Here is a 55,773-nt window from a genome sequence, read left to right on the forward strand (position 1 = left end):
TCGGCTCGCTGATGACCCTGACGCTTGGCTTTTACATGCTGAGCGATCCGATCACCAATCTCGTCAACGACGCGCCGCGCTATGCCGCCGCCGTAGACGATGAATTGCGGTCGGTGCGCGATCGGCTCGACCGCTTCCAGGCGGCGCAGGAGGAAGTGCGCAGCGCGGCCTCGGAGGAGGCGCCCGGTCAATCCGGCGACGACGCTCCGCGGGAGGTAGTCGTCAAGAACCCCGGCCTTCTCGACAACGTCACCCAGACGGCGCCGCAGATCCTCGCGTCGATCGCCTTCTCTCTGATTTTCTTGTACTTTCTTCTCGCTTCGGGGGATCTGTTCTACCAGAAGCTGGTGCGGTCGATGCCCACCATGTCGGACAAGAAGCGGGCGCTGCACATCGCCCACGACATCGAGCGCGAATTGTCGCGCTACCTCTTCACCATCACGCTGATCAACATCTGTCTCGGCATAGCCGTCGGCGCGTGCCTGTGGTGGGTCGGTATGCCGACGCCGGTCGTCTTCGGCGCATTGGCGACGCTCCTCAACTTCATCCCCTATATTGGCTCGATCATGGGCATGGCGCTGGTCGGCGTGATCGCGCTCGCCGAGTTCGGACATCTGTCGGCCGCGGCCGTGCCGGTGCTGCTATATCTCGCCTGCACGGCGGTGGAAGGCCAGTTCCTGACGCCGATGATCGTCGGCCGCAGGCTGGAGATGAACGCCGCGGCCATCTTCCTTTCCGTCGCCTTCTGGGGCTGGATCTGGGGCGTCGTCGGCATGTTCCTCGCCGTGCCGCTGATGGTCTGCATCAAGGTGTTCGCCGGCTATGTGGAGCCGCTGACGGCATTGGGCGACTTCCTCTCGGCCGAGCAGCCCCGGCATACCGAGGACGACGAGGATTGATCACCCCTGCGTTGAGGGCGGAACGAATCCTCAGCGACAACCGGCGGCTCCGACCCCGCTAGGGGGCGAGCCCCGCCGCCCGAGGTGGCGGCCGGCGCCGGTCTTAATGAGCGTAGATCATCTTGCGCGTCATGCCGCCGTCGATCACCAGCGTCTGCCCGGTGATGAAGCCCGCCTTCTCGTTGTCGAGGAGGAAGCTTGCGGCGTGCGCTATGTCATCGGGCTCTCCGACCCGCCCGACCAGATGCTGCTCATGGTCGACCGGTCGCAGTTCTTCCCCCGACACGTTGATCCAGCCGGGCGCAACCGCGTTCACACGCACTTCCGGCGAAAGGCTGACCGCCAAGGAATGGGCGAGGGCGAAGAGCCCGCCCTTCGTCGCCGAATAGGATTCGGTGTCGGCCTCCGACATGAAGGCCCGGGTCGAGGAGACGAGCAGCATGGCGCCGTTCGTCTCGCGCAGCTTCGGCCCCCCGTGCTTGGCAAAGAGGAAGCTCTGGGAGAGATTGACGTCGAGGACCTTGTGCCAGTCCTCATATGACAGCTCTTCCACCGGCAGGCGCTTCATGATCCCCGCATTGCAGACGATGCCGTCGATGGCGCCATGGCTTTCCGCCGTCCGCCGGACACAGGCCGCAACGTCGCTTTCCCGTGCCACGTCGCCGACGAATGCCGCGAGTCTGCCGTTCTTCGCCTCGTCCTTGCAGAGTGCATCGAGGCCGGCCTCATCGGTGTCCATGGCTAGCACCCTGCCGCCTTCGGCGAGCAGCCGGAGCGTGATGGCGCGGCCGATGCCGGACGCGGCTCCCGTGACGATGAAGGTTTTGTCGGTGAGGCTCATGAGTATCGTACCCTTCCAGCGGACCGGGCCGACGCTTGGTCGAAGCGCCGGCCCGGAAGGATCGTCGATCATCGCGGGAATGATGCCGAAGGAGCGGTGTTCCCTCGGCATGCGACCCGTTCAGCCTGGCGCCGTCAGTTGCCCGACGTTTCGATCGGCTTCACCAGCGCGGTGATCCGGCGCACGGTCACCCGCCGGTTCTCGCGGTTCTGCGCCTGGGTGTCTACCTTCAGGTCGGATTCGCCGTAGCCCTGGGTGACGAGATTCTCGGGGGGAACCTCAAAGTATTCCGTCAGCGCGGAGGCGACGGCCTCGGCCCGCCGGTCCGACAGAGCGAGATTGGCGATCTCCGTGCCGACCGCGTCGGTATGGCCTTCGATCAGGAAGGTTTCGGAGGGGTTCTTGTCCACGACCTCCTTGATCGCATCGGCCAGCGCTTCGAGATTGCCAACCTGCTCCTGCGCGATCTGGGCCGATCCGAAGTCGAAATTGACGGTGTTGAGATCGATCCGGCGCACCTTGTCTCTGATGCGCTCGGAGCGCGTCACCTCGTCGACCGAATAGATCCGCTCCACCGTCTCGACCGGCGGTGCCACCAGCGTCCGGTAATAGAGATCCTCGTCCGGCTGGTCGACGTCGACGACGTATTCGTCCCGCGGGATGCCGATCTCGAGCGGCGGCAGGTCGCGGCCGGCATCGAGTTCGTAGGTCGGCCGGGCGTCGTCCTCGGAATAGGGATCGTAGAACAGCACGACCTCGCGCCCGTCGGGCAGGACGCGCGAGCGGCGGAGGATGTCGCCGTAGCGATTGGTGATGGTGATCACCTGGACGCCGTTTTCCCGGACGATGACCTGACGGGTCCGCCCGCGCGGCAGCCGCTCGGAATAGACGTCCTCGGCGTTCCGCGACAGCCGCGGCTGGTCGTCGCCCTTGATGAAGTAGCCGGCAGCCGCGCCCGCGACGGCGCCCGCAGCGGCGGCGCCGATGATCGACAGGATCTCGCGGCCGTCGTCGTCGCGCTTGATGACCTCGACATTCGGGGGCAGGTCGCCGTCGCGGCCTCGCTCGCCGTCACGATCGCCCCGACCATTGCGGCCGTCACGCTCGCCTCGCCGGTTGCGCTCGCCACGCTCGCCACGCGCCTGCGGCTCGATCCGTTCGCCCTGTTCCTCGGTGATCGGCGTGACGGTCACGGGTTCGCGAAGCTGCTGAACGCGGGCATCGCTGGCGTCGATCCGCCCGTCCTCGACGGGCGCGTTCTGAACGTCGGCAGGAACGGGTTGCGGCCGTTCCGTCGGCCGGTCCTGCGGGGCAGCGGCTTCCTGCCCTTCGACCTCGCTTCGCGGCGGCTGTTCACCGTTGGCGGCCGGGGATTCGCCGGCGGTGTCCGACCCTTCGTTCCCCTCCGGACGGGGGGCTTCGGCTGCGGGCGCAGCGTCTGGGGTGGCGCCGGCCGAACCGCCGCCGGCCTGATCGGGCTGCGGCGCAGCCTCGCCGGCCGGCCCGCGGTCACGCCGGGGCCTCTCGGCCTGGCCGTCCCGGTCCCTTGTCCCGCGTCGTTCCGGGCGCCCTTCGCTGTCGGATGCAGCGGGCTCCCCCGTTTCGCCCCGAACCGGGGAGGTCGACGGCACGGGGGCTTCCGGCGCGTCCTGGGCCGGCTTCTCGCCGGGGACGGGCTCGTTCGCCGGCCGCTCGGTCGGCGCGGGTGCGGCGTCCTCGGCAGCCGGTGGCGCGCTTTCAGGCGCCGGCGCGGCATCTGCTGGCGGTTGCTCGGGGCTATCGGCGGCCGGCTCGTCCGGTGTCGGAGCGGGTGCTTCCGCCTCAGGCTGCGCCGGTGCGGGTTCAGGCGCTGGGGCGGCGGGCGCTTCGGGCTCGGCCGGCGCGGCTTGCGGCTCGGCCGGAGCCTCGGTCGGCGCCGGCTGTTCGGCGGCGGGCGGTTCTGCGGGCGGTGCCTCCGGGGCAGGCTCCGGTTCTGGGGCCGGCTCCGGCGCCGCCGGCTCGGGGGCCGGCTCCTCGCGGGGAGGGAGCTCTTCGGCCGGCGCTTCGCCTGCCGGAGCTTCATCCGCCTGGGCGAGCCGGAACGATCCCTGCATCGACGTATCGAGCGGAGCGTTCCCGACCACGGCGCTGCGCACGATCGGCGCGGCGAAGGCAGGCGCTGCGACAGGGCCCGAAAGGGCCGTCGATGCGGCGAGAGTGGCAATGCCGACGAACCTGCCGCGGCGTTTGATATTCGACATGAAGACTATGACCTTCGCGTTTCGTCCCTTGCATCGGCCTGACGCCCTCGGGCGCCGGCGGGTCGGCTCTTCGTCCGTCCTCGGCACCGTCATCAGATCGATCAGGGTCAAGGCAAACGGTCGGACGCGGCGCCTCGTTCCGTGCCATCGGGGCCGTCGATGCCGGCGACGCCCGGACGATCTGTCGCAAGGACCGGTGCGCGCCAGTCGTACAGCCAGGCGAGATCGGCCCGTAGCGCGTCACGGGGTCGCAGGGCCAAGGCCATGTCGCGGCCGAGCGAGAAGGGCGGCGCCAGATGGTAGACGAAGCGGTGGAACCCGACGCGTTTGCGGACTTTGTCGATGCGCGGCCGCCGTTCGGCCTCGTAGCGCTCGGCCGCAGCCCGCGGCGCGTTCGTCCGCGCGACCGCGTCGGCGAGGACGGCCACGTCCTCGATCGCCATTCCGGCGCCCTGCGCGGCGTAGGGCGCCATGGCATGGGCGGCGTCGCCGACGAGGACGATGCGGCCGTTGCCGAGGGCGAAGGCGCGCGAGGCGGGGGCCCCAAAAAGCGGCCAGGGCGTCGGGGCCGACGCGCGGCCGATCAGGCGCAGAAGCTGTTCGTCCCAATGCGAAAATCCTGCCGGAACCCGGCTCGCGGCGTCAGGTCCCTCTTCGGATCTTGCAATCAACACGAGATTGACGGCCCGCCCGGCGCGGATCGGATAGGCGATCGCGTGGCGCTTCGGCCCCAGCCAGGCGCGGATGCCGGCGACGGAGCCTGCCTCGCCTTCGGTCTCGATCGTGGTCCGCCAGGCGGTCGTGCCCGTCGGCGCGGCGGGTGCGAGCCCCAGCTGCCTTACGACCGTCGATCTGACGCCGTCGGCGGCGATGAGAATATCGGCAACGACGGTTCCCCCGCCATTTGCGAGACCGAAATCGACCGCATCCTCGCCTGGCCGGACGCCGACGATCTCGGCGCCGAGCCGCAGCGAGATCTTCGGCTCGCACGCGACGGCCTGAAGCAGCACCGCCTGGAGGTCGGCGCGATGGAGAGAGAGATACGGCGTTCCGTCGCCGGCATGGACCGGCACCTCGGCGATCGTCCGGCCACTGGCGCCGTGCTTGAGACTGACATGATTCGCCGCGACGCCGACCTCTTGCAGCGCTGGCAGGAGCCCCAGCCGATCCATCACCGAAAGCGCGTTCGGCGAAAGCTGCAGCCCGGCGCCGACTTCGGACAGTTCGCTCGCCCGCTCGTAGATCGTCGAGGCGAGGCCGACCCGCGCGAGACAAAGGGCGGCCGTGAGGCCGGCGATGCCGCCGCCGGCGATCACGATGGCGGGTATCGATTGGTCGTGGCTCATGATGGTATGGCGGCTCGGGCCGGCTGAGATATCGGCAATACGGCGGAACGCCGCTCCGCCCTGTACTCGCCGGCCGGCGCGTCCTCGTCCCGCTTGCTCAGGCAGCCGCAGCGAAGAGGCAGCCTTCCGGCCGCGTCTCGTCCGCCCTGAGGGCCGCGTCATAGCGGTAGAGCGTCGAGCAGTAGCCGCAGACGATCTCCGGCTCGTCGCCCATGTCGAGATAGACATGCGGGTGATCATGGGGCGGGTTGGCGCCGACGCACATGAATTCCTTGACGCCGACCGTGATGGTCGAGTGCCCGGCGTCGTTCGAAAAATGCGGGATCGGATGACCGGCCATGACTGCTTGCAACCTCGAAAATGCGTCTTTCTGCGATGGGCCGGACCATATTACCGGCTCGGCCAAAAGAACAGGGGTGTCAGCTGGCCTCGGCCGCGCTATCGAATGCCCATGATCCGACAGACCCGCAACAGCCTTCAGGAACAAAGATGACCACCGGCACATTCGAAAACGAAGGGCTGAAGCTCGCCTTTCTCGACGAGGGCGAAGAGGATCAGCCGGCCGTGCTTCTGGTGCACGGCTTTGCCTCCTCGATGCGGGTGAACTGGATCGAGCCGGGCTGGGTGCAGACGCTGACCGAGGCCGGCTTCCGCGCCATCGCCTTCGATCACCGCGGCCACGGAAAGAGCGACAAGCCACGCGATCCCGCCGCCTACACGCCGCAGAAGATGGCGTCGGACTGTTTCGCGCTGCTCGATCATCTCGGCGTCCGGTCGGCGACCTTCTTCGGCTATTCCATGGGCGCCCGGGTCTCCGCCTTCGCGGCGCTCGCCGAACCCCAGCGGGTGGAGCGGCTCGTCCTCGGCGGACTCGGCATCGGCCTCGTCTCGGGGGTCGGCGACTGGGACCCGATCGCCGAGGCACTGCGCGCGCCATCCCTCGACGACGTCGACCACCCCCGTGGCAGGATGTTCCGGGCCTTTGCCGACCGCACCAAGGGCGACCGGCTGGCGCTCGCCGCCTGCATCGAGACCTCGCGCGACGAACTGACCGAGGCGGAGGTCGGCCGGATCGGCCAGAAGGTGCTGATCGGGGTCGGCACGGAGGACGACATCGCCGGCGCGCCGGAGCCGCTCGCCGCGCTCCTGCCGAATGCCGAAGTGCTGGCGATCGAGGGGCGCGACCACATGCTTTCGGTCGGCGACCGGCGGTTCAAGCAGCGGGTGATCGCGTTTCTGAACACGCCTTCTTGAGTTCGTCTCGAAGCAGCGTCGAGAAGAACTCGTTGCGGCGGCGGCGCGGCGATGTGGCGCCGGCTCTTTCCCTTCCAGCGCCGATCGCTTAAATCTCCTCCAACTTGGCGCGCCGGGCGGCGTCCCCGCGCCCCATGCCATGGGAGAGCGCCATGAGCGTCGCAAGCACCAAGAGCCAGGACAAGATCCAGGCCGTCGACCCGATCTTCGCCGAAATCTGCGCCGAGGCGTCCGACGTCGCGTCCGACGAGCCGGTCCTCGCCAGCTTCATCCATGCCACGATCCTCAACCAGCCGAGCTTCGAGGCGGCGCTGGTGCACCGGATTTCCCAGCGGCTCGATCATCCAGACGTGCCGGCGGTGCTGATCTCCCAGGCCTTCGGCGACATGATTGCCTTGGATCCCGATTTCGCCGAGACGGTGCGCATCGACATTCAGGCCGTCTACGACCGCGACCCGGCCTGCGAGCGCTATCTGGAGCCGCTGCTCTACTTCAAGGGCTTCCACGCCATCCAGACCCACCGGCTGGCCCATTGGCTGTGGGAGACCGGGCGGCGCGACTTCGCGCTCTATCTCCAGTCCCGATCCTCGGCCGTCTTCCAGACCGACATCCATCCGGCCGCGCGGATGGGCCGCGGTATCTTCCTCGACCATGCCACGGGCCTCGTCGTCGGCTTCACCGCCGTGATCGGCGACAACGTCTCGATCCTCCAGGATGTGACGCTCGGCGGCACCGGCAAGGAATTCGGCGACCGCCACCCCAAGATCGGCTCCGGCGTCCTCATCGGCGCGGGGGCGAAGGTCCTCGGCAACATCAGGATCGGCAATTGCTCGAAGATCGCCGCCGGCTCGGTGGTTTTGAAGGAAGTGCCGGCGAATGCCGTGGTGGCCGGCGTTCCGGCCAAGGTGATCGGCGAGGCGATCTGCGATCAGCCGGCGCGCGAGATGGATCAGGGCTTCGGCCGCGAGGATTGACCGGCGGCGGGAAGCCCGCCGGAATGCCGACGAATGAGGCGGGCAGGGATGGGTGCCTGCTTCGCCGAGCGAATTCCTCTTCGAGACCAGATGATCGCGCTCGTCGGAGGCGGTTGGCGCATCGCGCCGGAGAGGCCGGAACATCCCGGCCGCGATCGCCGTTCGCCGCGCATGGTTTCATCGTGCGGTCGGCGTTGGACCTGACGATCGGATTGCGGTAATCGCCCCTGTCCATCGGCATGACAGTCGGATTCGCGCGTCGACGGGAGTCTGGTAGCCCGTTGGCATCGTTCGATCTTTCGCATCCGGCTTCGGGTCGGGAGACATCGGCTGGCGGGGGCGGGCCGCAAACACGCTCTGCCGACCCCCATCGAACTTGCCGCCATCCACACTAGCTACGCACTTCCCACAGCAGCGAGGAGAGAGCATTGAGCCCCGCCGAAATCAGAAAGCTCGAAGCCTATCTGAAAAAGACCTTCAATGGCGTCGACCTGTCCGTGCGCGGCATGCCTCGCAAGACGGATTCCGCCGAACTCTACATCAAGGACGAGTTCGTCGGCCTGATCGCCAAGGACACCGAGGAAGGCGAGCTATCCTACCACCTCACCATGACGATCCTCGACATCGATCTCGAATGAACCGAGTACCGAGCACGTAACCCGGGGGCTGGACGCCGCAAGCGGCGAACCAGCCCCCGGAACGTCCCGGACGGGACGGGTCGCCCGGGACGGTCTCACGACGCCTGATCGGCCGGTTCGGCCAGGGCGTCGTTTTCGATCGGGCGCCTTAGTGGCGCGCGGCCCCGGATCGGGGTGGCGAGGCAGCCGCGGTGGCTGCCTGCCGGATGTCGTCAGCGCACGCTGCCGACGAGGAGATTGCGGTCGTCGACGATGCCGACCCACTTGCCGGCGTCGTTCGCCGCCTGGCGCTTCAGATAGGTGTAGCTCGTCGCCTGCCAGGGCAGGATCTGGTTCTCCAGATTGTCGAGGACGAAGTCGCCCTGGTCGGTCCGCAGCGTCAGGACGGCATGGCCGTCGCCATTGGTCTGCTTGACCACGGTGACGAGCAGGGCCGAAGCCGGAATGCCTTCCCGCTGCAGCATGTACTGCTTGAGGAGAGCGAAGTCTTCGCAGTCGCCTTCGCTTGTCGGATAGGCCCAGTATTCCGCAACGCCGTAGATTTCCTCGTCGGTGCGCGGGAAGATGTTGTTGTTCACTGCCGCATTGACGTCGACGATGCGTGCCCAGATCTGCGGCGTCAGCTTCAGCGCCGCGGAGGTCGCGTTGGCCTCGCAGTTGGCGGCATAGCGCTTGCAGAATTCGTAGTGCCCGATCGGCTGCGACGTATATGCCGTCGTCGGCATCGGCGAGGAAGCGGCCGCTCCGGCGAATTGCGCCGAGGCGAAAAGGCCGATCATTCCGAGAGCGAGGCCCAGCGCCTTCTTGGTCTTGTTCATCGTCGTTCTCCTCGTCGTTGGGAGGAGATTGACATCCGGGCTTTACTTCCGCTCCAAATGTCGAAGCGCAATTCTATTCAAATTTGACGCAATTAGTGGATGGATATACTTGAAAAGAAGTGGATGGCTCGGCGCAAATTGCAGCGTCGGCATTCATCGATCGGCAAGCATACGGGGCGGGCGGCGAGACGAACGCCCTCCCTCGCCCGCCGCTCCGGCCAGGCGGTTCCCGACGAAACCCGGCATTTGAGGGGGATCGGCGGCATTTTCGCGCCCGGCGGCGTGCGCTCGGCGGGTTCCTTCCCGTGCCGGAGGCGCATCCCAGCCGGGGAAGTTCGGCGGCTTGCGACCGCCTTACGGCGATCCCGGACACCCGTCGGCGCGGGCGAATAGGTTAACGCTGCGCCTCTGGAGGCGCATTTGGGGGCGAAATTTCCGTTTTCGGCCGGTTTGCGTGGTTAATGAAGGGCTGCGCGGCGGTTCGGTCCGATCCGGCCTCGAGTTTTCGGCCGCCGACCGGGCGCCGGGCACCGCCCGGCGGGACCGGCGGACAGGAAATAAGCACTCTCAGTCATTTCGGGGGAAACCGTGCGGCGATAAAAGCACGGCGCCGAAACGTCGATTTCGGGCTTTTTCGAAAGGTGTCAGTGCCATGAAATCCCCAAGGGCGCTCAGTCTCGCCGTCTGCTTCTTTGCCTTCGTCAACGTGACCCCCGGACTCGCCGCGGGCGCCATCGCGGTGGACGATGAGGAAGGAATGAAGGCCGGTGAAGTCGGCTACGGTACGGCGACCGGCTATTCGACCCGCGAAGCGGCGGGCGCGGCGGCCCTCCAGAACTGCAAGGACGAAGGCAACACCAACTGCAAGGTCGTCGTTCGCTTCGACACCTGCGGCGCCTATGCCGGTTCCGCCGACTATTTCGGTATCGGCTGGGGCAAGAGCGAGAAGGCGGCCCAGTCCGCGGCGCTCGATCAGTGCGGCAACAAATCCTGCAAGATCGTCGTCTCCGACTGCGAGTGACCGATGCTCCCTAGCGGCGGGTGTTCGGCACCTGCCGCCGGTGGCCATGGGGAACGGGGATCGATCGACGTCCGCTTCGCGGCGGCGCCCGGCGCGCCCGCGCCGGCGATTCGATCAGCGCCGGCGGATCGCTCGTCCGGCGTTGCCCCTTCGGCCGAGATGGCTTAGAGACGGCGCAACTTCTCAAACTCTTTGACACGAAGAGGCAGCGCGCCATGGCTCGCCAGTTCATCTATCACATGTCGGGTCTCTCCAAGGCCTACGGGAACAAGAAGGTTCTCGACAACATCCATCTCTCCTTCTACCCGGACGCCAAGATCGGCATCCTCGGCCCGAACGGCGCCGGCAAGTCGACCCTTCTGAAGATCATGGCGGGCGTCGATACCGAATTCACCGGCGAGGCCTGGGCCGCCGAGGGCGCGACCATCGGCTATCTGCCCCAGGAGCCGCATCTCAACCACGACAAGACGGTCTTCGAGAACGTCATGGAGGGCGTCGCCGACAAGCAGGCGATCCTCGACCGCTACAACGAACTGATGATGAACTACTCCGACGAAACGGCGGAGGAGGGGGCGAAGCTCCAGGACATCATCGACGCGCAGAACCTCTGGGACCTCGAAAACCAGGTCGAGATGGCGATGGACGCGTTGCGCTGCCCGCCGGCCGACGCCGAGATCGAGCCCCTGTCCGGCGGCGAACGTCGCCGCGTCGCGCTCTGCAAGCTGCTCCTGTCGAAGCCCGACATCCTGCTCCTCGACGAGCCGACCAACCATCTCGACGCCGAGACGATCCTGTGGCTGGAAAAGCACCTTCGCGAATACGAGGGCTCGGTGCTGATGGTCACCCACGATCGCTACTTCCTCGACAACGTCACCGGCTGGATCCTCGAGCTCGATCGCGGCCATGGCGTGCCCTACGAGGGCAACTACTCCGTCTATCTGGAGAAGAAGCAGAAGCGCATGCAGCAGGAGGGCCGCGAGGACGACGCCCGCATGCGCGCCATCACCAGAGAGCGCGAGTGGATCAGCCAAGGCGCCAAGGCCCGCCAGACCAAGTCGAAGGCTCGCATCAAGGCCTATAACGAGCTGGTCGAGGCGGCGGAGAACAGAAAGCCGGCCGACGGCAAGATCGTCATTCCGACCGGCGAGCGGCTCGGCAACAAGGTGATCGAGGTCGAGAACCTGACCAAGAGCTTCGGCGACCGGGTGCTGATCGAGAACCTCTCCTTCAAGCTGCCGGCCGGCGGTATCGTCGGCATCATCGGCCCGAACGGCGCCGGCAAGTCGACGCTGTTCAAGATGATCACCGGCCAGGAGAAGCCCGACTCGGGCAAGATCGACATCGGCGAGACGGTGGATCTCGGCTATGTCGACCAGAGCCGTGACGACCTCGACCCGAACCACAACGTCTGGGAGGAGATCTCCGGCGGCGTCGACATCATGAAGCTCGGCAAGTACGAGATGAACTCGCGCGCCTATGTCGGCAACTTCAACTTCAAGGGCCCGAACCAGCAGCAGAAGGTCGGCACGCTGTCCGGCGGCCAGCGCAACCGCGTGCACCTCGCCAAGATGCTGAAGTCCGGCGCCAACGTCATCCTCCTCGACGAGCCGACCAACGACCTCGACACCGAGACGCTGACGGCGCTGGAAGACGCGCTGGAGGAATATGCCGGCTGCGCCGTGGTGATCAGCCATGACCGCATGTTCCTCGATCGGCTCGCCACCCACATCCTCGCCTTCGAGGGCGACAGCCATGTCGAGTGGTTCGAGGGCAACTTCGAGGACTACGAGCAGGACAAGATCCGCCGCCTCGGCCCGGAATCGGTCAACCCGAAGCGCCCGACCTACAAGCGCCTGACGCGCTGAGGCGGAACGATCGGCTGCTGCGGGCTCGGCTGGCCGGGCCCGTGGTTGTCCCGCCGGCGACGCGGGGCGATCGAATGAGCCTCCCGCAAACCGCCGCGATGTCGTAGGATGGCGCGGGGCGATTGCGGGAGTTCATGGTCGATGCGTTCATTTTTCGGGACAAGCCTCGCCGCTGCGGGCTTTGCCGCCGCGGGATTGGCGGCGAACCTGGCCGGTGCCACGCCCGCCGAGGCCAAGCCGGCGCGCTGCTTCACCACCGACGACGGCTATTACCCCTGCGACTTCCGTGCCACCGATCGTGCCGGCAGCTTCGACATTGCCGCGCCGGGCAAGCCGACCTTCTCGCTGATCGTCGAGCGACCGGGATTTGCCTCCGCCTTTGCCGACTTCGGCACCGGCCGCAACGTCTCGCTGCCGGGCATGTATGTTCGCGAGCGCGACCAGCCGGCCTGCTGGTCGAACCCTGAGACCGCGACGAAGATCTGCGCCTGGTAGGGTGCCCACGGCGCGATCTTGCGATTGCTCTGAGAGGTGACCGGAAGCCCCTGCCGCCCGATGGCAGGGCTGTTTGCGGCTCAAAGACGCCGAATGGCGGCGTTGCCTGCGCTTTTGCATGACGATCTCGTGACGGCATGCATGCGGCGCATGGCAGTTCTCGAAATCGCGTGCTTCTTGGGGGACGTTTTCCAGCTTATGTGCGGTGCATCAAAAAGCAAAAACGTTCCGCTGGAGTTCAGGTCAATGCATCGCTCGCGCCTCACGGCCATCGCCATGGATCATGTCGCGCTCGCCCGCGTCACGGGGCGCGGAGCCGTCGACGGCGAGGCCATGCGCCGACCGCAGCTCTCCGTGATGAAGACGCTCGGCATCGACACGCCGTTCATCCAGCGCGCCCGCTGAGGCGCCTTCGACCGGCTCGGGCGCTGCCCGCTGCAGCCGAGGCCGGCTCGGGACAGTCACGCAGAGACGAAAAGAGAAGGCGCCGCGGTTCACCGCCGGCGCCTTTCTTTCGTTCTCTGCGTCGCGCAGGGCGATTTTCGGCCGCGCCTACTCCATCACCGCCGCATGGCTGTCGCCACCGCCGGCCGCCGCCTGTTTCTTCGGCGGGCTCATCAGCGCGAGCAGCGGGATGGCGCAGAGCGTGATGATCATCATCAGCTTGAAGTCGTCCACATAGGCGACCATCGCCGCCTGCGCCGAGGCCGACTGGTTGAGGACGGCCATCATCGTCGTCTGGTCGAGGGGCAGGCTGCTCGCGACATTGGCGAAGTTCGCGTCGAACGGCGTGACGTGCGAGACCAGATCGGCCTTCGAGATCACCATGTTGCGGGCGAGCTCCACCGAGACGATCGAGATGCCGACCGACGAGCCGATGTTGCGCATCAGCGAGAACAGCGCCGCCGCGTCGGCGCGAAACCGCGGCTCCAGTGTCGCGAAGGCGAGGGTCGACAGGGGCACGAAGACGAGGCCGAGCCCCAGCCCCTGGACGACGCCCGAGACGATGATCGGCGTGTCGTCCATGGTGATCGAGAAGCCCGACATCTGCCACAGCGAGATCGCCGTCAGGCAGAGGCCGGTGAAGATCAGGATGCGCGTGTCGACCTTGCCGACGAGGCGGCCGACGACGAGCATCGAGATCATCGTGCCGACGCCGCGCGGGGCGAGCACGATGCCGGTCGTCACCACCGGGTAGTTGAGGATGTTCTGCAGCATCGGCGGCAGCAGCGCGAGGCCGGCGAGCAGGATCATGCCGACGACGAAGATCATCATCAGCGCGATGACGAGGTTGCGGTCGGTGAAGATCTTCGGGTCGATGAAGGCCTGTTCGCGCCCGGTGATGTGCAGGGTGAACACCCAGATGCCGGTGATGGCGAGGCCGAGTTCGATCCAGATCTCGGCCGAGGAGAACCAGTCCACCTGTTCGCCGCGGTCGAGGAACAACTGCAGCGCGCCGATGAACAAGGACAGCATGGCGAAGCCGAAGAAGTCGAAGCCGCGCTGGCGCTTCGGCGTGTTCGGCAGGAAGAAGATCATGCCGGCCAGCGCCAGCGCCCCGATCGGCAGGTTGACGAAGAAGACGTAGCGCCAGTTGAAGGTCTCGGTCAGCCAGCCGCCGAGCGTCGGGCCGATGATCGGGCCGACCATGATGCCGGCGCCCCAGATCGCCATGGCGCTGCCATGCTGCTCCTTGGTGTTGATGGTCAGAAGCACCGTCTGGGACAGCGGCACCAATGCAGCGCCGCACAGGCCCTGGAGCAGCCGGAAGAAGATCATCTCCTCGAGGCTGGTTGAAACGCCGCAGGCCATCGAGGTCGCGACGAAGCCGGCCGCCGAAACGATGAACACCTGGCGAAGGCCGAAGCGGTCCGACAGCCAGCCGGTCACCGGCGTCATGATCGCGGCGGCGACGATGTAGGACGTCAGCACCCAGTTGATCTGGTCCTGCGAGGCCTGCAGCGAGCCCTGCATGTTCGGCAGCGCGACGTTGGCGATCGTGGTGTCGAGCACCTGCATGATCGTCGCGAGCATGATTGAGACGGTGATCAGGCCCTTGAAGGGGACGTTCTTCGGGTCGACCGCCCCGCCCGAGCCGGCGGCGCTCATTGCGAGCGGGTCGCGCCGGCGGCCCCTCCCGTGGGCGCCGCGGTCGCGGCGGGCTCGTTCGAGCTCTTCGTTGCGGCAAGCGTGGTATCGCCGTTACGGGTGGCGGCGACGGCGTTCTCGCTGCGCACCCACCGTTCGAGGCCGAGCGCGGTGGTGACCGGCTGCATGAAATCCGGGAAGCCGCGCACCTCGCCGGTGTCGACCGTGACGTCGGCGCTCATGCCGGCGCGCAAAGGCGGCAGTTGGGCGTCCTTCTCGATGTGAATGCGCACGGGGATGCGCTGGACGACCTTCACCCAGTTGCCGGTGGCGTTCTGCGCCGGCAGGAGCGCGAATTCCGAGCCGGTGCCGGCGCCGATCGAACCGACGGTTCCCTCCAGCGAGACGTCGGGATAGGCGTCGAAGGTGAGGGTGACGGGCTGGCCCGGCCGCATGTGGGTGAGGTCGGTTTCCTTGTAGTTCGCATCGACCCAGCTCTCGTCCGCCTCGACGATCGCCATGACGGACATGGAGGGCGTGACGTACTGGCCGACCTGCAGCCTGTCGGTCTGGCTGACGACGCCGGGTTCCGAGGCCCGCACCACGGTATGGTCGAGATCGAGCTGGGCGGAATGCAGCGCGGCGAGGGCCTGCATCACGGTCGGATGCTGGTCGGTGGGAATCTTCGGATCCCCGGCGAGGGCCGCCTTGGCCGAAATCACCGCCTGCTCGGCGCTGGCCTGGTCGCCTTGCGCCTTCTGCAAGGCAAGGCGCGCATCGTCGAAGGTGCTCTGCGAGGAAACGCCGTGCTTCACCAGGGCCTGCTGGCGGTCGAAGGTCGCCTTGGCCGTGGCCACCGAATCGCCCATGGTCTGGGCGTCGACGACGGCCTGCTGATAGGCGGCTTTCAGCTTCTCGACCGTCAGCCGGGCACTTTCCAGATTGGCCTTCTCCTGCTCGACGGCGGCGCGATAGGCGCTGTCGTCGATGGTGAAGAGCACCTCGCCGGCGCCGACCGCCTGGTTCTCGGCGACGTCGACCTTGGCGATCTGGCCCGACACCTGCGGCATGACGGTGACGCGGTCCTGGTGGACATAGGCGTCGTCGGTTTCGACGAAGCGGCCGCCGGTGACCCAGTAGAACGCGCCGGCGACGGCGAGGACGAGCGGCACCGAGACGATCAGAAGGCGGCGGAGGCCGCCCCGCTTCTTCCGGGCGGGGGTCGGAGCGGCTGCGGGCGGGGCGCTCGGGGCGGCGGTCGTCGCTTCGTCCCTGGCGGTCTTGGCGCCGTCGTCCGATTTTGCGGTTTCCGCCGGACCTTCCGCGGCAAGCGGCTTCGCCTCGGCCAGGTCCTGCTTGCGGTGCTGGGCGTTCATGCGGTGGTCTCCTGGCTCGCATCGATGCGATCGCGGCGACGTGGAGCGGCGGTTTCGGACGCGCTCCCCGCCGTTTCGGCATCGGAAAGGTTCTTGACGACGACGCCGAGGCTATCGAGCAGCTGCCGGCGGGCCTCCTCGGACAGTCCCTGCTGCGCCTCCGCGAAGATCTCGTCGGCCAGCACCCGCATCGGATGGATCAGCTCTCGCGCCTTGGCCGTGGTGAACAACTGCTTGGCCCGGCGGTCGTACGGATCCTGCTTGCGCACGACGAGGCCGGCGCTCGCCATGCGGTCGATGTGCCGGCAAAGGGTCATCGGCTCGAGATCGACGAGGGTGGCGAGACCAACCTGGCTGATCCCCTCGTTGCGGGACAGCCGAGCGATGATGCGCATCTGCGCCGACGTCATGTCGATGTCGCGGCTCTTCTGCTCGAAGCGGCGGCGCATCAGCCGGGCGGCGTCACCGAGGAGGAAGCCGAGGCTGGGATCGGGGAGGTGGGGATCTTCGCTTTGCATGTCGGCTATATAATAAGCACAGTTATAATAGGCAAGTCGATAATGGTCCTCCCTGACTACAGCCATCGCACTGCCGACGAGAAGGAGGGGAAGACGGAATGTCGGGGGGCGAGCGAGCGCTTGCGCGGCGCGGGCGAGACGCGCCGATCCGTTGCGCCTTGAAGACGCTCGGCCATGCAATTCGGCGCGATCAGCGCCTTCGGCGCCCGCGTCAGTGCGTGACGCGGCGCGGCAAGGGGTCTGGAAAATGCCAGGGGTCGCCGGTTATCAGATTCCCGGCAGCGAGCGGCAAGGACGCGACGGCGGCGGCCTCGCCCGTCAAACCGCCAGGGCGCGGGCCTCGTAGGGCGTTTCGCCGAAGATGCGCTTGTAGCGCTCGACGGCTTCGGGCTCGCCGCTCGCCTTGGCGGGATTGTCCGAGAGCTTGACCGCCGGGCGGCCGTTGACGGACGCCACCTTGCAGACCAGCGAGATCGGATCGAGCCCGCCCATCGGCTCGGGCGCGACGCCGCGGAAGTCGTTGGTGAGGTTGGTGCCCCAGCCGAAGCTCGTGCGCACGCGCCCGTCGAAATGGCGGTAGGTTCGCTCGATCGTGTCGGAATCCATGCCGTCGGAAAAGACCAGGAGCTTCTCGCGCGGGTTCTCGCCCATCATCCGCCACCAGGCGATGATCTCCTCGCCGCCTTGGATCGGCGGTGCGGAATCGGGCCGGAAGCCGGTCCAGCGGGCGATCCACGACGGCGCCTTGGCGAGGAACGAGCCGGTGCCGAAGGTGTCCGGCAGGACGATCAGGAGATTGCCGCCATAGTAGCTCTGCCACTCCGCGAGCACCTTGTACGGCGCCTCGCGGAGCTCCTCGTCGGTCTCGGCGAGGGCGGCCACCACCATGGGCAGTTCGTGGGCGTTGGTGCCGATTGCCTCAAGGTCGGCCTCCATGGCGAGGAGGACGTTGGACGAACCGATGAAGCGATCGCCGAGCCCTTCCTTCAGGGCCTCGACGCACCAGCGCTGCCACAGGAAGGAATGGCGCCGCCGCGTGCCGAAATCGGTAATCTTCAAGTTCGGCAGTGCCTGCAGCCGCTCGACCTTCTCCCACATTTTGGCCTTGGCGCGGGCATAAAGGACGTCGAGCTCGAAGCGCTTGAACTCCTTCATCACGGCGCGCGAGCGCAGCTCGTTGATGATCGCCAGCGCCGGAATCTCCCACATCATCGTGTGGGACCAGGGGCCGTGGAAGTCGAGTTCGAACTGGCCGTCGACGCGCCGCAGCTCGTATTCCGGCAGCTTGAAGTCCGCCAGCCATTCCAGGAAATCCGGCCGGAAGATCTGCTTGGTGCCGTAGAAGGTGTTGCCGGCGAGCCAGATCATCTCGCGCTTGGAGAAGGTCAGCTCGCGGGCATGGTCGAGCTGGTCGCGCAGTTCCGCTTCGTCGATGATGTCGGCGAGCCGGACGTCTTTCGACCGGTTGATCAGCGAGAAGGTGACGTCGACATCCGGATGCAGGCCGCGCACCATCTGCAGCATCAGGAGTTTGTAGAAGTCGGTGTCGAGCAGGCTGCGCAGGATCGGATCGAGCTTGAACGTGTGGTTCCAGACCCGGGTGGCGATGTCCGTCGCGACCATTCCGTTCATCGATCCATCTCGCTCAACTCGTGCGACAACCGGCCGTCTCCTCCGACCATTCGGCCGGGCGCCCTCGTCTGCTTCATGCGGGGCGAGACGGCACCGCGTCAAGCGATGCCGTGCCGGCCGGAGCGGTGCCGAACTGTTCGCAGAGACGGCACAGGCCACCGATCCGAGCTCCCATCGCGACCGAGGAACGTCTTCGCCATCGGCCGGAAGGCGCAAGGACCGCCGGAAGGAGAGGTTATATCCGGGCGGGTGCCCGTCAGCCCTTGCGGGCCTCGATGCGGTTGACGACGCGCTTCAGCGACGTCATCGATTGGGTGACGTTTCGGCAGTCGTGCTGGGCTTCGGCGAGCGCCTCGGCATCGACCGGCTGGCCGCTTTCCAGATCGGCCAGGAACTCGCAGATCTCGCCGACGCGATCGCCGATCGAATCGATCGCACCCTCAAGATCCTTCGTCGCAACGCTCATCTTCACCTGCCCCCGTGACCCGCCGGCATCCCGCCGCGCGAGCGACACCCCTGCCGCTCGCCCATCAATATCGCAGGCCCGGTGTGGTGAAAAGAACCTGCGCGAGAGCAACGTCATCGAAGGCGTACGCGGCTACGTCACGAGCCCCGCCATCGGCCGCACGCCGATGCTGTCGGGGAAGATGTCGGACGCGAGCGTCTTCTCCGAGAGGCCGAGATGGTCCTTGAGGACGCCCTTGAGGACGGCGCGCAGATCCGTCGTCGGCTTGAGGTCGCGGCCTTCGTGAAGATCGGCCTCGCGCAGTCCCGGCCAGTCCGCGACGACACGACCGCCCTTCACCGCGCCGCCGACGAGGAAGGCGGTCGTGCCGGTGCCGTGATCGGTGCCGCCGCCGCCGTTCCCCCAGGCGGTCCGGCCGAACTCCGTGACCACGGCGACGACCGTGTCCTTCCAGGCCGGGCCGAGGCCCCGCGCGAGATCGTCGAGGGCAAGGTCGAGGGCGGTGAGGTTTTTCGCCAGGCGACCGTTGTCGGCACCTTCCTTCACATGGGTGTCCCAGCCTTCGTAGCTGATGGCGGCGAGGCGCGGCCCGTCTTCCTGGGCCAGCAGTCTAGCCGCACCCTCGGCGAGAATGCGGAAAGCCCGGGCAGGCCCCTTCTTGGCGTCGAACGGGCTGTCCGCCATCATCTTGTCGGTCTCGAGCCCCGCGTTCAGAAGCTTGGCGAGTTCCAGGTCGGTCTCGCCGTAAAGCGAGGCGAGCCGCAGGGCGGTGTCCTCTTCGGCCGCCCGGAAGTTCTGGGGCGACCAGGTCAGCGTGCCGGCCGGTCCTGTCAGGATGAGGGGGATCGTCGGGCCGATCGAAAGGCCGGGCTGTGCGGCGACCCGCTCGCCCACGGGAAGCGCGCTGGCGGCGCGGTTCAGCCAGCCGGTCTTGCCGATCGAGGGGCCGCCGAGGCCGCTTTCGAGCACGTTCTGCCCGGCGAAATGGGATCGGTCGCGGTAGGGCGTGGCGACGGCATGGACGACGAGCGCCTCGCCCTTCGAGAACCGCGCATGGAGCTTCGGCATGGCATCGTTGAGGGCGAAGAAGCCGCCGTCCAAAGCAAGCACGTCCTTGCCGCCCTCGCCGAGGGCGAGCGCGCCGCGGATGGCGCGATAGTTCGGGTCGGCGATCGGGGCGACGGTCGCCAGGCCGTCGAGGGCGCCGCGCAACAGGACGACGACGAAGCGCGGATCGCGCGTGCCGGCGAAGCCGGCCTTCGGCATCGCCGCCCAGGCGGCGAGGGAGCCGGCGCCGACGAGCAGGTTGCGCCGCGTCAGCGCGGTGTAATTGCAGCTTTCCATCGCCCTATCTCCGCTGGAATTCCGGGCTCATCAACATCAAGGCATAGGCCTGGCGAGGGCTCTCCGCCCGCCGGATCGCTTCCCGGGTCGGCTCGGTGAGGAGGTCGCCCAGCGCCGCCTCGGCCATCATTTCAGGGTCCTCGGGCCGCGTGCGGGCAGCCAGGAACTGGGCGTAGTCCAGCCGGTTGGTCATGGCGTCGGCCGCCAGCCAGTAGCGCGAATCGCCCGGAAAGCCGGCCGGCGAGGGCGGCGACCAGGGCGTTTGTCCGAGTGTGGCGAGGCCCCGGCGGATGTCATTGAACTCGTACTTCACCGGAAGGCTGCGGATCGACGACCAGACGAATTCCTGCGGCGTTCGCAATTTGGCGGGGGGCGCAATCCACGAACGCGCGTCGGTGACGAGCGCTTCGGTGACGAGGCCGAGATCGCCGCCGCTCCGCTCGAACACCTTCGCCAGCTTGTCGACCAGCGCTTTCGGCGGATCGTCCGCGACGAAGGCCTGGACCAGCTTGAAGGCGATGTGGCGGGCCGTGGCGGGGTGATGAGCGAGATCGGTCATGATCGCCCGCGCCTGGGCCTGGCCCTTCTGGTCATAGACCTTGCCCAACACCGTGACCGGTCCCGGCTCGTGAACGGCACTGTAGAAGACGAAGGTTCCGCAGTTGGGGCGCTCGGGATTGACCGACAAGCTCCAGCCGGTCAGGGCGTTGGCGAGAGCGCGAACGTCGGCCTGATCGTAACCGCCGTCGACGCCGAGCGTATGAAGCTCGAGCATCTCGCGGCCATAATTCTCGTTGAGGCCGAACTTGTCCTTCATCTTGCGGGCGGCGCGGCTGTCGATGCCGGCGGAAATATGGTTGTCGAGGTAGAAGAGCATCGCCGGATGGTGCGCGACGGCCGACAGCATGTCCTCGAAGCGGCCGAGCACGTTCGGCCTGATCGCCTCGCGCTCGAAGGCACCGACGATGGCCATCACCCGCGGATTGCTGTCCTTCTCGATGGCGAAGTGGTTGGACCAGAAGTCGACGAGCCGCTCGAAGAAGCCGATCGGGGCGGCCTGCTTGCGGGCGATCATCGCCTCGAACTCGGCATTGTAGGCGTCGAGATGGGGATGTTCAGGCTTGAAGGCGTCCTTCTCCATGGCCTGCATCGTCATTGCGCCGCCGTCCCGCGGGGCCATGGCGGACGCGTCATCCGCCGTCATCGCGGCCTCGGCACCGCCCTTCACCAGCGCGTTCTGCTCCTTCTTGGCCATGTGGACGCGGGCAAAGTAGGTCTGGACGGTGGAGAAGATCTTCTGCGTCGAGGGGAGCTTCGGCCCGGCGGGAAGCCTCGCCTCGCTTTCGGCCTCGGCAAGCAGCGCCCCGATCGGATCGGTTCCGAAGACGTCGGCCTGGCTCGGGCGTAGTCCCAAGCCGAAGCGCGTTGCTGCAAAGGCGGCGGACGGTCTCTTCATGGCAGTCGATCTTAGCTTCGCAACGAATGATTCCGCGGCTTTTGCTTCGCGGCTGCGGGCCCATCGTCAGTTTGGCCGACGCTCGAACACTGTCACGCGAGCTTATCGCCGTTCAATGCGACCGAAGGAAGGCGCGCCGTTCCGGTCGCATCCGCCGCCACCCGCGATTTCATCGTCCGGCCCCATTTCTGTTTGCCTGCGCTTGCGTTAGACGCGGAGGGAGGCGCGCGCCGCGTCACCGATTCCAAACTTCGACGGGAGGGCAACATGGCTGACACGCAGCATGTCTTGGATGCGCCTTCTCCCGAACCGAGAAGCGGCATCTACGACGCCGACGGCTACCTCGCCGAGGACTTCCTCGACAAGGTCAAGGATGCGATCGAGGCCGAGGACGCGGCCTATCTGCGCGAGACCATCGGGCCGCTGCACGAATCCGAGCTCGGCGACGTCCTGCGCAATCTCGGCCACGATCAGCGCCAGGCGCTCGTCCGGCTCATGGGCGAGGAGTTCGACTACACCGCGCTGACCGAGGTCGACGAGGCGATCCGCCTGTCGATCGTCGACGCGATGCCGAACGACCAGGTCGCCGAGGCCCTGCGCGAGCTCGATTCCGACGATGCCGTCTACATTCTGGAGGATCTGGACGAGGAGGACCGCAAGGAGATCCTCGCCAAGCTGCCGTTCCGCGAGCGGCTGCGGCTGCGGCGATCGCTCGAATATCCCGAAGAATCCGCCGGCCGGCGCATGCAGACGGAATTCGTCGCCGTCCCGCCCTATTGGACCGTCGGCCAGACGATCGACTACATGCGCGACGAGGAGGACCTGCCGGAATCCTTCGCCCAGATCTTCGTCGTCGACCCGACCTTCAAGCTGCTCGGCGCCGTCGATCTCGACCGCATCCTGCGCACCCGCCGTCCCGCCAAGATCGAAGAGATCATGCACGAGACGCGCCACGCCATCCCGGCCGAGACAGACCAGGAAGAGGCGGCGCAGATCATCGAGCAATATGATCTGCTCTCGGCCGCCGTCGTCGACGAGACCGAGCGACTGGTCGGCGTGCTCACCATCGACGACGTCATCGACATCGTCCAGCAGGAGGCGGAGGAGGACATCCGCCGAATGGGCGGCGTCGGCGACGAGGAGATCTCCGATACCGTGTTGACGGCGGCGCGCTCGCGCTTCCTCTGGCTGCTGATCAATCTGGCGACGGCGATCCTCGCCTCGCTGGTCATCGGCGTCTTCGACGCGACCATCCAGCAGATGGTCGCGCTCGCCGTGCTGATGCCGATCGTCGCCTCGATGGGCGGCAATGCCGGCACCCAGACGATGACCGTCACCGTGCGAGCGCTCGCCTCCCGCGATCTCGACATCTACAATGCCGGGCGCATCGTCAGGAGGGAGGTGCTGATCGGCCTTCTCAACGGCGTGGTCTTCGCCGTCCTGATCGGCATCGTCGCCTCGCTGTGGTTCGAGGACGTCGCGCTTGGCCAGGTGATCGCCATCGCCATGGTCGTCAACATGCTGGCGGCGGCGCTGGCGGGCATCCTCATTCCGCTGCTGCTCGACCATTTCGGCGCCGATCCGGCAATCTCCTCGGGCACGTTCGTGACGACGGTCACCGACGTCGTCGGGTTCTTCGCGTTTCTCGGATTGGCGGCTTGGTGGTTCGCGGTGTGAGCGCGGCGACCGGCAAGCCCCGTGCCTCACGCACGAAAGCCGATAGACGGATTTGACTTTTACGTAACTCGTGGCGCAAGCATGCCGAAGGGCACGTCTGCAGCCGGGGAACCCATGCGGGAACACTACACGATCACCGAACTTACCCGTGAGTTCGGCATCTCGACGCGGACGATCCGCTTCTACGAAGACGAAGGGCTCATTCATCCCATCCGGCGTGGCCGCACCCGGTTGTTCCGGCCGTCCGATCGCAATCTCCTGAAGAACATCCTGCGCGGCAAGCGGCTCGGCTTCTCGATCTCGGAGATCCGCGAGATCGTGCAGATGTATCGCGAGCCGCCGGGGGAGGCCGGCCAGCTGCGTGCCATCCTGCGCAAGGTGGCCGAGCGGCGGATCGAGCTCGAACAGAAGCGCCGCGACATCGACGACATGCTGGGTGAACTGGAAGCGGCGGAGGAAGCCTGCCTCACCCGCATGGCCGAACTCGGCGTTGGCCAGACCTCGCGCTCGGGCTGAGCTGCCTGCGCCGACCCGTCTCTCGCTCCGGGTCACTCCCCCGCCGGACGCGCGGCGTCGAAGCTGCAGGAGGTGGTGATCTCCCTGATGCGCGTCATCTCGCCGGGACCGGCATCGTTCTCCATCAGCATGTCGAACAGGGACTCCTCCTTCAACCGCCGCTCCGCGCAGCCGCAATAGCGTTCGCAGAAGGCGGCGTCCTGCGTGGCGAGGCAGGCCTTGGTGCAGTCGCCGCGGAAGATCGCGTCACGATCGGCCGGAGCGACGAGGGAAAACAGCGCGACGAGGCCGAACAGCAGCGGCTGGTGCAACAGGTAGATGATCAGCGCGTGGCGCCCGGCGAAGGCGAGCGGCGAGAGCCGCTTCAGCCGGTCGTTCCAGCCGCGCATCACGGCGACGAAATCCCTGTCGACGGCAATGCGTCCCGCCGCGATGCCGATCAGCACCGCGCCGAAGAACGGGAAGATCGGCACCAGATCGTTCGACAGCGGCATCGTTTCGGAGAACCAGCCGAGCCAGGCGAGCCAGCGGCTGTCGAAGCCCGGCAGGCTGACGAAGCTCGGCGCCGCGACGACGAGGATGCCGGCGAGCGCCGTCAGCCAGGCCGGCAGCCGCAGGAAGGCGAGGCCGACGAGGCTGGCCAGCGCGATGTGATGGAGGATGCCGAAGAAGACGAAGCTGTTGGGTGTGGCGAAGAGCGTCGCGATCGTGACGGCGAGGGCGCCTGCGACGATCTGACCGAGACGGATCGCATATTTCCGCCAGCGGATCCGTTTCCCATGGGCGAGCACCAGCGAGAAGCCGACGAGGAAGAGGAAGCTCGACGCGATGCAGCGGGCGAAGATCCGCCATCCGCCCTGGGCCGTCAGGCCCTCCTGGACATAGGAGAAATGCTCCAGATCCCAGGTGAAATGATAGATCGTCATCGCGGCGATCGCGACGGCCCGGGCGAGATCGACGATCTCGATCCGGCCCCGGGAGGGCGGTTTGACGCTGTCTGACACGGGCTACCCCTTTTAAGTCCGGCTGGCTCTACAGCGTTCGAACGCGGCGTGAAAGACGGGTGGGCATGCCACGGCGCGCAGTGGGTGATGGAACACAGGCGGCACCGCCTAATTTCTCTCGTTGAACCGCGCCGAACCGCAGGCGCCCGCAGACCGTTCGAAAGGGAACCCATGAAGATCATCGAAGCCGGCCCCGCAAAAATCCCGGCCATCGGTCTCGGCACCTATACGCTCGAGGGCGAGACCTGCATCGACATGGTGCAGCGCGCCATCGAGGCCGGCTACCGCCACATCGACACCGCCCGCATGTATGGCAACGAGCGCGAGGTCGGGGAGGGGGTCCGCAGGAGCGGCATCGCCCGCGACGAGATCTTCGTCACCACCAAGATCTGGTGGACCGACCTTGCCGAAAATGATCTGAGCGCTGCGGCGCGCGATTCGATCGACAAGATCGGCATCGGCGCCGTCGACCTCCTGCTGATCCATTGGCCGAACCCGGACGTCGCCCTCGAAGAGTCGATCGACGCGCTCTGCGCGACGGTGGACGACGGGCTGACCAAGCATGTCGGTGTCGCCAACTTCACCTCGACCCTCCTCGACGAGGCGGCGACGATGGCGTCCCATCCGCTGGTGTGCAATCAGGTCGAATATCACCCGTTCCTGGCGCAGGAGCAGGTGCTCGCCGCCTGCCGCCGTCACGAGATGGCGATGATCGCCTACTCGCCGATCGGCCGGGGCGGCGAGGTCCTCAGCCACCCGGTCATCCGCAGTGCCGCCGAGCGCCACGGCAAGTCTCCGGCGCAGATCGTCCTCAGATGGGAGATCGAGCAGGACGGCGTCGGCGCCATCCCGCGGACCTCCAAGCCCGAAAGGCTCGCGGAGAATCTCGAGATCTTCGATTTCGAGCTCTATGACGACGAGCGGGCGGCGATCACCGCTCTGACGAAGCGCGACGAACGGCTGGTCAATCCGTCCTTCGCGCCGAACTGGGACCGCACCTGATGGATTCGGCGATGCTGCGGCGCATCGAGGCCCAGCTCTCCGGCTGGCTGCACTCGGCGCTGCAGTTCTTCTATCAGCCTTCGACCCTGGCACAGATCGCGGCGATCGCGATCTGTGCCATGGTCGCCGTCGCCCTCGACCGGCTCACCCGCGGGGCGATCGAGGCGCAGGCGCGCAAGATCCGCGCGGCGCCAAGCCTGCTCCGGGTCATCGTCGCGCTGCGCCGGCGCATGAAGCTGGTGTTCTTCGTCTTCGGCCTCTGGCTCCTGACCCTTGCCGACAGCGCCGCCGGCGGCCCGCGGTCCTCGCTGATCTCGGTCGTCTTCAACCTTTCGCTCGCCTATCTGGTGATCTCGGTCGGCTCGCGGGTCGTCAGGAACCGGCTCGCCGCCCGGATCATCACCATCACCGCCTGGATCGTCGCGGCCCTGTCGATCCTCGATCTGACGGAGCCGGTTTCCCGGGCCCTCGACGCGACGGGGATCTCGATCGGCGAAGCGCGCATCTCGGCGCTTCTGGTGATCAAGGCGGTGATCGTGCTGGCGATCACCCTGTGGCTCGCTTCGATCGTCGGCAACTTCCTCGACACCCGCGTCAAGCGCAGCGAGGAACTGACGCCGGCTTTGCGGGTGCTGATCGGCAAGCTGCTCAAGGTCGGGCTGATCCTCGTCGCCTGCGTGGTCGCGCTGGCGGCGGTCGGCGTCGACCTCACCGCTTTGACCGTCCTGTCCGGCGCGCTCGGCGTCGGGCTCGGCTTCGGCCTGCAGAAGGTGGTGTCGAACTTCATCTCGGGAATCATCATTCTCACCGACCGGTCGATCAAGCCGGGCGACACCATCTCGCTCGGCGACACCTTCGGCTGGATCCGGGAGCTGCGCGCCCGTTTCGTCTCGGTCATCACCCGTGACGGCAAGGAATATCTGATCCCGAACGAGGACTTCATCACCAATCAGGTGATCAACTGGTCGTTCTCCAACGACCTCGTGCGCATCGACGTGACTTTCGGCGTCTCCTACGATTCCGACCCTCACGCGGTGACCCGCATCGCCAAGGCGGCGACGGCCTCTGTCGGCCGCGTCGTCTCGGATCGGCCGGCGGTCTGCTGGCTCACCGGCTTCGGCGACTCCTCCCTCGACTTCGTCCTCCGCTTCTGGATCCGCGACCCGCAGGCGGGGCTGACCAACGTCCGGGGCGAGGTGCTCCTGGCGCTCTGGGACGCCTTCAAGGAAAACGGCATCGGCATTCCATTCCCCCATCGCGAGATCCTGATGAAGACGCCGGTGACCTTCACCGGCGACGGCGCGTCCGCGAGGCCGGCGCCGGAGGAGAGCGTCGAGGCGCGCAAGGCGCGGCGGCAGGCCGCCGACGGGGGCGAGGCCGTGTGAGCGGAGGGGAAGGGCCGGGCGCGGCCAACTAGCAACAGTGCCTGGCAAAGCCTGGACCGGCGGCTGTGCGCGTGCCACCGCGCGGCTATGGTCCGCGCCAACTGCCCTCGCTGGATCATCCCGGAGTATCAGGCCCTGTTCTTCTATGTCGCCAAGCTCGGCTGGTTCGTCGTCCAGCCGCTCGTCGCCATTCTCCTCCTGGCGGCCCTCGGCCTGATCGTCATTTGGCTAGGTCGGCGCCGATTCGGGCAGTTCCTGGTCGTTCTCGCGCTCGTCGTTCTCGCCGTCTTCAGCCTCAGCCCGCTCGGGCTGGTGATGACGGCGGCGCTGGAGGACCGGTTTCCGCGGCCGCAACTGCCGGAGAGGGTCGCCGGCATCGTCGTCCTCGGCGGCGCGTTCGACACCCGGATTGCGCGGACGCGCGGCCAGGCGGAGTTGAACGACGCGGCCGACCGGGTGACCGAGGCGCTGATTCTCTCGCGGCGCTACCCCGAGGCCAAGGTGATTTTCTCCGGCGGCGACGCCTCGATCCTCGCCGAGGACGTCCCCGAGACCCTTTCGGCGCGGAACTTCTTTCTCGGCGCCGGGCTCGAGCCGGGCCGGCTGATCCTCGACGGCAAGGCCCGCGACACCTTCGAGAACGCCGTCTACGCCAGGGAACTGGCCGAGCCGAAGCCGGGCGAGACCTGGCTGTTGATCACCTCGGCCTTCCACATGCCGCGGGCCGTCGGCTGCTTCCGCCAGGCGGGCTTTGAGGTACTGCCCTATCCGGTCGACTATCGCACGCCGGCGGGAGCGGAGATGCTGCGGCCGTCGACCACGTCGATCCGCAACCTCGAGAAGGTGCATTTCGCCATTCGCGAATATCTCGGCCTTCTGGCCTATCGGCTTAAGGGGCGGACGGATGCGCTCTTCCCGGCGCCGAAGGCCGGTGAAGGAACACCTATTCCTGAAGGATCCGGATCGCCGGCGAGCGGAACTGCCGATTGACGAGGATCGCGACCACGAAGGCGGTCGAGGCGATCAGGACGTATGGTCCGATCAGCCATCCGAGATAGGCGACGGCGAAGAAGATCGCCCTCAGGCCGGAATTGAAGTGCCGGCCGGCGATCTGGTTGATCACGATCGTGCGCTCGACGGCGCGCTCGGCGCCGGCCGGATCGGCCGCCGCATCCTCGCGCATCGGAACTGCGCCGATCAGGATCGAGCAATAGTTGAACAGCCGGTAGGACCAGCCGAACTTGAAGAAGGCGTAGCAGAAGATCACGACGAGGCCGAACAGCTTCAGTTCGACCAGAGCCTTGTCGAGGCCGCCGGAAAACGGCAGGTCGGTGGCGATCGCAGAGATCCGCTCGGCCGAGCCCAGAAGGGCGAAGCAGCCGCCGATGGCGAAGATGCAGGCCGAGGCGAAGAACGCCGTGCCCTGTTGCAGCCCGGCCATGATCGCCGTGTCGATCATCCTGAGATCGCGGGTCAGCATCGCCCGCATCCACACCGCCCGCTGGACGTTCATCGCGCCCGACAGCCCAGTGCCCTTGCGCGCATATCGGTGGACGACGAAATTGTAGACGATCCAGCTCCCCAGGAAGGCGGAGATGGCGATGGTGTCGGCAGTGGAGAGGCTCATGTCGATCGGACACCGTAGCGAGATCGAAACCACTTCGGCAGGCTGAAGGCTTCCTTCATTCCCCGTTAGGCCGTCGCATGCAAGCTCAAGGTCAAGTCCGACGCAAGGCTGCCATGCAAGATCGGGCGGGAAAATTCGGTACGGGGCCCGCTTGTGGGCGCACGTATTAAGCGATAATTAACGCGCGGGTTCCTGATCGGGGGAGATGATCGGGAGCTCGGGAATTCTGGGGTTCAGGACAGCTTCTGCTCATGGATGACAGCGTGCGAAAATCGTGCTGGGGCGTAACCGTTTGGACGGTCGCGATCTTCTCGGCAATGATGATTCTGGGTTTTCTCTGCTCGAACGCAGAGACGGTGGCGATCGCCGCCAACTAGCCAAGCGGATCGGCATTTGATCGCGACGTGCGGACTCCGCCGGATCGACGGTCGAATGCGAAGGCTCTGCCGGGCATGCCGCTCTCGCTAGTGCGAGGCGGCCTAGACAGATTTCCGAATCGATGCGGAAGACCGCGGGCGCCAGATGCACCCGCCGGCGACGCCGTGGCTTGATCGATTGGCGTGAGGTCGGCCATTCGGGGTCGCTCGGCGGCTGAGCCGCCGTGTCGATTCCCGTGCTCGGCCGTCGGCGGTTCGGCCGATGCTGGGGATGACGGCGGCCCTGCGACGAAGGGCGCTTGGAATGGCGAGCGTGATTGGCCACATTGGGCCGATGGCTCTCCACCTTCTCAAGCTCTGCGTCGGCGCCACCAGCGCCGAAGATCTCGCCGCCCATATCGACCATCGCCTCGCGATCAGCGGGTCGCCGGCCTATTGGCACGTCACCCGGATGGTGCCGAAGCGGGGCGAGGAACTCGCCGCCGGCGGTTCGCTCTACTGGATCATCCGCGGCAGCGTCCAGGCGCGGCAGTCGATCCTCGGGATCGAGCCTTTCACCGACGAGGAGGGGATTGGCCGCTGCAAGATCCTGCTCGACCGAACCCTCGTCCTCACCCGCCACCAGCCGAAGCGGCCGTTCCAGGGCTGGCGCTACCTCAAGGCCGAGGACGCGCCGGCCGATCTTCGCGAGTTCGGCGAGGCGGGAGACGGGTTGCCGCCTGAACTTGCCACAGCCCTGCAGGAACTCGGCGTCATCTGACGGTCATGAGGGCGGACGCTTCAGCGTCCCTGCCGTTCTGCGTCATGCCCGGTCTTTCGGACGAGAGGCCGGCCGTCTCAGCGAAAACGCATGCGGACGGCGGTCGAGCCGCTCGGCGAGACCGAGCGGATCCGCGTGTGGCTGACCGGCTGCGAGGCGCGCCAGGCTCTGGCCCCGTAGGACAGGAGCAGACCGACGAGCTCCTTGGCCTTCATCCGCGAACGGCCGTCGCGGGCCTCGCCGAGACGCAGAGCCGCCTGCTGGAGGGGATGGACGCCAACCGGAACCGCTTCCGGCCGGGAGCCGGGCAGCGTCGGTACGGTCAGGTTTCGGCCGTGATTCTCCATCGACATGACTTCCCCTCGGAACGCTTCACACAGGGCGGCGGATCGTACTTGCCGGGCCGCCGCCGGAACCATCGGGCAGAATAGCCTGCCCTTTGCGCATCGCCGCCGCGGCCCACCCCCGTGGGTCCGGTCGGTCTCCGCGCGCTTTTCCGTCACTGCGGCGTCATGCCGTCGAACGGGTCGGCGAGGTGCCGTCACCGGCAGATCGTCTTCCCCCGGGCGCGGGCCGCCCCCGATCGGGGCGCAAGCCGGCCCGGTGGCGGGGCGTCATGCCCCGCCGATGCCATTCTCGCTCGATGCGCCGCCGTGAGCCGGCGCCGCGCCTGTGGCCGTGTCAGTTCGCCACGGCGTAGCAGTTGAAGGAATTGCTCTTCAGCGCCGCGCAGGCCTTCCACGCCTGATCCTTGCTGTCGAAGCCGGCAAAGCGTGCGCGATAGAGCGTGCCGCCGCCGGTGTCGACGCTTTCGGTGAAGGGCTCGGCGGCGGCAAGCTGCGAGCCGGCGGCGCTCTTGGCCTTCTTCAGCATCGCCATCGCCTGCGACGCCGATTCCGTCGCCGCGATCTGGACGACCCATGGCGACGGCTTGGTCGGCTGCACCACCATGGCCGGGACGTTCTGGGCGACGGAGCCCGTCGCCTGGACGTCGACGTCGCCGCGCATCAAGGCCGCGGCCTTGCGCCCGTCCTGGGCAGCCGGTCGGGCGAGCGGCAGGATCGCCGCGGCGGCGCTGGAGGCGGTGGGACGCTCATCGACCAGGGCGGCGCGGATCGCGTCGCGGCCCATCAACGGACGCGCCGTCGGCATCGGCATGCGCGCGGCGACCTGTTCGCCCGCGTCGCTGCCATAGGCCATGGCGATCCGGTCGTTGATCGAGATGCCGCCCTGTGTCGGGCGGAAGTCCGGGATCGGGCCCTTCTTCGGCAGATCGGGTTCGATCGCGGCGACCACGACGTCGGCGTTAGGCTTGGCGGCGATTAGCGGTCCGCCGTCGCGGCGGCTGGCCTTCGGCATGGTGCGTTTCAAGAGATCGACCATGTGGTCGTCCCGAGAGCGGCCAGACGTTCCGCCGAAGACGGCGGCGACGACGTTCTTGCCATCGGTCTTCACCGAGGTGACGAGGTTGAAGCCCGACGCGTTGATGTAGCCGGTCTTGATGCCATCGACGCCGTCGTACCGGTTGAGGACGCGGTTGTGGTTGCCGATCCGGGCGCCACGGAAATTGAACGAGCGGGTGGAGAAGTAGCCGTAATATTCGGGGAAGTGCTCGCGCAGCGCAATTCCCAGCGTCGCCATGTCGCGCGCCGTGCTGTGCTGGGCGGGATTTGGCAGACCGTTGGCATTGCGGAATTCAGTGCGCGACATGCCGAGGCGATGCGCCTTGGCGGTCATGCGCTTGGCGAAGTCGGTCTCGGAACCGGCGAGGAATTCCGCCAGGACGACGGCGGCGTCGTTCGCGGACCGCGTCACCAGCGAATAGATGGCCTCTTCGACGGTGATCGTCGAGCCGGGGCGCAGCCCGAGCTTCGACGGCGGGCGGGCGGAGGCGTAGGCCGACACCGGCATCTTGTCGTTCTTCGAGATCTTGCCGCTCTTCAGCGCCTCGAAGGTCAGGTAGAGCGTCATCATCTTGGTCAGCGACGCCGGGTAGCGATATTCGTCGGCACGGTCCTGATACAGGACCTTGCCGTTGTTGGCGTCGATGACGAAGCCGGCATATTTCGGATTTGCGGCGTCAGCCGCCCGCGTTCCTCCTGACAGGCAGATCCCGGCGCCGAGAAGGGCGACGGCGATCGTCCGGGTGAAGGTTCTGGCGGCACGTCTGAATTGCGACAGGTCGATTGGCACGCACAAACTCATCGATCGTGTTGCTGGCACGGTGAGGTTTCGCTCCGGCGCGGGTCGACATGCGCGGTACGAACCTTCCAAGGGGCCGTTCTGATGTCCGTCAGGCTAAGCCGCGTCGCTTACCAATCGGTTTATATCATTCGGATTGTGTTCACCTTGCTCAGCTTTTTCCGTGGATCGCGTCATTCCACAATTTCGTGAGGAGAGTGTGGTCGCAGGTGCCCGTGCATCGTAGCGCAGCCGGTTGAAACTCATTGTGCAGTGCAATATATTCCTGGTCAGACACAAGAGCGGGGCGTCGCCCCGGCGTCGACCGTGGCGCCTACGACCCCCGCCATGACCGTATGAGAAGGAAAATCGACATGACCATGACGATGACCACTTATGAAGACGCCGGCAAGCTGACCAAGGAAGCGATGGACAATATGCTGCGATCGTTCGCCGCCATGACCAAGGGCTTCCAGCAGATCTCCGCCGAGACGGCCGACTTCACCAAGCGGGCCTACGAGCACCAGACCGCGACGGTGGAAAGGCTCTTCCAGGCGAAGACCCTCGACAAGACGATCGAGGTCCAGACCGAGTTCGCCAAGACGGCCTATGAGGCCTGGGTCGCGCAGATGACCAAGATGAGCGACATCTACGCCGGCATCGCCAAGGAGACCTACAAGCCGTTCGAGCAGACGGCGAAGTCGGCCTCCGCCGTCGCAACGCAGGCCGCCAGGGACACGACGTCGCAGGCGGATCAGGCTGCCGGGGAGACGGTGGATGCGGCGAAACATGCCGTCGACGCCGCCGAGCAGCAGGCCCACGAGACCGCTCATTGAAGCCGTGATCGCGAGGCGGCCACTTGGCCGGAAACGGTTCGCTGACGTTTTCCAGCGACGAAATTGATCGAGGGGCCCGGTTCCAGCCGGGCCTTTTTGCGTTAGGTTCAAGCTGGCGTCTGCGGGCGGCGATGGTTGCAACATTGCGCTGCAACGGAAGCGGCGCCTCGGCTTCTTAAAATCTCATGACACATGCATACATACGAGCCATGGCGATGCTGGCTGAAGGGACACGACGAGGGATGGACCAGAACCTGAGCGGCAGGCCGATCAGGCTTCAGGGTAAAGACGACAAGGGCGGGGGCGCCGACCGCGGCACCTCCGTCATCACGCGGACGGAACCGAAAACCAAGCGACCGAGCCTTTACAGAGTTCTGCTTCTGAACGACGATTACACTCCTATGGAGTTTGTCATTCACGTTCTCGAACGTTTTTTTCAGAAGGACCACGAGGCCGCGACGAGGATCATGCTGCACGTCCACAACCATGGCGTCGGCGAGTGCGGAATCTTCACCTTCGAAGTGGCGGAGACGAAGGTCACCCAGGTCATGGATTTTGCCCGCCAGCACCAGCATCCGCTGCAATGCGTGATGGAAAAGAATTGAGGTGACGCTTGCCGACATTTTCACAAAGCCTTGAGAAGGCACTTCATCAGGCGCTCACTCTGGCCAACGAACGCCATCAGGAATTCGCGACGCTGGAGCACCTGCTCCTGGCTCTTCTCGAAGACAAGGACGCTTCGGCCGTGATGCGCGGCTGCAGCGTCGACATCGACCTGCTTCGCAAGAACCTGGTTACCTACATCGACACCGAACTCGCCAATCTCGTTACCGGACACGAGGAAGATTCCAAGCCGACGGCCGGCTTCCACCGGGTGATCCAGCGGGCGGTGATCCATGTCCAGAGTTCCGGTCGCGAAGAGGTGACCGGCGCCAACGTGCTCGTGGCGATCTTCGCTGAGCGCGAGAGCCATGCCGCCTATTTCCTGCAGGAGCAGGAAATGACCCGCTACGACGCAGTGAATTTCATCTCCCACGGCATTTCCAAGCGTCCCGGCGGCTCCGAGAGCCGGCCGTTGCGCGGTGCCGAAGACGAGGCATCGACCATCGGCCAGGACGAGGACGGCAAGCGCAAGGCGGGGCCCGACGCGCTCACCGCCTATTGTGTCAATCTGAACGAAAAGGCCCGCAATGGCCGGATCGATCCACTCATCGGCCGCGCCGAGGAGATCAACCGGACGATCCAGGTGCTCTGCCGGCGCTCCAAGAACAACCCGCTCTATGTCGGTGATCCCGGCGTCGGCAAGACGGCGATCGCCGAGGGTCTCGCCAAGCGCGTCGTCGAGGGCGACGTGCCGGACGTGCTCGCCGACGCGACGATCTTCTCCCTCGACATGGGCACGCTGCTCGCCGGCACGCGCTATCGCGGCGACTTCGAGGAGCGGCTGAAGCAGGTCGTCAAGGAACTCGAAGAGTATCCGGGCGCCGTCCTGTTCATCGACGAGATCCACACGGTGATCGGCGCCGGCGCCACCTCGGGCGGGGCGATGGACGCCTCGAACCTCCTGAAGCCGGCGCTCTCCTCCGGGGCGATCCGCTGCATCGGCTCGACCACCTACAAGGAGTATCGCCAGTTCTTCGAGAAGGACCGGGCCCTCGTCCGGCGCTTTCAGAAGATCGACGTCAAGGAGCCGACGGTCGAGGATGCCGTGTCGATCCTCAAGGGCCTGAAGCCCTATTTCGAGGACTTCCACCGGGTGAAGTTCACCAACGACGCGATCAAGTCCGCCGTCGAACTCTCGGCTCGCTACATCACCGACCGCAAGCTGCCGGACAAGGCGATCGACGTGATCGACGAGACTGGCGCCTCGCAGATGCTTCTGCCCGAGAACAAGCGCAAGAAGCAGATCGGCGTGAAGGAGATCGAGGCGACGATCGCGACGATGGCGCGCATTCCCGCAAAGTCGGTCTCCAAGGACGACGAGGAGGTGCTCGCCCATCTCGACGCGCAGCTGAAGCGCGTGGTCTACGGCCAGGACGAGGCGATCGCCAATCTGGCTTCGGCGATCAAGCTCGCCCGGGCCGGCCTGCGCGAGCCGGACAAGCCGATCGGCTCCTACCTGTTCTCCGGCCCGACCGGCGTCGGCAAGACCGAGGTGGCGCGTCAGCTGGCGTCGTCCCTCGGGGTGGAACTCCTGCGCTTCGACATGTCGGAATACATGGAGCGGCACACCGTCTCGCGGCTCATCGGCGCGCCTCCGGGCTATGTCGGCTTCGACCAGGGTGGTCTCCTGACCGACGGCGTCGACCAGCATCCGCACTGCGTGCTGTTGCTCGACGAGATCGAGAAGGCGCATCCGGACCTGTTCAACATCTTGCTTCAGGTCATGGATCATGGCCGCCTGACGGACCACAACGGCAAGCAGATCAATTTCAGGAACGTCATCCTGATCATGACGACCAATGCCGGTGCTTCCGAAATGGCCAAGGCCAACATCGGCTTCGGGCATTCGCGGCGCACCGGTGCCGACGAGGAGGCGATCAACCGCCTGTTCACGCCGGAGTTCCGCAACCGCCTCGACGCGATCATCCCGTTCGGCGCCCTGCCGACGCCGGTGATCCATCAGGTGGTGGAGAAGTTCGTCATGCAGCTCGAGGCGCAGCTGTCGGAGCGCGGCGTCACCTTCGAGCTCGCGCCGGAGGCCGTCGCCTGGCTTGCCGAGAGGGGCTACGACGAGAACATGGGCGCCCGCCCGCTCGCCCGCGTGATCCAGGAGCACATCAAGAAGCCGCTGGCCGACGAGGTGCTGTTCGGCAAGTTGAAGCGCGGCGGGACGGTGAAGGTCACCGTCGTCGACGACGGCGCCGGCGGCCGCAAGATCGCGCTCGAGGCGATCGCCGACGAGCTGCCGCCGCAAAAGGCGAGCAAGTCCGCCAGGAAGCGCACGCCGGTTGCCGCCGACGGGTCGGAGATTGATGACGATTCGATCGACGACGAGATCGACGAGGAGAGCGACGACGACGTGTCGCCGCCCGCCGAGGAGGACGCATCCACCCCGGCGAAGAGCCGCGCGAGTTCCGTTCCGAAGGTCCCGCGCCGCTCCAGCTGACGGGTGCGAGCGAGGTCGGCTGCCCAGGCAGGCGAACCTCGCGCGAGCGTTGCGGCGATTTGACGGCTCCTGCCGTCGGTCCTAATGACGAAAGAGGCCCGGTCGGCGTTGCGCTGGCCGGGCCTCTTCATTTCGGCCCAGCTTGCGGAGCCGCCTCGGGCTCATGACCATGCATCTTTCCGACAGACCCGAGCGCTCCGACCTCGGCTGGATCCTCCTCGGCATGAAGGGGATCCTCAGCCCGCCGGCGCTGATCCTGACGACGGCCTTCTTCGGCTTTGCCGGGCTTTGCCGCGAGGCCGGCATCTCCTGGCAGGAGGCGGCCTTCATGACCGCCGCCGTCTGGGCGCTGCCGGCCAAGATCATTCTCCTCGGCGCCATCACCGCCGGCACCTCGCTGCCCGCGGCCGCCTTCGCCGTCGCGCTTTCCTCGCTGCGGATGATGCCGATGGTGGTGGCGCTGATGCCGGAACTGCGCGGGCCGAAGACGAGGGTGCCGACGCTGCTGTTCCTGTCGCATTTCGTCGCCATCACCGCCTGGGTCTTCGCCATGGAGCGCATGGAGGACGTGCCGCGCGACAAGCGGACGCTTTACTTCGGCGGCTTCGCCGTCACGCTGACGGCGCTGAACACGGTGCTGGTCGCCATCGTCTTCAATCTGATGGGCCAGCTTCCGGCCTTGGCGACGGGGGCGCTGGCCTTCCTGACGCCGGTCTATTTCTTCAACTCGCTCTACGGCTCGGCGCGGGACGTCACCGGCCGGCTGGCTCTGTTCTGCGGCATGGCGGCGCTGCCGCCGGCCCACTGGCTCTCGCCCGGCTACGAACTTTTGGTGGCTGGCATCGGCGGCGGCCTCGTCGCCTATCTCGGCGGTCGTATTCTGAAAGTGCGGCGGGGCGGCGGCTGATGTCCGACTGGGCCTATTCCGACGTCGTGCCCTGGTGGCCTTACGTCTTCATCCTCCTCGGCGGCTGGCTGCCGACCGACGTCTGGCGCTACATCGGCGTCGTCTCGGCCAGCCGCATCGACGAGACGGGCGAGGCCGCGACGATCGCGCGGACCATCGCGACGTCGCTGGTGGCCGCCGTGATTGCGCAGCTGGTGTTCTATCCCTCCGGCGCACTCGCCGACATTCCGACCTGGGTGCGCGTAGTCGCGCTCTGCATCGGCTTTGCCGCCTATCAGCTGTCGCGCAGGAAGATCCTGGCGGGCATCTTCGCGGCCGAAATCGTCATCGGCATCTGGGCGCTGGCACCTGGCCTGGGGTGATCAGCCCTTCGCCAGCGCCGCCCGGATCGCCTCGGCGTGCTCCTTGATGGTCTCCATCGGCACGTCGCCGAAGGCGTGGCGCTTCAGCTCGACGCCCGCATACACCGGGATCACGTGGAAATGCAGGTGGAACACCGTCTGCCCGGCCGGCTCCTCGTTGAACTGCGCGATCCGCACGCCGTCCGCCGAAAACGCCGCCTTCGCCGCTCGCGCGAGCCTTGCCACCAGCGGCATCACCGCCTGCAGCGTCTCGTCCGAAGCGTCGAGGATGTTGCGCGAGGGCGCCTTGGGAATGATCAGGAAATGCCCCTTCGACTGCGGCATCACGTCCATGATCGCGATGGCGGTCTCGTCCTCGAAGAGCTTTTCGCTGGGGATCTCGCCCTTGAGAATCTTGGCGAATACGTTGTCGTCTTCGTAGGCGGGGGTCGTAGCGGGCATGGGCGGGGCTCTCGAAGCTATGATTCGTCGCGCCGGATGGTAGGCGGCCATAAGGGCAAGTCCATGGGAAAAGCCCATGAGACGTTTCCTACCCCCGCCTGAACGGCGTGTGCTCGCCCAGCACCTCGACGACCCGCTCCACCTCGTCGCGCTCGGCTTCCAGATAGTCGCGGATGGCGCGGCGAAGGCCGGGATGGGCGATGTAATGGGCCGAATGGGTCGTCACCGGCTCGTAGCCCCGGGCGATCTTGTGCTGCCCTTGCGCCCCGGCCTCGACGACGGCGAGCTTGTTCTCGATCGCGAAATCGATCGCCTGGTGATAGCAGAGCTCGAAATGCAGGAAGGGGTGGTCCTCGATGCAGCCCCAGTTGCGGCCGTAGAGGGCATCGGCGCCGATGAAGTTCAGCGCCCCGGCGATGTAGCGGCCCTCGCGCCTTGCCATGACGAGGAGGATGCGGTCGGCCATCCGCTCGCCGATCAGCGAGAAGAAGCGGCGGTTCAGATAGGGCCGGCCCCATTTGCGGCTGCCGGTATCCATGTAGAAGGCGAAGAAGGCGTCCCAGGCGGCTTCGGTCAGGTCTCGGCCGGTCAGCCATTCGACGGTGATGTCGTTCGCCAGCGCCTCGCGCCGCTCCTTCTTCAGCGCCTTGCGCTTGCGGGAGGCCAAGGTCTCGAGAAACTGGTCGTAGCCTTCATAGCCGCGATTGAAGAAATGGAACTGCTGGTCGATGCGGTGCAGCCAGTCGGCATCCGACAGGGCCGCGACGTCGGCATCGCTGAGAAACGTCGCATGGACCGACGAGATGCCGGTCTGGGCGAGATAGGCCCGCGCGCCGGCGGCGAGCGCCGCGCGGTTCGCCCCGGCTTCCGGGCCGTTGCCGACCAGCAGCCGCGGCCCCGTCACCGGCGTGAACGGCACCGACATCTGGAGCTTGGGATAATAGTCGCCGCCGGCTCGCTCGAAGGCGTCGGCCCAGCCGTGGTCGAAGACGTATTCGCCCTGGCTGTGGGATTTCAGATAGGCCGGCGCCACGCCAATCACCTCTCCGGCATCTCCTTCGAGAACGAGATGCTGGGGCAGCCAGCCCGCGCGCTCGCCGACGCAGCCGGCGTCTTCGAGCGACTTCAGGAAGGCGTGCGAGAGAAACGGATTGGCGGGAGCGGGTTTGCCCTCGCCGCCGGGCCCGTCAGTGCCAAGCGGACGGGTTTCGGCCAGCCGATCCCAAAGGGCCGGGTCGACCGCCGAGATCGTGTCGGCGACCCTGATGGTGACCGCCCGCTCGGGGGCTTCGCGCTGCTGCGTCATGGGCTGAGAAGTAGACCTTCGCGGCCGCAGCGCAAGGGATCATTGCTGCGGCGCGAAGTCCTCGAAGGTGATCTGGTCGGCGTGCCGGCGACTGACGGCGTATTCGTGCTCGTTGCGCACCGTCCAGGAGATGACGGGCGCCCGGCATTCCTCCCGCACCCAGCCGACGAAGCCGTTTGGAAGGTCGTGGACGTCGTAGGAGGTGAAATCGCAGCCGCGCTCGAAGATGGCGCGGTGGGTGGCGAGGACGCTTGCCCGCTTGCCGTCCGCCGTGAGGCCGATGGGCCGCCCGTCCGGCCGGTCGGCGAGCATCTGGTCGATCAACCATTCCTCGAAGGACATCAGCGCGAGGGGGCCGTGATAGGCGTCGACCAGCGGCTTCACCCGGCTGAAATAGTCCCGATCGCGGGCCTTGTCGTTGCCCTTCAGTTCGATCACCACCGGAACCTGGCCGGCGACGACGGCGAGAAACCGTTGCAGCGTCGGAATGGTCGCGGTCGAGCGGCCGAGGGTGAGGCCGGCGAGGTCGCCGTCCGACTGCGTGGCGATCGCGGCGTGGCGTCCGGTCATCCGGTTCAGCGTCGCGTCGTGGAAGACGTGCGGGGTGCCGTCGGCGGACATCTGGACGTCGCACTCGATGGCATAGCCCGCCGCGATCGCGGCGAGCGCGGCGGGAACGGAATTTTCCGGGATGGCACGGTTGCCGTCATGCAGGCCGCGATGGGCGATGGGCCGTTCCACCAGCCAGCGGAACGGCCCGTCATAATTCGTCGTCACGTCAGAGCGTCTCGAACGTGGCTTCGACCTCGACGGCGGCATTCATCGGCAGGGCCGGCACGCCGACCGCGGAGCGGGCGTGGCGGCCCTTCTCGCCGAGGATCTCGACCAGAAAGTCCGAGGCGCCGTTGGCCACCTTGTGCTGCTCGGTGAAGGCCGGATCGCTGGACACGAAGACCGTGAGCTTCAACAGGCGGCCGATCTTCGATAGATCGCCGCCGAGCGCCGATTTGGCCTGGGCAAGGACGTTGATGGCGCAGAGCCGCGCCGCCTTCTGGCCCGTTTCGACGTCGACTTCGCTGCCGAGCTTTCCCGTCACGGCGAGGGCGCCGTTCTCCATCGGCAGCTGGCCGGACGTCTGGAGGACTTTGCCGTAGGTGACGGTCGGAACGTAGTTGGCGGCGGGTGCGGCGGCCTCGGGCAGGGTGACGCCGGCGGCCTGGAGGCGGCTTTCGATCGTATCGGCCATGATGTTGTCTTCCTTTTCTGACGCGGATAGGACGAAGCGTCGCGTCGCCCGACGGGTCGGGCTGTCGCGGCGATCGGCAAGTTGCGCTGCAGCGTTCGGTAGCCGATCCTCACAGCGAGTGAAAGATTGAACTTGATGACGGGACGCGGCTTGCCATCGCATTTTCTCGCCGGGGCGCTGGCGGCGGCGATCGGTCTGGCTCTGCCGGGCGGTGCGGCTGAAGCCGCCGAGCCCGTCGCGCTCACCCCCCACCGGGCGTCCTACGAGGTCGCTCTCGACCACGCGAGCGAGGACCTCCTCAGCGTCGATGGTCGCATCGCCGTGGCGCTGAGCGAGCCCAGCGACTGCACCGGCTACGCGATCGACTACCGCTTCGTGGCGCGCTTCCTGAAGGATCAGGAAATCGTCGTCACCGACCAGCAGATCCGGCTGAAGGAAAGCCGCGACGGCAAGAGCTTCGCCTTCGATGCGCAGAGCTTCGTCGATTCCCTTCCGGAGATGACGACGAAGGGGACCGCCACCAGCACGGACGAGGCCACCGTCGTGACCTACAAGGAGCCGGTGCCCCGCGAGGTCGGGCTGGCGACCTCGACCTTCCCCGTCCATCACACCCGGCACGTCGTCGAAGCCGCGAAGGCGGGGGTGCCGATCTTCGAATCCCATGTGTTCCAGGGCGATGCCGACGCCGAGAAGAACATGACGAGCACCGTCGTCGTCACCCCGCTTGGCGCAGAGGCGCTCGCCGGGGAGATCGCCGGCTATGGCGCGGTGGCGGGGCGAAAGACCGATGCCGACGGGAGCGGCGGGGTCGAAAACGAGCGCGCTGGCGACGGGGCCGGCGATGCCGCGGCCGGGGAGGAGCCGGACGGGGCGGCCCCGGACGACGAGGCGGCGGAGGCGGGGAACGGCCCGGCTGCCACTGACGATGCGCCGCAAGCGGCCGAGACGCCCGCCGAGCCGGAGGCCGCAGGCAGCAATTCCACCGCCGCCGACCCGGCCACGATCGCTGAGCGGCTGGATGGGCTGAAGGCCTGGAAGATCAGCGAATCCTTCTACAATTCCGACAGCGACGAGGACGGCCTGCCGGTTTTCCAGACGAGCTACACGCTGTTCGAGAATGGCGTCACCGGCAACCAGATCCTGAAATATGACGGCTATACGCTGAAAGCGCGGCTTTCGAGCCTCGAACTCGAAACGGCGCCCGTCTGCTCCGGCCCGGCCGGCGAGTGATGCCTGGTCTGCATCGGGTCGGCCCCGGCCGTCTCGGCGACCGGGTGGGCGGGCGAGAGATTCCGGGGCGTCTTGTCGGCCCGTTGAAAGCCAGGCGCTTCATTTCCATCTCCTGAACGCGGCGTCCTGAAGCATCTTTCCATCCGGCCTGATTTGCCAAAGCCGGCGGTTTGCTGTATGGCGCCCCCCATTCCACACACGGAAACCGGGTTGGAACGGCTGGAACGAAAGTTCCCGTCCGCTCCCGCCCACCGGTGGCGACATCTGTCGCTTCTTTCCGTGGAGGCATAACCGGTCAAAGGAAGACACTCACATGGCTCTGCCAGATTATTCGATGCGCCAGCTCCTCGAGGCGGGCGTCCACTTCGGCCACCAGACCCATCGCTGGAACCCGAAGATGTCGCCCTATATCTTCGGCGCGCGCAACAACATCCACATTCTCGATCTCGCCCAGACGGTGCCGCTCCTGCACCGGGCGCTGCTCGCGGTTTCCGACACCGTCGCCCGCGGCGGTCGCGTGCTGTTCGTCGGCACCAAGCGCCAGGCCTCCGATCTTGTTGCCGACGCCGCCCAGCGCTCGGCCCAGTACTACGTCAACTCCCGCTGGCTCGGCGGCATGCTGACCAACTGGAAGACGATTTCGGCGTCGATCCAGCGGCTGCGCAAGCTCGACGAGATGCTCGCCGGCAGCGAGGCCCAGGCCTTCACCAAGAAGGAGCGCCTGACGCTGACCCGCGAGCGCGACAAGCTCGACCGGGCCCTCGGCGGTATCCGCGACATGGGCGGCGTGCCGGACATGATCTTCGTCATCGACACCAACAAGGAGTCGATCGCGATCGAGGAAGCCAAGCGCCTGCACATCCCGATCGTCGCGGTGGTCGATTCGAACTGCGATCCGCTGCCGATCGACTATCCGATCCCGGGCAACGACGACGCCGCCAGGGCCATCGCGCTCTATTGCGATCTGATCGCCCGCGCAGCCGTCGACGGCATCGCCCGCCAGCAGGGCGACATGGGCGTCGACATCGGCGAGATGGAAGAGGCGCCGATCGAGGAGCTGCCGGAAGAGGCGGTCGTCGGCGGGGCTTCGGCGAGTGAAGCGGCCGAACTCGCAGACAACGCCACGGGTCAGGCCGCAGGCTGATCCTCGGAGAGAGGCGATCGAGGCGGTCGAAGCATCGTCGCCTCGTTCTTCTCCGAGCGCGTAATCACTGCGTCACAATTCCAGCGCACCCAGCTTTTTCAAAGCCGGGGCGCCAAATCATTTCCGAGGAAGGCTGAAGATGGCAATTTCCGCTTCGATGGTGAAAGACCTGCGCGAGAAGACCGGCGCGGGGATGATGGACTGCAAGACCGCTCTCTCCGAGACCAATGGCGACATTGAAGCCGCGATCGACTGGCTGCGCAAGAAGGGCATCTCGAAGGCCGACAAGAAGTCCGGGCGCACGGCCGCCGAGGGCCTGATCGGCGTCGCAGCCGAGGGGACGAAGGCCGTCGTCGTCGAGGTCAATTCGGAGACCGACTTCGTCGCCCGCAACGAGGCGTTCCAGACGCTCGTCCGCAACATCGCGACCGTCGCGCTCTCGACCGACGGCAGCGTCGAGGCGGTTGCCGCCGCGACCTATCCGGGCGCCGAAAAGACCGTCCTCGATTCGGTCCGCGATGCCGTGGCCACCATCGGCGAGAACATGAGCCTGCGCCGGTCGGCGATGCTGTCGGTCTCGGACGGGGTGGTCGCGACCTACATCCACAATCAGGTCGCCGACGGTCTCGGCAAGCTGGGCGTGCTCGTCGCGATGGAATCGACCGGAGACAAGGAGAAGCTCGCCGCCTTCGGCCGGCAGGTCGCGATGCACGTCGCGGCGACCAACCCGCTGGCGCTTTCGGCCGAGGAGATCGATCCGGTCGTCGTCGAGCGCGAGAAGGCGATCTTCTCCGACCAGGCCCGCCAGTCCGGCAAGCCCGAGAACATCATCGAGAAGATGGTCGAGGGCCGGCTGCGCAAGTTCTATGAGGAAGTCGTGCTCCTCAAGCAGAACTTCGTCATCAATCCGGACCTCACCGTCGAGAAGGCGCTCGCCGAAGTGGAGAAGGACGTTGGTGCGCCGGTCAAGGTCGCGGCGTTCGTGCGCTTTGCCCTCGGCGAGGGCATCGAGCGTGAGACCAGCGACTTCGCTGCGGAAGTCGCAGCGGCCGCCGGCAAGAAATAGGCTCTGCCCCGGCGCGCAACGCCGGGTCGGCCGATCTTCGCCGCCGCGAGCTACGGACTTTGCGTCGTGCGGAACGACTCGGGCGGGCGCTCGCTTCACAAGCGGGCGCCCGTATTGTATCGGCAGGCAGAAGTGCGGCGGCGAAGCGCCTCTGCCACAACGGCCCTTCGGGCATGGCGCGCAGGCGCGCCGACCGAGGGGCAGAGGACAGGGACGTTCCGACGCTTGGCGATGCGGGGCGTCCGGCCAGGAACGGGATACTCGATGACCTCAGAAATCCGCTATCACCGCGTCTTGCTGAAGGTCTCGGGTGAAGCGCTCATGGGCGAACAGGGCTTCGGCATCGACGTCGCCGTGGTCGACCGGATCGCCTCGGACATCGCCGAGGCGCGGGCGCTCGGCGTCGACATCTCCGTGGTGATCGGCGGCGGCAACATCTTCCGCGGCGTCGCCGTCGCCTCCAAGGGCGGCGACCGCGTGACCGGCGACCACATGGGCATGCTCGGCACGGTCATCAACGCGCTCGCCTTGCGCACCTCGCTCACCAAGATGGGCGTCGACGCCATCGTTTTGTCGGCCATCGCCATGCCGGAGATCTGCGAGAACTTCACCCAGCGCGCCGCGCTCGCCCATCAGTCGGCCGGCCGCGTCGTGATCTTCGCGGGCGGCACCGGCAATCCGTTCTTCACCACCGATTCGGCCGGCGCCCTGCGCGCCGCCGAAATGGGCGCCGCGGCGCTGTTCAAGGGCACGCAGGTCGACGGCATCTATTCCGCCGATCCGAAGAAGGTGCCGGACGCCGAGCGCTACGAGCGGTTGACCCATTCGCAGGTCATCGATCGCGGGCTCCAGGTCATGGACATCGCCGCCGTTGCGCTCACCCGCGAAAACCACATTCCGATCGTCGTCTTCTCGATCCACGAGAAGGGTGAATTTGCCAGAATTCTCGCGGGCTCCGGCCGCGCGACGATCGTGTCGGACTGAAGGCTCTCCGCCCGACCCGCCAGCATCTCACGAGAGGAAACGACCATGGCCGAACTGGATCTCAACGAACTGAAGCGCCGCATGGAAGGCGCGATCACCAGCCTGAAGAGCGATCTGGCGGCCCTCAGGACCGGTCGCGCCTCCGCCAATCTCCTCGACCCGATCACCGTCGAGGCCTACGGAACGCAGATGCCGCTCAACCAGGTCGCGAACGTTTCCGTGCCCGAGCCGCGCATGGTCGCGGTGTCGGTCTGGGACAAGCAGATGGTGGGCAAGGTCGAGCGGGCGATTCGCGAATCCCATCTCGGCCTCAATCCGATCACCGACGGTACCACCCTGCGCATTCCGCTGCCCGAGCTCAACGAGGAGCGGCGCAAGGAACTCGTCAAGGTCGCCCATCAATATGCCGAAGCCGCCCGGGTTGCCGCGCGCCACGTGCGCCGCGACGGCATGGACAGCCTGAAGAAGAGCGAAAAGGCCGGCGACATCGGCCAGGACGACAGCCGGCAGCAGTCGGAAAGGGTCCAGAAGATGACCGACGATACCATTGCCGAAATCGACAATTTGCTTTCCGGCAAGGAAGCCGAAATCATGCAGGTATAAGATCGTCCGATCGCCGGCGCGTCGCGCCGGCAGACGAATCGCAGGAGAGGGCGAGGATGGTGCGGCATCCCCGACATGTGGCCATCATCATGGATGGCAACGGGCGCTGGGCACGGGCACGTGGCCTGCCGCGCAGCATGGGCCACCGCCGCGGGGTGGAGGCCGTGCGTTCGGCCGTCCGCGCCGCCGGTGAACTCGGCATCGACTATCTTACGCTGTTCGCCTTCTCCTCGGAGAACTGGCGCCGCCCGAAGGACGAGGTCGACGAACTGTTGGGGCTGCTCAAGCACTTCATTCGCCGGGACCTCGCCGATCTCCACAAGGAGAACGTCAGGGTCCGGGTGATCGGGGCACGCGATGACCTGACGCCGGACATCCGGGGGCTCCTGGAGGAGGCGGAAAACCTCACCAAGGACAACGACCGCCAGACCCTGGTGATCGCCTTCAACTACGGCGCCCGCGACGAGGTCGCCCGGGCGGTCCGGCGGATCGCCGAGAAATTCGCCGCCGGCGAAGTCACCCTCGAGGCGCTCACGGCCGACTATCTCGGCGAACACATGGACACGGCCGGCATTCCCGATCCCGATCTCATCATCCGCACCAGCGGCGAGTTGAGGCTGTCGAATTTCCTGTTGTGGCAGGCCGCCTACTCCGAATTCGTCTTCCTGCCCTGCCTGTGGCCCGATTTCGACCGTCAGGCCTTCGAAGGCGCCCTTGCCGAATATGCCAGCCGCGACCGCCGCTTCGGAGGTTTGTCGCGGGAAATCGCTTCCTGATCGGATGGGGCTCGGCGTCAGACGGTTCTTCACCGAGGGAAGCTGGAGCGATCTCAGATCGCGGCTGATCTCCGCTCTGGTGCTCGGCATCCTCGTCTGCCTGCTCGTCTTTGCCGGCGGCTGGGGGTTTCGCCTGCTCTGCTGCGCCACCGGCTTCATCGTCTTCGACGAGTGGTCGCGGATCACACGGGCCGGGCGGCTGCGGCCGCATTTCACCTTCGGCCGGCGCGTCTTCTATTTCTCGCTCGTCGCCTTCGCCTTCGGTTTCGAGCTCGCCGCCATCGTGATCTTCCTGGCGGGCACCGGATTCCTCGCCTTTATCGATCGCCACGAGCGCAAGGCAGACTGGCTCGTCGGCGGGCTCTTTTATGCTGCTGCGGCGACGTTTCCAGCGGGTCTGCTGCGCGGCGACGACCTGCCCGGCCTCTTGACGATCGGCTTTCTGGTGACCGTCGTCTGGTCCACCGACATCTTCGCCTACTTCGCCGGCCGCTCGATCGGCGGGCCGAAGCTGATGCCGCGGGTCTCGCCGAAGAAGACCCTGTCGGGCGCTCTCGGGGGGCTCGCCGCGGCGATCGTTTTCGGCGCGCTCTTCGCCTATGCTGCAACCGGGAAGGTGCTGGCGCTGGTGATCGTGCTGGCAGCGGTTCTTTCGATTGCCGGGCAGGCCGGCGATCTCTACGAATCGTGGATCAAGCGGCGGTTCGGGGTGAAGGATTCGGGCCGCCTCATCCCTGGTCACGGCGGGCTGATGGATCGCATCGACGCTTTGGTCGTCGCGACCACGGTCGCCTGGCTGGTCGGCATGGCGATCGCCGGCTTCGAGCGTCCCGCCGCGGGGCTTTTCCCGGTATGACGGCTGAATTCGGCCGGTGTAGACGGGACACGCCGCTGCGTGCCGTGTTTGCGCAAATTCGGTCGCTGCTATAGAACGAGGCAGCCGCTCGGCGGACTGGCCTGAGCGAGAAGGAGAACGATCGATGGAGATCGGGGCGATTACCTCCGGCCTGTGGAGCCATGGGCTGATCTATGTGGTGCCGTTTCTCTTCGTCCTGACGATCATCGTCTTCTTCCACGAACTCGGCCACTTCATGATCGGCAGGATGTGCGGGATCAAGGCGCTGACCTTCTCGGTCGGTTTCGGCCCGGAACTCATCGGTTTCACCGACCGGCAGGGGACGCGGTGGAAGCTCGCCGCGATCCCGCTCGGCGGCTACGTCAAGTTCCTCGGCGACGAGAATGCGGCCTCGGTCCCGGACCAGGATGCGGTCGACAGGATGAGCGAGGCGGAACGGCGCCAGGCCTTTCCTTCGGCGAGCGTCGCGAGGCGCGCCGCCACGGTCGCCGCCGGGCCGATCGCCAACTTCATCCTGGCGATCGTCATCTTTGCCGGCGTCGTCTTCGCCAACGGCCGGGTGGTCGGCGACCCGGTCGTCTCGGGGGTCGAGCCGAATTCGCCGGCCGCGGCCGCGGGCTTTCAACCCGGCGATCGGGTGATTTCCGCCGACGGCGAGGCGATCGACTATTTTTCCGATCTGCAGCGCCACGTCGCGGCCGTCGGCCCGAACCCGATCGCCTTCCAGGTGGAGCGCGACGGCCGGCCCGTCGAACTCACGGTCACGCCGCGGATGGAAACCCGCGAGGACGAGTTCGGCAACTCCTTCACCATGCCGATCGTCGGGTTGCGGGCCGAAAACGTCAACGGCAGCTTCAGGGTCGAAAACCTCGGGCCGGTTGAGTCCCTACAATACGGCGTGTCGCAGACCTGGTTCGTGGCGGCGCAGACCGTGGGCTTCATCGGCGAGGTCGTCACCGGCCGCCAGAGCGCCGACCAGATCGGCGGGCCGATCCGCATCGCCCAGGTGTCGAGCCAGGTCTCGACGATCGGCATCGCCGCGCTGCTCAATCTTGCCGCGCTGCTGTCGATCTCGATCGGCATCCTGAATCTCCTGCCGATTCCGATGCTCGACGGCGGGCATCTCCTGTTCTACGCCTTCGAGGCGGTGCGGGGCCGGCCGCTGAGCGAGCGGGTCCAGGAGTTCGGATTCAAAATCGGTCTCGCTCTCGTTACGATGCTCATGATATTTGCATTCTGGAACGACATTTCCGGCCAGGTCTGAGGGGGCCCGGACAACGGGGAATGGGGGAACAATTGATTAACCATGTCGGCATGGTTCGTGACCGCCTTGCAACGGCGTTTCCGATTCCTCAATCCGGAAGGGCGAGTCTGCTTGAACGGAATATCAAAGCCGGTACAAGGCGGACTCTGAAAATGCACGTCCTGCTGAACGGCAAGAAGACGACAAGGTGGTTGGAAACATGAAGGCTCGAACGAAAACCTTGCGCGCGGTGACCGCGATAGCGCTGTCTTCGACCCTCCTCGCCGCCACCACGCTGACTGCCCAACTTGCAGCGACGAGCGTCGCCGAGGCGGCGACCGTCAATCGGATCGCGGTCAGCGGCAACAGCCGGGTCGACGCCGAGACGGTTCGCGGCTTCATCGAGATCAAGCCGGGCCAGAACGTCACCGAAGCCGATCAGGACGCCGCCGTCCGACGGCTCTACTCGACGGGGCTGTTCTCGAACGTGCGTATCAGCCAGTCGGGCGGGACGCTGAACATCTCGGTGGAAGAGAACCAGATCGTCAATCAGGTGCTGTTCCAGGGTAATTCCAAGATCAAGGACCAGCAGCTGAACGCGGCGGTGCAGACGACGCCGCGCGGTCCTTACTCCCAGGCCACCGTCGACGCCGACGTCGAGGCCATCAAGAACGCCTACGTCACCATCGGCCGCAGCGATGCGGTGGTGACCGCGCAGACCCAGCCGATCGGCCAGGGCCGCGTCAACGTCATCTTCAACGTCCAGGAAGGCGACCGCACCAAGATCGCCTCGATCAGCTTCGTCGGCAACAACGCCTTCTCCGATGCCCGGCTGAAGCAGGTGATCACGCTGCGCGAGAGCGGCATCCTCAGCTTCATCCAGCGCGACGACGTCTATGATCCGGACCGTCTGCAGGCGGACGAGGAGACGGTGCGCCGCTTCTACTACAATCACGGCTATGCCGACTTCCGCATCCTGTCGGCGGTCGCCGAACTCGATCCGGACCAGAATTCCTACTACATCACCTTCACCGTGGACGAAGGCGAGCGCTACGCCTTCGGCAACGTGAAGATCGACTCGACCATCGAGGGCGTCGATACGCAGGCGCTTTACGGTGAGCTGGACACCCAGCCGGGCGACGTCTACAGCGCCAAGGAAGTCGAGAACTCGCTGGTCAACCTGACCAACGCGCTGGCCAACAAGGGTTTCGCCTTCGCCCAGGTGACGCCGCGCGGCGACCGCGACTTCACCAACCACACCATCGCGATCGACTACGTCATCGACCAGGGCCCGCGTGTCTATGTCGAGCGCATCGAGATCCGCGGCAACACCAAGACACGCGACTACGTCATTCGCCGCGAGTTCGACCTGTCGGAGGGCGATGCATTCAACCAGGTGCTGGTCCAGCGTGCCAAGCAGCGGCTCGAGGACCTGAAATATTTCAACACGGTGAAGATCTCGACGGCGCCGGGCTCTGAGCCGGACCGCGTCATCGTTCTCGTCGACGTCTCGGAAAAGGCGACCGGCGAGATCTCGGTCGGCGGTGGCTATACGACCAGCGGCGACTCCTCCGGCCCCGTCGCCGAAGTCGGCATCCAGGAGCGCAACTTCCTCGGTCGCGGCCAGTTCATCAAGGTCTCTGCCGGCATCGGTACCAACAGCCGCAGCTACAACCTCTCCTTCACCGAGCCATATTTCCTTGGTCAGCGCCTCGCCGCCGGCTTCGACATCTACCATTCGGAGACGTCGAACGACGATTACGACGTGACGCGCACCGGCGGCGACGTTCGCCTGTCAGCCCCGATCACCGACCATCTGACGGCAACGGTGGCGTACAACTATAAGCAGGAGAGCTACGGCGACAATACCGGCCAGACGGTGCTAAACCCGGACTATGACCCGGTAAACAACCCCAACGTACCGGAGACGATCGACAGCAGCTGCGGCAATCCGAATCCGCTCGGCAATCTCGTCGACGACGGAGGCGACCCTCTCACCGCGCCGTCCTTCACCGACTCGCCGATCATCAACGAGGCGATCTGCGCCGGCGACTATCGCACCTCCTCGGTGTCCTACCAGCTCAGCTACAATACGCTCGACAACAACCAGGACCCGCGCAACGGCTTCATCGCCTCGGTCGGGCAGGAATTCGCCGGCCTCGGTGGCGACGCGAAATACATCAAGACCACCGGCAAGGCGTCCTATTTCAACCTCCTCAGCGAGGAATGGGACGTCGTCGGACAGCTCTCCGGCGGCGCCGGCAACGTCACGGCCCTCGGCGACGACCTGCGCGTCTTCGACAACTTCTTCAAGGGCCAGGACATCGTCCGTGGCTTCGACACGCGCGGTATCGGCCCGCGGCAGTACGACGTCGCCATCGGCGGCGAGAACTACGGCAACGTTTCGGCCGAGGCGACCTTCCCGATCCCGGGCATCAATCGCGATCTCGGCTTCCGCGGCGCGATCTTCGCCGATGCCGGTTCGCTCTGGGGCTCCGAGTTCGATGGCCAGCCGGGGGTCAAAGGCACCGACTTCGCGATCCGCGCCTCTGCCGGCGTCGGCCTGATATGGGCCTCGCCCTTCGGTCCGCTGCGGGTCAACTACGCCCATCCGCTGGCCAAGGAAGACTTCGACGACACCCAGGAGTTCTCCTTCGGCTTCTCGTCGCGCTTCTGACGTCCAGGAAAGGAGCGCGGGAGGTCATCTCTCCCGCGCCGGCTTGTCCATCATGCCCGACACGTCGTTCTTCTCTCGAGGCGCGGGTTTGACCGTCGGCGAGATCGCCGCGTTGACGGGCGTCGAACTCGGCGCCCGTACCGATCCGGGCATCCGCCTCACCGGGATCGGCGCGCTCGATCGTGCTGGACGAGACGACCTCTCCTTCTTCGACAATCCGCGCTATGCGACGCAGCTGGCTGAGACGCGGGCAGGCTGCGTCATCGTTGGGAGCAAGCACCTGGCGCTGGTTCCCGAGGGCCTGCCGCATCTCGTCGCGGCTAACGTCTCGGTGGCATTCGCCGCCGTCGGGCGTGAGCTCTATCCGGCGGCCCGGGCCCCGGCGGCGGTTCTCCCGTCGGTAGGCATCTCGCCGCGGGCGGAGGTCGATCCGACCGCCGAGATCGAGGAAGGCGTCACCATCGAGGCCTTCGCCGTGGTGGGGCCGGGGGTGAGGATCGGCCGCGGGACGATCGTTTCGCCCGGGGCGGTGGTCGCCAGCGGCTGCGCGATCGGCCGCGATTGCCGGATCGGCGCGCAGGTCGTCCTGTCGAACGCGCTTCTCGGCAATCGTGTGATCCTGCATCCCGGCGTCAAGATCGGCCAGGACGGCTTCGGCTACGTGCCGGGCCGCACGGGTCTCGACAAGGTGGTCCAGATTGGCCGCGTCATCATCCAGGACGACGTCGAGGTCGGCGCCAATGCGACCATCGACCGCGGGGCGATCCGCGACACGGCGATCGGCGAGGGGACGAAGATCGACAATCAGGCCCAGATCGGGCACAACGTCGCCGTCGGTCGCCATTCGGTGATCGTCGCGCAGGTCGGGATCTCCGGCTCGACTTCGGTCGGAGACGGCGTGATGATCGGCGGCCAGGTCGGCGTTACCGGCCATGTATCGATCGGCGACGGCGCGCAGATCGCCGCGCTGTCCGGCGTGGCCACGGACGTTCCGAAGGGCGCGCGCTGGGGCGGCATACCCGCCAGGCCGGTGCGCGAATGGCTTCGGGAGGTGCGATTCTTGACCGAATTAGCCAAGAAGGGGCGTTCGCCGAGGAATGAACGGGATGATTGACGACAGAACGACGCTGGAGAGCGCCGACATCAACAGGATCATGGAGCTTCTGCCCCATCGCTATCCGTTCCTGATGATCGATCGGATCGTCGACATCGACGGCGACAGAAGCGCTGTCGGCATCAAGAACGTCACCGCCAACGAGCCGCATTTCCTAGGGCATTTTCCCTCCGCCCCGGTGATGCCGGGCGTCCTGATCATCGAGGGCATGGCGCAGACCGCCGGGGCGATCTGCGCGCTTTCGCGCGGCGGTGGCGCCCCGTCCCTCGTCTATTTCATGACCATCGACAGTGCCAAGTTCCGCAAGCCGGTGATCCCGGGTGACCGGCTCGAATATCACGTCGTTCAGGCCAAGCGGCGGGCGAACATCTGGAAGTTCGACTGCATCGCCAAGGTCGACGACCAGAAGGTGGCCGAAGCGACGGTGAGCGCCATGCTCGTCCCGCGCGACGCCGAATGACGATGAGCGAAACGACGATCCATTCCTCGGCGGTGATCGAGGCCGGCGCCGAGATCGGCGAGGGCTGCGAGATCGGGCCGTTCTGCCACATCGGGCCGCAGGTCCGCCTCGGCGCGGGCAGCCGCCTGCGTTCGCACGTCGTCATCTGGGGCAACACGGTAGTCGGCCCAGGCGCGCAGATCTGGCCCTTTGCCTCCCTCGGCCACGCGCCGCAGCACCTGAAATACCGGGGCGAGGATACCCGCCTCGTGATCGGCGAAAACTGCCTGATCCGCGAGCATGTGACGATGAACGCCGGCACCGTGCAGGGCCGGTCCGAAACGACGGTCGGCGACAACTGCTCCTTCTTCACGGCCGCCCATGTCGCCCATGACTGCGTCGTCGAGCGCAACGTCACATTGATCAACAACGTCATGCTCGCCGGCCACTGCAGCGTCGGCGAATATGCCACCGTCGCCGGCGGCTCCGGTATCCACCAGTTCACCCGGATCGGCCACCACGCCTATGTCGGCGGCCTCGCCGCCGTCGAGGGCGACGTCATTCCCTTCGGCATGGTGCTCGGCAACCGGGCCTATCTCTCCGGCCTCAACGTCATCGGCATGAAGCGCGCCGGCTTCGATCGCCATGCGATCCGCAACGTGCGCAAAGCCTATCGCATGCTGTTCTCCGACGATCTGACCTTCAAGGAGAACATGGACGAGGTGCAGAGCGAATTTCCGGAGGATCCGCTGGTCCAGGATCTCATGGGCTTCATCCGCGCCGGCGGCGACCGCGCGCTCTGCTTCCCGCGGCACTCGCAGCTTTCCTGAACGGATGGAACCGCGCTTTCCCGGCGAACCGCTCGGCCTCATCGCCGGAGGCGGCCGGCTGCCGCGGATCGTCGCCGAGGCGGCGCGGGCGCGCGGCTTCACGCCGATCGTCGTGCGGATTGCCGATGCGATCGACGACGACTGGGACGGTTTTGCCGGAGCCTACTATTCCTGGGGCCGCGTGGGAGATGCCGTTCGCTTCATGAAGGCGAGCGGCGTTTCCCGCGTCGTCGCCTGCGGCACGGTGAGCAAGCGGCCGGACTTCCGTTCGATCGTTCCGAGTTTCCGCACTCTCGTCATGCTGCCCACAGCCTTTCGCGTCGTGCGCGGCGGTGACGACCGGCTGTTGCGCAACGTCGCGACATTCCTGAAGGCTGAAGGGCTGGAGCCGTTGGCCGTCCAGGACGTCGCACCGAGACTTCTGGCGCCGCAGGGGCCGATCGCCGGGCGCCAGCCGGACGCAGCCGAGGAGCGGGCCCTTTCCCTGGCGCTGAGGGTTGCGCAAACCCTCGGCAGCCTCGATGTCGGACAGGCCGTCGTCGCCTCGCAGGAACGGGTGATCGCGCTGGAGGCGGCCGAGGGCACCCGCGACATGCTCCACCGGGTGGCGGACCTGAAGACGCGCGGCCGGATCGGCCGGGGCGAGCGGCTGGTGCTGGTCAAGGCGGTCAAACCCCAGCAGGACGAGCGCTTCGATCTGCCGAGCATCGGCGTCTCGACGATCCGCGAGGCCGAGAGCGCCGGCATCGGTGCGATCGGCGTCACCGCCGGAAAGAGCCTGATCATCGATTACGAGGCGCTGGTGAGAGCGGCCGACGAGGCGAGTGTCGCCGTGGTGGGGCTTGCCGCCGGCGATGGTGGCCAAGCGTCGAAGGCGCGGCAACACGGCGCAGTGGCGGGAGAGGGAGCCCCATGAAGATTGCCTTCGTCGTCGGCGAGCCGTCCGGAGACGCGATCGGCGCCGATCTGATCCGGGCGCTGAAGGCGCGGCTGCCCGGCGATCTCGAACTCGTCGGCCTCGCCGGCGAGGCGATGCAGGCCGAGGGGCTGGAATCCCTCTTCGACATCGACGAACTGTCGATCATGGGGATATCGGCGATCATCGCGCGGCTGCCGCAACTCCTCCGCCGCGTCGGCCAGACGGCGGACGCGATCGTCGCGGCGGAGCCCGACGCGCTGATCGTCATCGACAGCCCGACCTTTTCCCACCGCGTCGCCAAACGGGTCCGCGCGCGGTCGCCGCAGGTGCCGATCGTCAACTACATCCCGCCGACGGTCTGGGCTTGGCGCGAGGGCCGGGCGGCGAAGATGCGGCCCTATGTCGACCACGCCATCTGCGCGCTGCCCTTCGAGCCGGCGGTGATGGAGCGGCTCGGCGGCCCGCCCTCGACCTATGTCGGCCATCCGCTGATGAAGGAGCCGGGGCTCGCGGCGATCATGGCGGACGGGCGGCCGCTCGGCGAGAAGACGGTGAAATCGCCGCCGCGCCTCGTCATCCTGCCCGGCTCGCGGCGCGGCGAGATCGACCGGCTCGCCGGCGACTTCGGTGCGACCCTCGGGCGACTTGCGGAATTGGTGCCGGGCGTCACCGCGGTGCTGCCGACGCTGGCGTGGCATCGCGAGCGCATCGAGGCCGAGGTGGCGAAATGGCCGGTGAGGCCGGAGATCGTCACCGGCAACGCGGCGAAGTGGCAGGCCTTCGCCAAAGCCGATGCGGCGCTGGCGGCCTCCGGCACCGTTTCGCTGGAACTGGCGCTTGCTGGCGTTCCGATGGCACTCGCCTACAAGCTCGATCCGGTCGCCTATCAGATCCGCCACCTGATTTCCGCCTGGACGGCGGCGATGCCGAACTTCGTCGTCGGCCATCCGCTGGTGCCGGAACATTTCCACGAATTCGTCCGGCCGGAGATGCTGGCGCGGCGTCTGGCGCGGCTGATGACCGACACGCCGGAGCGCCGGGCGCAGCTCGAAGGCTTCGACGAGATCCGCAGGCTGATGGCGGTCGACCGTGCGCCCGGCGAGGCGGCGGCGGAGATCGTGCTGGGGCTGGAGGCGAAGGGGAGGGGGTAGGGCTTGCGGAAGCGTGTCATCGAAAGGCGCCCTCTCTCCCCTTGTGGGAGAGAAAGCGATTTCATCATCTTGGCGAAGCCAAGTGATAGAAATCGCAAGAGAGGGGTTGGCATCGTTTCAGTCTGTACCGACGTCGGCACGGCGGGAGGAAGCGGTGAAACCCCTCTCTTGTCATTCTCAAGGTTTGGACCTCGGCAAGCCGAGGCCCAACTCCTTGGAATGACTTTCTCTCCCAAAATGGGGAGAGAGGGCGCTTGTCCGGCCAAGCTTTCGCCCTGCTCCTCTCACCCCATCGTCTGCGGCAGGAACAGCACGATGATCGGGAAGGCGATCAACAGGATCAGCCGGATCACGTCCGTCACCACGAAGGGCAAGACCCCGCGAAAGATCGTCACTAGGCTGACGTCTCTCGCGATCGTGTTGATGACGAAGACGTTCATGCCGACCGGCGGGGTGATCAGCCCGAGCTCGACGGTCATGACGATGATGACGCCGAACCAGACCGGATCGAAGCCCATTTCGAGGATCACCGGAAAGACGATCGGCACCATCAGGATGATCATCGCCATGGCGTCGAGAAAGCAGCCGAGGACGACGAAGAGCAGCATGATCAGCGCCAGCGTGCCGTAGCTGCCGAGATCGAGGCCGATCAGGAATTGCGTCAGGTTCTGCGGGACCTGCGTGACGGCGAGGAAATAGCCGAAGAGGATCGCGCCGATCAGGATGGTGTAGAT

At 66.4% G+C, this 55,773-nt stretch carries 54 protein-coding genes (2 of these 54 cut by a window edge); 33 read left to right on the top strand and 21 right to left on the bottom strand.

The window, feature by feature from the left end; translation table 11 throughout:
* Positions 1 to 899, top strand: partial view of an AI-2E family transporter gene (locus GTK09_RS07040; RefSeq protein WP_246217753.1) — the 3' portion only. It extends 280 nt beyond the left edge of the window; 899 of the gene's 1,179 nt are visible here — the last part of the coding sequence; its start codon lies beyond the left edge, outside the window; it ends in the stop codon at positions 897 to 899.
* A gap of 103 nt (positions 900 to 1,002) precedes the next feature.
* Here the strand turns inward: GTK09_RS07040 and GTK09_RS07045 are convergent, their stop codons facing one another.
* The 4 genes from GTK09_RS07045 to GTK09_RS07060 all read right to left on the bottom strand — a co-directional run bounded on the left by GTK09_RS07045 (position 1,003) and on the right by GTK09_RS07060 (position 5,666).
* Positions 1,003 to 1,851: an SDR family oxidoreductase gene (locus tag GTK09_RS07045; protein ID WP_203560917.1), complete on the bottom strand. Its 849-nt coding sequence runs from the start codon at positions 1,849 to 1,851 to the stop codon at positions 1,003 to 1,005.
* A gap of 23 nt (positions 1,852 to 1,874) precedes the next feature.
* On the bottom strand, positions 1,875 to 3,980 hold the full coding sequence (locus tag GTK09_RS07050; protein ID WP_246217754.1) for an OmpA family protein: 2,106 nt from the start codon (positions 3,978 to 3,980) through the stop codon (positions 1,875 to 1,877).
* Positions 3,981 to 4,087: 107 nt separating this feature from the next.
* Positions 4,088 to 5,326, bottom strand: a complete 1,239-nt coding sequence (locus GTK09_RS07055; RefSeq protein ID WP_163462254.1) for an FAD-dependent monooxygenase — start codon at positions 5,324 to 5,326, stop codon at positions 4,088 to 4,090.
* Between the two features lie 97 nt (positions 5,327 to 5,423).
* On the bottom strand, positions 5,424 to 5,666 hold the full coding sequence (locus GTK09_RS07060; RefSeq protein WP_163462255.1) for a zinc-finger domain-containing protein: 243 nt from the start codon (positions 5,664 to 5,666) through the stop codon (positions 5,424 to 5,426).
* Between the two features lie 149 nt (positions 5,667 to 5,815).
* On the opposite strand from GTK09_RS07060, the gene GTK09_RS07065 reads away from it, so the two are divergent.
* From GTK09_RS07065 to GTK09_RS07075, 3 genes are all read left to right on the top strand, one after another.
* Positions 5,816 to 6,580, top strand: coding sequence for an alpha/beta fold hydrolase (locus tag GTK09_RS07065; RefSeq protein ID WP_163462256.1), 765 nt, complete (start codon positions 5,816 to 5,818; stop codon positions 6,578 to 6,580).
* A gap of 152 nt (positions 6,581 to 6,732) precedes the next feature.
* Positions 6,733 to 7,554, top strand: a complete 822-nt coding sequence (gene cysE / locus GTK09_RS07070; RefSeq protein WP_163462257.1) for a serine O-acetyltransferase — start codon at positions 6,733 to 6,735, stop codon at positions 7,552 to 7,554.
* A gap of 428 nt (positions 7,555 to 7,982) precedes the next feature.
* The gene (locus GTK09_RS07075; protein ID WP_163462258.1) at positions 7,983 to 8,192 is read left to right on the top strand and encodes a DUF3126 family protein; all 210 of its coding nucleotides are present in this window, start codon (positions 7,983 to 7,985) and stop codon (positions 8,190 to 8,192) included.
* Between the two features lie 212 nt (positions 8,193 to 8,404).
* On the opposite strand, the gene GTK09_RS07080 is transcribed toward GTK09_RS07075, so the two are convergent.
* Positions 8,405 to 9,010: a transglutaminase-like cysteine peptidase gene (locus GTK09_RS07080; protein ID WP_163462259.1), complete on the bottom strand. Its 606-nt coding sequence runs from the start codon at positions 9,008 to 9,010 to the stop codon at positions 8,405 to 8,407.
* Between the two features lie 652 nt (positions 9,011 to 9,662).
* Between GTK09_RS07080 and GTK09_RS07085 the strand changes: the two genes are divergently transcribed.
* From GTK09_RS07085 to GTK09_RS07100, 4 genes are all read left to right on the top strand, one after another.
* Entirely contained in the window at positions 9,663 to 10,031 is a 369-nt protein-coding gene (locus GTK09_RS07085) for a DUF4189 domain-containing protein (protein ID WP_163462260.1), read from the top strand.
* Positions 10,032 to 10,246: 215 nt separating this feature from the next.
* A complete protein-coding gene (gene ettA / locus GTK09_RS07090; protein ID WP_163462261.1) occupies positions 10,247 to 11,896 on the top strand; it encodes an energy-dependent translational throttle protein EttA in 1,650 nt (549 codons plus the stop codon).
* Between the two features lie 141 nt (positions 11,897 to 12,037).
* A complete protein-coding gene (locus tag GTK09_RS07095; RefSeq protein ID WP_163462262.1) occupies positions 12,038 to 12,391 on the top strand; it encodes a hypothetical protein in 354 nt (117 codons plus the stop codon).
* A 93-nt stretch (positions 12,392 to 12,484) separates the two neighbouring features.
* A complete protein-coding gene (locus tag GTK09_RS07100; RefSeq protein WP_163462264.1) occupies positions 12,485 to 12,796 on the top strand; it encodes a hypothetical protein in 312 nt (103 codons plus the stop codon).
* Between the two features lie 147 nt (positions 12,797 to 12,943).
* Here GTK09_RS07100 and GTK09_RS07105 read toward each other — a convergent pair whose 3' ends face one another.
* The 7 genes from GTK09_RS07105 to GTK09_RS07135 form a co-directional block, all read right to left on the bottom strand.
* Positions 12,944 to 14,500, bottom strand: coding sequence for a DHA2 family efflux MFS transporter permease subunit (locus tag GTK09_RS07105; RefSeq protein WP_163462266.1), 1,557 nt, complete (start codon positions 14,498 to 14,500; stop codon positions 12,944 to 12,946).
* Positions 14,497 to 15,855 carry an HlyD family secretion protein gene (locus tag GTK09_RS07110; protein ID WP_163462268.1) on the bottom strand — a complete coding sequence of 453 codons (1,359 nt, stop codon included), beginning with the start codon at positions 15,853 to 15,855 and terminating at the stop codon, positions 14,497 to 14,499. The genes GTK09_RS07105 and GTK09_RS07110 overlap by 4 nt, the downstream gene beginning before the upstream one ends.
* On the bottom strand, positions 15,852 to 16,373 hold the full coding sequence (locus GTK09_RS07115; RefSeq protein WP_163462270.1) for a MarR family winged helix-turn-helix transcriptional regulator: 522 nt from the start codon (positions 16,371 to 16,373) through the stop codon (positions 15,852 to 15,854). The genes GTK09_RS07110 and GTK09_RS07115 overlap by 4 nt, the downstream gene beginning before the upstream one ends.
* A gap of 318 nt (positions 16,374 to 16,691) precedes the next feature.
* Positions 16,692 to 17,996 (bottom strand): nicotinate phosphoribosyltransferase, encoded by a 1,305-nt coding sequence (pncB, locus tag GTK09_RS07120; RefSeq protein ID WP_163462408.1) that lies wholly within the window; start codon positions 17,994 to 17,996, stop codon positions 16,692 to 16,694.
* A gap of 265 nt (positions 17,997 to 18,261) precedes the next feature.
* Complete coding sequence (locus GTK09_RS07125; protein ID WP_163462272.1) at positions 18,262 to 18,471, bottom strand: hypothetical protein; 210 nt, start codon at positions 18,469 to 18,471, stop codon at positions 18,262 to 18,264.
* A gap of 132 nt (positions 18,472 to 18,603) precedes the next feature.
* On the bottom strand, positions 18,604 to 19,815 hold the full coding sequence (locus GTK09_RS07130) for a DUF1501 domain-containing protein (RefSeq protein ID WP_163462274.1): 1,212 nt from the start codon (positions 19,813 to 19,815) through the stop codon (positions 18,604 to 18,606).
* Between the two features lie 4 nt (positions 19,816 to 19,819).
* Positions 19,820 to 21,271: a DUF1800 domain-containing protein gene (locus GTK09_RS07135; RefSeq protein ID WP_163462276.1), complete on the bottom strand. Its 1,452-nt coding sequence runs from the start codon at positions 21,269 to 21,271 to the stop codon at positions 19,820 to 19,822.
* A 267-nt stretch (positions 21,272 to 21,538) separates the two neighbouring features.
* Between GTK09_RS07135 and mgtE the strand changes: the two genes are divergently transcribed.
* Complete coding sequence (gene mgtE, locus GTK09_RS07140; RefSeq protein WP_163462278.1) at positions 21,539 to 22,948, top strand: magnesium transporter; 1,410 nt, start codon at positions 21,539 to 21,541, stop codon at positions 22,946 to 22,948.
* 114 nt (positions 22,949 to 23,062) lie between these two features.
* On the top strand, positions 23,063 to 23,464 hold the full coding sequence (locus GTK09_RS07145) for a MerR family transcriptional regulator (protein ID WP_163462280.1): 402 nt from the start codon (positions 23,063 to 23,065) through the stop codon (positions 23,462 to 23,464).
* A gap of 32 nt (positions 23,465 to 23,496) precedes the next feature.
* On the opposite strand, the gene GTK09_RS07150 is transcribed toward GTK09_RS07145, so the two are convergent.
* A complete protein-coding gene (locus tag GTK09_RS07150) occupies positions 23,497 to 24,468 on the bottom strand; it encodes a heparan-alpha-glucosaminide N-acetyltransferase (RefSeq protein WP_312869691.1) in 972 nt (323 codons plus the stop codon).
* 171 nt (positions 24,469 to 24,639) lie between these two features.
* Between GTK09_RS07150 and GTK09_RS07155 the strand changes: the two genes are divergently transcribed.
* From GTK09_RS07155 to GTK09_RS07165, 3 genes are all read left to right on the top strand, one after another.
* On the top strand, positions 24,640 to 25,470 hold the full coding sequence (locus GTK09_RS07155; protein WP_163462282.1) for an aldo/keto reductase: 831 nt from the start codon (positions 24,640 to 24,642) through the stop codon (positions 25,468 to 25,470).
* Positions 25,470 to 26,855, top strand: coding sequence for a mechanosensitive ion channel family protein (locus tag GTK09_RS07160; RefSeq protein WP_163462284.1), 1,386 nt, complete (start codon positions 25,470 to 25,472; stop codon positions 26,853 to 26,855). The genes GTK09_RS07155 and GTK09_RS07160 overlap by 1 nt, the downstream gene beginning before the upstream one ends.
* 87 nt (positions 26,856 to 26,942) lie before the next feature.
* Positions 26,943 to 27,845: a YdcF family protein gene (locus GTK09_RS07165; RefSeq protein WP_246217755.1), complete on the top strand. Its 903-nt coding sequence runs from the start codon at positions 26,943 to 26,945 to the stop codon at positions 27,843 to 27,845.
* Here the strand turns inward: GTK09_RS07165 and GTK09_RS07170 are convergent.
* Positions 27,799 to 28,482: a DUF599 domain-containing protein gene (locus tag GTK09_RS07170; protein ID WP_163462285.1), complete on the bottom strand. Its 684-nt coding sequence runs from the start codon at positions 28,480 to 28,482 to the stop codon at positions 27,799 to 27,801. The two genes, GTK09_RS07165 and GTK09_RS07170, sit on opposite strands and share 47 nt — an antisense overlap.
* 711 nt (positions 28,483 to 29,193) lie before the next feature.
* Between GTK09_RS07170 and GTK09_RS07175 the strand changes: the two genes are divergently transcribed.
* Positions 29,194 to 29,619 carry a DUF1489 family protein gene (locus tag GTK09_RS07175; protein WP_163462411.1) on the top strand — a complete coding sequence of 142 codons (426 nt, stop codon included), beginning with the start codon at positions 29,194 to 29,196 and terminating at the stop codon, positions 29,617 to 29,619.
* Positions 29,620 to 29,696: 77 nt separating this feature from the next.
* Here GTK09_RS07175 and GTK09_RS07180 read toward each other — a convergent pair whose 3' ends face one another.
* Both GTK09_RS07180 and GTK09_RS07185 read right to left on the bottom strand, forming a co-directional pair.
* The gene (locus GTK09_RS07180) at positions 29,697 to 29,972 is read right to left on the bottom strand and encodes a hypothetical protein (RefSeq protein ID WP_163462286.1); all 276 of its coding nucleotides are present in this window, start codon (positions 29,970 to 29,972) and stop codon (positions 29,697 to 29,699) included.
* A 328-nt stretch (positions 29,973 to 30,300) separates the two neighbouring features.
* Positions 30,301 to 31,812, bottom strand: a complete 1,512-nt coding sequence (locus tag GTK09_RS07185; protein WP_312869693.1) for an SPOR domain-containing protein — start codon at positions 31,810 to 31,812, stop codon at positions 30,301 to 30,303.
* 362 nt (positions 31,813 to 32,174) lie between these two features.
* On the opposite strand from GTK09_RS07185, the gene GTK09_RS07190 reads away from it, so the two are divergent.
* The 5 genes from GTK09_RS07190 to GTK09_RS07210 all read left to right on the top strand — a co-directional run bounded on the left by GTK09_RS07190 (position 32,175) and on the right by GTK09_RS07210 (position 37,014).
* Positions 32,175 to 32,636, top strand: a complete 462-nt coding sequence (locus tag GTK09_RS07190) for a phasin family protein (RefSeq protein WP_246217756.1) — start codon at positions 32,175 to 32,177, stop codon at positions 32,634 to 32,636.
* Between the two features lie 242 nt (positions 32,637 to 32,878).
* On the top strand, positions 32,879 to 33,241 hold the full coding sequence (gene clpS / locus GTK09_RS07195; protein WP_246217757.1) for an ATP-dependent Clp protease adapter ClpS: 363 nt from the start codon (positions 32,879 to 32,881) through the stop codon (positions 33,239 to 33,241).
* A gap of 8 nt (positions 33,242 to 33,249) precedes the next feature.
* Entirely contained in the window at positions 33,250 to 35,745 is a 2,496-nt protein-coding gene (clpA, locus tag GTK09_RS07200; protein WP_163462288.1) for an ATP-dependent Clp protease ATP-binding subunit ClpA, read from the top strand.
* A gap of 163 nt (positions 35,746 to 35,908) precedes the next feature.
* The gene (locus tag GTK09_RS07205; RefSeq protein ID WP_376767959.1) at positions 35,909 to 36,652 is read left to right on the top strand and encodes an AzlC family ABC transporter permease; all 744 of its coding nucleotides are present in this window, start codon (positions 35,909 to 35,911) and stop codon (positions 36,650 to 36,652) included.
* Positions 36,652 to 37,014 carry an AzlD domain-containing protein gene (locus tag GTK09_RS07210; protein WP_163462289.1) on the top strand — a complete coding sequence of 121 codons (363 nt, stop codon included), beginning with the start codon at positions 36,652 to 36,654 and terminating at the stop codon, positions 37,012 to 37,014. Before GTK09_RS07205 ends, GTK09_RS07210 begins: the two co-directional genes overlap by 1 nt.
* On the opposite strand, the gene GTK09_RS07215 is transcribed toward GTK09_RS07210, so the two are convergent.
* From GTK09_RS07215 to GTK09_RS07230, 4 genes are all read right to left on the bottom strand, one after another.
* Positions 37,015 to 37,455: an HIT family protein gene (locus GTK09_RS07215; RefSeq protein ID WP_163462290.1), complete on the bottom strand. Its 441-nt coding sequence runs from the start codon at positions 37,453 to 37,455 to the stop codon at positions 37,015 to 37,017.
* 88 nt (positions 37,456 to 37,543) lie between these two features.
* A complete protein-coding gene (locus GTK09_RS07220; protein WP_163462291.1) occupies positions 37,544 to 38,761 on the bottom strand; it encodes a GNAT family N-acetyltransferase in 1,218 nt (405 codons plus the stop codon).
* 39 nt (positions 38,762 to 38,800) lie between these two features.
* Entirely contained in the window at positions 38,801 to 39,538 is a 738-nt protein-coding gene (locus GTK09_RS07225; RefSeq protein ID WP_312869694.1) for a glycerophosphodiester phosphodiesterase family protein, read from the bottom strand.
* Position 39,539: 1 nt separating this feature from the next.
* Entirely contained in the window at positions 39,540 to 40,007 is a 468-nt protein-coding gene (locus GTK09_RS07230) for a RidA family protein (RefSeq protein WP_163462294.1), read from the bottom strand.
* Positions 40,008 to 40,142: 135 nt separating this feature from the next.
* Here GTK09_RS07230 and GTK09_RS07235 point away from each other — a divergent pair, with 135 nt between their 5' ends.
* The 14 genes from GTK09_RS07235 to lpxB all read left to right on the top strand — a co-directional run bounded on the left by GTK09_RS07235 (position 40,143) and on the right by lpxB (position 55,039).
* Positions 40,143 to 41,237: an EipB family protein gene (locus GTK09_RS07235; protein ID WP_163462296.1), complete on the top strand. Its 1,095-nt coding sequence runs from the start codon at positions 40,143 to 40,145 to the stop codon at positions 41,235 to 41,237.
* A gap of 313 nt (positions 41,238 to 41,550) precedes the next feature.
* Complete coding sequence (gene rpsB, locus GTK09_RS07240) at positions 41,551 to 42,381, top strand: 30S ribosomal protein S2 (protein WP_246217758.1); 831 nt, start codon at positions 41,551 to 41,553, stop codon at positions 42,379 to 42,381.
* 139 nt (positions 42,382 to 42,520) lie between these two features.
* Positions 42,521 to 43,447, top strand: coding sequence for a translation elongation factor Ts (gene tsf / locus GTK09_RS07245; RefSeq protein ID WP_163462298.1), 927 nt, complete (start codon positions 42,521 to 42,523; stop codon positions 43,445 to 43,447).
* Positions 43,448 to 43,711: 264 nt separating this feature from the next.
* Positions 43,712 to 44,431 carry a UMP kinase gene (gene pyrH / locus GTK09_RS07250; protein ID WP_163462300.1) on the top strand — a complete coding sequence of 240 codons (720 nt, stop codon included), beginning with the start codon at positions 43,712 to 43,714 and terminating at the stop codon, positions 44,429 to 44,431.
* Between the two features lie 45 nt (positions 44,432 to 44,476).
* Positions 44,477 to 45,034: a ribosome recycling factor gene (gene frr / locus GTK09_RS07255; protein WP_163462302.1), complete on the top strand. Its 558-nt coding sequence runs from the start codon at positions 44,477 to 44,479 to the stop codon at positions 45,032 to 45,034.
* Between the two features lie 56 nt (positions 45,035 to 45,090).
* Positions 45,091 to 45,810: an isoprenyl transferase gene (locus GTK09_RS07260; protein WP_163462304.1), complete on the top strand. Its 720-nt coding sequence runs from the start codon at positions 45,091 to 45,093 to the stop codon at positions 45,808 to 45,810.
* A gap of 4 nt (positions 45,811 to 45,814) precedes the next feature.
* Positions 45,815 to 46,666 carry a phosphatidate cytidylyltransferase gene (locus tag GTK09_RS07265; protein ID WP_163462306.1) on the top strand — a complete coding sequence of 284 codons (852 nt, stop codon included), beginning with the start codon at positions 45,815 to 45,817 and terminating at the stop codon, positions 46,664 to 46,666.
* Positions 46,667 to 46,790: 124 nt separating this feature from the next.
* Positions 46,791 to 47,930, top strand: coding sequence for an RIP metalloprotease RseP (rseP, locus tag GTK09_RS07270; RefSeq protein WP_163462308.1), 1,140 nt, complete (start codon positions 46,791 to 46,793; stop codon positions 47,928 to 47,930).
* A gap of 199 nt (positions 47,931 to 48,129) precedes the next feature.
* A complete protein-coding gene (gene bamA / locus GTK09_RS07275; RefSeq protein WP_163462310.1) occupies positions 48,130 to 50,586 on the top strand; it encodes an outer membrane protein assembly factor BamA in 2,457 nt (818 codons plus the stop codon).
* A 52-nt stretch (positions 50,587 to 50,638) separates the two neighbouring features.
* On the top strand, positions 50,639 to 51,700 hold the full coding sequence (gene lpxD / locus GTK09_RS07280; RefSeq protein WP_163462312.1) for a UDP-3-O-(3-hydroxymyristoyl)glucosamine N-acyltransferase: 1,062 nt from the start codon (positions 50,639 to 50,641) through the stop codon (positions 51,698 to 51,700).
* Complete coding sequence (gene fabZ / locus GTK09_RS07285) at positions 51,693 to 52,160, top strand: 3-hydroxyacyl-ACP dehydratase FabZ (protein ID WP_163462313.1); 468 nt, start codon at positions 51,693 to 51,695, stop codon at positions 52,158 to 52,160. Before lpxD ends, fabZ begins: the two co-directional genes overlap by 8 nt.
* Before the next feature lie 2 nt (positions 52,161 to 52,162).
* Positions 52,163 to 52,969, top strand: coding sequence for an acyl-ACP--UDP-N-acetylglucosamine O-acyltransferase (gene lpxA / locus GTK09_RS07290; RefSeq protein WP_163462314.1), 807 nt, complete (start codon positions 52,163 to 52,165; stop codon positions 52,967 to 52,969).
* Between the two features lie 4 nt (positions 52,970 to 52,973).
* Positions 52,974 to 53,885 carry an LpxI family protein gene (locus GTK09_RS07295; RefSeq protein WP_163462315.1) on the top strand — a complete coding sequence of 304 codons (912 nt, stop codon included), beginning with the start codon at positions 52,974 to 52,976 and terminating at the stop codon, positions 53,883 to 53,885.
* Positions 53,882 to 55,039, top strand: coding sequence for a lipid-A-disaccharide synthase (lpxB, locus tag GTK09_RS07300; protein ID WP_163462316.1), 1,158 nt, complete (start codon positions 53,882 to 53,884; stop codon positions 55,037 to 55,039). Before GTK09_RS07295 ends, lpxB begins: the two co-directional genes overlap by 4 nt.
* Before the next feature lie 284 nt (positions 55,040 to 55,323).
* Here the strand turns inward: lpxB and GTK09_RS07305 are convergent, their stop codons facing one another.
* Positions 55,324 to 55,773: the 3' end of a TRAP transporter large permease gene (locus GTK09_RS07305; RefSeq protein ID WP_163462317.1), read on the bottom strand. The gene runs 846 nt beyond the window's last position; 450 of the gene's 1,296 nt are visible here — the last part of the coding sequence; its start codon lies off the right edge, out of view — the gene reads right to left on this strand; the stop codon is at positions 55,324 to 55,326.

Origin of the sequence: Jiella pacifica (assembly GCF_010500815.1) — a bacterium.
In the GTDB taxonomy this organism is placed as follows: Bacteria; Pseudomonadota; Alphaproteobacteria; order Rhizobiales; family Rhizobiaceae; genus Jiella; species Jiella pacifica.

Excerpts from the sequence above, each read along its gene's own strand:
- GTK09_RS07115 (WP_163462270.1), bottom strand. The coding sequence starts at position 16,373 with ATGCAAAGCGAAGATCCCCACCTCCCCGATCCCAGCCTCGGCTTCCTC.
- GTK09_RS07060 (WP_163462255.1), bottom strand. The coding sequence starts at position 5,666 with ATGGCCGGTCATCCGATCCCGCATTTTTCGAACGACGCCGGGCACTCG.
- GTK09_RS07155 (WP_163462282.1), top strand. The coding sequence starts at position 24,640 with ATGAAGATCATCGAAGCCGGCCCCGCAAAAATCCCGGCCATCGGTCTC.
- GTK09_RS07095 (WP_163462262.1), top strand. The coding sequence starts at position 12,038 with ATGCGTTCATTTTTCGGGACAAGCCTCGCCGCTGCGGGCTTTGCCGCC.
- GTK09_RS07235 (WP_163462296.1), top strand. The coding sequence starts at position 40,143 with ATGACGGGACGCGGCTTGCCATCGCATTTTCTCGCCGGGGCGCTGGCG.
- lpxA (WP_163462314.1), top strand. The coding sequence starts at position 52,163 with ATGAGCGAAACGACGATCCATTCCTCGGCGGTGATCGAGGCCGGCGCC.
- GTK09_RS07165 (WP_246217755.1), top strand. The coding sequence starts at position 26,943 with ATGGTCCGCGCCAACTGCCCTCGCTGGATCATCCCGGAGTATCAGGCC.
- fabZ (WP_163462313.1), top strand. The coding sequence starts at position 51,693 with ATGATTGACGACAGAACGACGCTGGAGAGCGCCGACATCAACAGGATC.
- mgtE (WP_163462278.1), top strand. The coding sequence starts at position 21,539 with ATGGCTGACACGCAGCATGTCTTGGATGCGCCTTCTCCCGAACCGAGA.
- GTK09_RS07210 (WP_163462289.1), top strand. The coding sequence starts at position 36,652 with ATGTCCGACTGGGCCTATTCCGACGTCGTGCCCTGGTGGCCTTACGTC.
- GTK09_RS07105 (WP_163462266.1), bottom strand. The coding sequence starts at position 14,500 with ATGAGCGCCGCCGGCTCGGGCGGGGCGGTCGACCCGAAGAACGTCCCC.
- lpxB (WP_163462316.1), top strand. The coding sequence starts at position 53,882 with ATGAAGATTGCCTTCGTCGTCGGCGAGCCGTCCGGAGACGCGATCGGC.
- GTK09_RS07220 (WP_163462291.1), bottom strand. The coding sequence starts at position 38,761 with ATGACGCAGCAGCGCGAAGCCCCCGAGCGGGCGGTCACCATCAGGGTC.
- GTK09_RS07180 (WP_163462286.1), bottom strand. The coding sequence starts at position 29,972 with ATGTCGATGGAGAATCACGGCCGAAACCTGACCGTACCGACGCTGCCC.
- GTK09_RS07260 (WP_163462304.1), top strand. The coding sequence starts at position 45,091 with ATGGTGCGGCATCCCCGACATGTGGCCATCATCATGGATGGCAACGGG.
- rseP (WP_163462308.1), top strand. The coding sequence starts at position 46,791 with ATGGAGATCGGGGCGATTACCTCCGGCCTGTGGAGCCATGGGCTGATC.
- GTK09_RS07065 (WP_163462256.1), top strand. The coding sequence starts at position 5,816 with ATGACCACCGGCACATTCGAAAACGAAGGGCTGAAGCTCGCCTTTCTC.
- GTK09_RS07170 (WP_163462285.1), bottom strand. The coding sequence starts at position 28,482 with ATGAGCCTCTCCACTGCCGACACCATCGCCATCTCCGCCTTCCTGGGG.
- GTK09_RS07085 (WP_163462260.1), top strand. The coding sequence starts at position 9,663 with ATGAAATCCCCAAGGGCGCTCAGTCTCGCCGTCTGCTTCTTTGCCTTC.
- pncB (WP_163462408.1), bottom strand. The coding sequence starts at position 17,996 with ATGGTCGCGACGGACATCGCCACCCGGGTCTGGAACCACACGTTCAAG.
- GTK09_RS07175 (WP_163462411.1), top strand. The coding sequence starts at position 29,194 with ATGGCTCTCCACCTTCTCAAGCTCTGCGTCGGCGCCACCAGCGCCGAA.
- GTK09_RS07100 (WP_163462264.1), top strand. The coding sequence starts at position 12,485 with ATGGCGGCGTTGCCTGCGCTTTTGCATGACGATCTCGTGACGGCATGC.
- GTK09_RS07160 (WP_163462284.1), top strand. The coding sequence starts at position 25,470 with ATGGATTCGGCGATGCTGCGGCGCATCGAGGCCCAGCTCTCCGGCTGG.
- GTK09_RS07135 (WP_163462276.1), bottom strand. The coding sequence starts at position 21,271 with ATGAAGAGACCGTCCGCCGCCTTTGCAGCAACGCGCTTCGGCTTGGGA.
- frr (WP_163462302.1), top strand. The coding sequence starts at position 44,477 with ATGGCCGAACTGGATCTCAACGAACTGAAGCGCCGCATGGAAGGCGCG.
- GTK09_RS07230 (WP_163462294.1), bottom strand. The coding sequence starts at position 40,007 with ATGGCCGATACGATCGAAAGCCGCCTCCAGGCCGCCGGCGTCACCCTG.
- clpS (WP_246217757.1), top strand. The coding sequence starts at position 32,879 with ATGGACCAGAACCTGAGCGGCAGGCCGATCAGGCTTCAGGGTAAAGAC.
- GTK09_RS07205 (WP_376767959.1), top strand. The coding sequence starts at position 35,909 with ATGACCATGCATCTTTCCGACAGACCCGAGCGCTCCGACCTCGGCTGG.
- ettA (WP_163462261.1), top strand. The coding sequence starts at position 10,247 with ATGGCTCGCCAGTTCATCTATCACATGTCGGGTCTCTCCAAGGCCTAC.
- cysE (WP_163462257.1), top strand. The coding sequence starts at position 6,733 with ATGAGCGTCGCAAGCACCAAGAGCCAGGACAAGATCCAGGCCGTCGAC.
- GTK09_RS07130 (WP_163462274.1), bottom strand. The coding sequence starts at position 19,815 with ATGGAAAGCTGCAATTACACCGCGCTGACGCGGCGCAACCTGCTCGTC.
- GTK09_RS07190 (WP_246217756.1), top strand. The coding sequence starts at position 32,175 with ATGACCATGACGATGACCACTTATGAAGACGCCGGCAAGCTGACCAAG.
- GTK09_RS07265 (WP_163462306.1), top strand. The coding sequence starts at position 45,815 with ATGGGGCTCGGCGTCAGACGGTTCTTCACCGAGGGAAGCTGGAGCGAT.
- lpxD (WP_163462312.1), top strand. The coding sequence starts at position 50,639 with ATGCCCGACACGTCGTTCTTCTCTCGAGGCGCGGGTTTGACCGTCGGC.
- pyrH (WP_163462300.1), top strand. The coding sequence starts at position 43,712 with ATGACCTCAGAAATCCGCTATCACCGCGTCTTGCTGAAGGTCTCGGGT.
- rpsB (WP_246217758.1), top strand. The coding sequence starts at position 41,551 with ATGGCTCTGCCAGATTATTCGATGCGCCAGCTCCTCGAGGCGGGCGTC.
- GTK09_RS07295 (WP_163462315.1), top strand. The coding sequence starts at position 52,974 with ATGGAACCGCGCTTTCCCGGCGAACCGCTCGGCCTCATCGCCGGAGGC.
- GTK09_RS07215 (WP_163462290.1), bottom strand. The coding sequence starts at position 37,455 with ATGCCCGCTACGACCCCCGCCTACGAAGACGACAACGTATTCGCCAAG.
- tsf (WP_163462298.1), top strand. The coding sequence starts at position 42,521 with ATGGCAATTTCCGCTTCGATGGTGAAAGACCTGCGCGAGAAGACCGGC.
- bamA (WP_163462310.1), top strand. The coding sequence starts at position 48,130 with ATGAAGGCTCGAACGAAAACCTTGCGCGCGGTGACCGCGATAGCGCTG.
- GTK09_RS07080 (WP_163462259.1), bottom strand. The coding sequence starts at position 9,010 with ATGAACAAGACCAAGAAGGCGCTGGGCCTCGCTCTCGGAATGATCGGC.
- GTK09_RS07125 (WP_163462272.1), bottom strand. The coding sequence starts at position 18,471 with ATGAGCGTTGCGACGAAGGATCTTGAGGGTGCGATCGATTCGATCGGC.
- GTK09_RS07110 (WP_163462268.1), bottom strand. The coding sequence starts at position 15,855 with ATGAACGCCCAGCACCGCAAGCAGGACCTGGCCGAGGCGAAGCCGCTT.
- GTK09_RS07050 (WP_246217754.1), bottom strand. The coding sequence starts at position 3,980 with ATGTCGAATATCAAACGCCGCGGCAGGTTCGTCGGCATTGCCACTCTC.
- GTK09_RS07045 (WP_203560917.1), bottom strand. The coding sequence starts at position 1,851 with ATGCCGAGGGAACACCGCTCCTTCGGCATCATTCCCGCGATGATCGAC.
- GTK09_RS07055 (WP_163462254.1), bottom strand. The coding sequence starts at position 5,326 with ATGAGCCACGACCAATCGATACCCGCCATCGTGATCGCCGGCGGCGGC.
- GTK09_RS07145 (WP_163462280.1), top strand. The coding sequence starts at position 23,063 with ATGCGGGAACACTACACGATCACCGAACTTACCCGTGAGTTCGGCATC.